A 46160-nucleotide genomic window follows, 5' to 3' on the forward strand; every position below is an offset into this window, starting at 1 on the left:
ATTCACTTGCAGATTCTCATCAGCGAATTTGTAGATGTTCGGCACGATCCCGCTCGTCGATACCGTGATATGACGTTGTCCAATGTTTAGCCCCTTCGGATGAATCATAACACGCAGGAAATTCATCGTCGCTTCATAATTCTCAAACGGCTCGCCGATTCCCATGATCACGATAGAGGAAATACGTTCCTCGGTTTCATCCAGCAGCTTCTGCGCTTTGACAACTTGAGCGACAATCTCCCCAGGTCTAAGATCCCTTTTGAGACCGCCCAGCGTAGAGGCGCAGAACGTACAGCCTACTCGGCAGCCTACCTGCGTAGTAACACAAATGCTGTTGCCGTAGTTATGCTTCATGACAACCGTTTCAATCGCATTCTTATCTTCCAGCTCAAATAGAAACTTGACCGTACCATCTTGCGATTGATACTTGGCGATCTCGGTCAATGTTACAAATTCAAACTGATCCTTCAGTTTGTCACGCAGCGTCTTCGGCAAATTCGACATCTCGTCAAAGCTGAATACGCGCTTTATATACAACCAGTCAAAAATTTGTCCGGCACGAAACGAGGATTCGCCGTTCTCTTTCACCCAGCTCTGCCACTCATCCCAATTCAAATCATACACAAACGGTTTCACATTCTCACTTACTTTGCTAATCATATTTATCACAACCTGTTATTATTTGGTCTATTTTTTTGCTAATCTCATGTATTTTATCACAAAGCGGGCACGAACACACATCCTCATCTACGGCAGCTGCCAGTAAACGCGGAAAATACTTTCGTTCCCATGTGGAATCGCGCCAAAATTCGCGAATGACCTGCGCAGTGGGCAGGTCATTCTTCATGTGCGAGAGCAGCTTATGCGTTCATGTCCCCATGCTAAGCACGCTTGCGCAGCCGAGCGATAAAGAAGCCATCCGAGTGGAACTGCTGCGGAAGGATTTGCACCATCCCAGCTGCAGCCGCTGCTGGATCAATACTTGCAAAGCGATCCGCTGGCAGCGGATCGAGTTCGAATTCACTGTGGTCAGCGAGGAATCGCTCAACCATGCCGGCGTTCTCAGCGTGTTCAATCGTGCACGTGCTGTAGACCAGCACGCCGCCTGGCTTCAGCAGCCGATGCACGCGACTCAAGATACCGTACTGAAGCTCGCTGATTGCGTCGATTTCCGCTTCTTGCTTCGCCCACTTAAGATCCGGCTTGCGGCGAATGACCCCGAGGCCCGAGCAGGGCGCATCCAGCAGGATGCGGTCGAACGACTCCGCCGCAAAGTGCTCGTCCAGCTTCGCAGCATCCATCACCAGCGTCTGAATGGACGACAGTCCCAGACGCTCTGCTTGATCGGCGATCAGCTTCTGCTTGTGCTCATGCAGATCACAAGCCCAAATCTTGCCCGCATCGTCCATCTTCTCGGCGATGTGCGCGGTCTTGCCGCCAGGGGCGGCGCAGCAGTCCAGCACCGTCATCCCTGGACGCGGATCCAGAGCTTCAGCGACGAGCATCGAGCTCTCGTCTTGAATCGAGTAGTCCCCATGCTGGAAGCCGGGGGTCAAAGCCATGTTCCCGGCCCCCTGCACAAGGATGCCGGCCGGGGCCAGCTCTGACGCTTCCGCGCTGAGACCGCTGCCCTGGAGCTGCTCCAGCAGCTCGGGGCGGCTGCGCCGTCTCGCGTTCGCGCGAATGCTCACGTGCGGCGGCTCGTTGTTCGCCGCACAGATCTGTTCCGTCAGCTCGGCGCCCAGCTGACGGATCCATCGGCGCACGAGCCACTCCGGGTGGGAGTGGCCCAGCGCAATGCGCTTCACATCGCCGAGCGCAGCCGGCAATGTAAGCTCGGCTTTGCTGCGAATGATCGCGCGCAGCACGCCGTTGACCATGCCCGAGATGCCTTGATGGCCTCGGCGCTTCGCGATATTGACCGCTTCGCTCACGACCGCATGGTCGGGGATGCGGTCCAAATAATGCAGCTGATAGAAACTCAGCCGCAGCAAGCAGCGAACCCAGGGCTCCAGCTTGGCAAGCCCCTTGCTCACAAACCGTTCCAAGAAGAAATCAATCGTATTTCTCCGTCCAATGGTACCGTACACAAGCTCTGTCGCCAGTCCCGCATCCGATCGTTCCAATGCATGCTTTTGCAGGATCTGGTTCAGCAGCAAATTGCTGTACGCTTGATTCTCTTCCACCCGAATCAAGACATCCAGCGCCGCATCTCGGGCAGAATGCTTAACAGCGCTGCTCTTCGCAGCGCCTGAGGAAGATTTTGGCGCCGAGGGCTTGCCAGCTCTGGGCGATTTCTGAAGTCCATGTTGCGGACGAGTTGGTTTTTCCGTTGACAAATCAACTACCTCATTTTTTGTTAAGTAATAATGAATTTAAGTCTAAGCCGCTATTCGTTCCCGCCGCCCAATACCGTTCCCGCTGCGATTTGCACGCCTCGAATAAATTCAGCAACAGGCATCGCCTTTTTGCCGGAAGGTTGAATGTGCGTCAGCCATAGTGTGCCTTCGCCAGTCATGACTTCAATGCCTAGCTCACTGCTGCCAAGGACAGTCCCCGGGGCAGGGGCGTCGGCACCTAGCGCCAAACTTCTGCTTCTAGGCTCCGAAGCACTCTTCGGATTCGCGCTAGCCCATACCTTCATGACCTCGCCATTCCATAACGTATAAGCGCCTGGGAAAGGATTTAAGCCACGCACTTGATTCCACAGCTCCACAGCAGAACGCGACCAGTCGATCAGCTCGTCCTCTCTGCGAATATTCGGCGAATAAACGGCATCAGCCTCATTTTGCACAACAGCCTGAATACGGCCAGCCAGTAAATCCGGCAATGTGCGCTTCAAGAGATCAGCCCCGGCAAGGCTTAGCTTCTCGAACAAAGAGCCCGTCGTATCCGTATCTTCAATCGGAAGCTCCACTTTGGATATCATATCGCCGGTATCCAGACCAACAGCCATATACATAATCGTAACGCCAGTCACCGCTTCACCCTGCATCACGGCATGATGAATCGGCGCTCCGCCACGATATTTGGGCAGCAGCGACGCATGAATATTAATGCAGCCGTATTGCGGCAAATCCAGCACCGCTTTGGGCAAAATTTGCCCATACGCAGCAGTTACAATTAAATCTGGCTTTAATTGACGCAAGACCTCAACAGAATCCGCTTCACGCAGCTTCACCGGCTGAAGCACAGGAATGCCATGCTTCTCCGCTTCCACCTTCACCGGCGTCGGCGTCAGGACGCGTTTGCGTCCCTTCGGCCGATCCGGTTGCGTAACAACCGTTGTGACGTTGTAGCCTTGCTCCAGCAGCGCTTGCAGGGATGGGACGGCAAAGTCCGGAGTGCCCATGAAAATAATATTCACTCGGCATCTTCCTCTTCATCGCTCGTATATGTTTTTGTTGCCAGATCGGTGAACAGAATACCATTCAGATGGTCGATTTCGTGGAAAATACAACGAGCCAGCAATTCTGTCCCCGTTACTTCAATCGGATTTCCGTTGCGATCTTGACCTTTCGCGGTCACATTCAACGGCCGAGTTACATCCCCGCGCAGACCAGGAATACTCAAGCAGCCTTCTGCCCCAATTTGTTCACCGTCGGAAGTGACCACTTCTGGATTGACCATTTCAATCAGTCCACCGTGCTCTTCGCCGCAATCCATCACGATGACACGTTTGAGAATACCGATTTGGGGAGCGGCAAGACCTACACCCTCTGCCTCATACATCGTATCAGCCATGTCGTTAAGCAACTTGTGCAGATTGGAGTTAAATTTGGTTACTGTGATCGCTTTTTCACGCAGCACAGGATCTGGATCTTTGACAATAATGCGAATAGCCATAATGTGCACCTACCTTTGAAAGTCTTCTCTATTTGGGGTTCCTTACATCAAATATTGCGGGTCAACATCCACGCTAATCTGCAGTTTCTCCTTCGCCGAGCGCTCCTCAAACCACGCTACGGTGCGGCCTACAATGTCTGCAGCCTGATCTTCCCCTCGATATTTTACCACGCATTGGAACCGATATCTATCTTTGATTCGGGAAATAGGCGATGCAACAGGCCCTAACACATCCATATGAAAGGAGGAATCCATTGATACCACATTCGCAAATAGATCCATCTGCTTGGTTGAATACTCCAAAGCAATCTCTTTCAGCCGCGTTACGAAAGCTTCCGCAGACCGCACCAAGAGGGGAACGGACTCATGCGAAAAGGTGACCAAAATCAGCCGCTGATACGGTGGATACCCTAAATTCGCCCTGATATCCAGCTCATGATTGGCAAAAGCAATATAATCATGCTGACTGGCATATTGCACGCTGTAATGCTCAGGGGTGTAGGTCTGGACGAATACTTCGCCCTGCTTTTCATGACGGCCTGCTCGTCCTGCCACCTGTGTCAACAGCTGAAAAGTGCGCTCTGCTGACCGAAAGTCGGGGATATTCAGCACGGTATCTGCCGCAATAACACCCACTAAGGTCACATCTGGGAAATCCAGCCCTTTGGCCACCATCTGTGTGCCTAAGAGGACATCGGCCTGCTTCTCCCGAAACATGGTCAGCCACTTTTCATGCGACCCTTTCTCCGTCGTCGTATCGACGTCCATCCGGATGACGCGAATGCCAGGGAAAATTTTACTGAGTTCCTCTTCCACACGCTGCGTTCCCGTCCCAAAATGACGAATATGCTCGGACTGGCAGCTCGGGCACTGCGTCACTTCACGTTCCGCGTAGCCGCAGTAGTGACAGCGCAGCATCCGCGAGCTTTGATGATACGTCAGCGAAATGTCGCAATGCGGACATGTGGACACGAAGCCGCATGTGCGGCACATCACGAATGTCGCATAGCCGCGTCGATTCAAGAGCAAAACAATCTGTTCCTTCTTTTGTAACCGATCTTCGATCGCTTTATACAAGGACCTGCTGAACATGGAGCGATTGCCGTTCTTGAGCTCCTCGCGCATATCGACAATAGCGACCGGCGGCATCGGCCTGCTGGCCACGCGTTCGCGCATCGTGAGCAGCCGGAATGGAGGCTTTTCTCGATCCCGGCGGCGCCTTGTCAGCTCGATGCTTTCCAGCGAAGGTGTCGCTGAACCGAGTACCACCACCGCGTTCTGCTGCTTCGCCCTTTGCACCGCAACATCCCGGGTATGGTATTTAGGGCTTTCCTCCTGCTTATAGGAAGACTCGTGTTCTTCATCAATAATAATAAGTCCAATTTGGGTAAAAGGAGCAAATATCGCGGAACGAGCGCCGATCACAACTTTCACTTGCTTCCGCGTTATTTTGCGCCATTCATCATAACGTTCGCCATTTGACAGACGACTGTGCAGGACAGCGACCAGATCGCCGAATCGTCCTTTAAAACGCTCTACCATTTGTGGTGTCAACGAAATTTCCGGAACAAGCACAATCGCTTCTTTGCCCATATCCAGACATTGCTGAATCGATTGCAGATAGACCTCGGTTTTACCGCTTCCCGTAACCCCGTGCAGCAGGAACACTTCATTCCTCTGATCCGCTACGGCATCGCGGATTTCCGTGAAGACACCAGTCTGCTCTTCTGTTAACGGAAGCGGCTTGGTCCGAGCAAAAGCACGACCCGCATAAGGGTCGCGCATCACCTCGACTTCGCGCAGCTCGATCCAGCCGCGATCCGCCAAGCTTTTGACCGTACTCGCCCCGACCTCAATCGTTTCCATCAAGGCGGTCAGCCGAATCGCATGCGGATGCTCCATCAGATAGCGCAGCACATCCTTTTGCTTGTTCGCTCTGGCAGGAAGCTCGAGCAGAGCCTCCTCCAAGCCCAATCCGCCGGCCGGAGGAAACACCGTCAGCGCCTTCTTCGTGTTCATGCGGTCTTTGACCTTCTGTTCCTCCGTAAGGATGCCGGTGCTGAGCAATTGTTTGATTAAGGCGCCTTCACTCGCGAAACGCTCCATCAAGGCGTCCATCGAAACCGATCCTTTGGACTTGACAAAGCGAACAATTTCTTGGAGATCTGACATCTCCAGCAGCGCTTGCTCACCAGACTCCTCGCCAACCCCAATCATGCGCTCATATTTCGCTTTGAGCGCAGCAGGCAGCATCGCTTGCAGCGCCGTAACTTCATGACACAAGTACATGCGGCTGACCCATCTGCCAAGCATGACGAGTTCTTCTGTGAGCGGAGGCACCAAATCCAGGACGTTCATAATTGGTTTAATCCGCTTGACATCCACCTGCGTGTCCGCATGCAGCTCAACGACGAAGCCCTGCAGCACCCTCGGGCCAAAAGGCACGCCTACCCGACTGCCAACTTCCACCCATTTGGTTAACGAGGCCGGAACTTCATAGTCGAAGGCACGGTTCGTTTGCTTCGCAGGGACATCGACAATCACTTTAGCGTACATCTGCGTTCCTCGCTGCGGTCGGCATACGATCGGCTGCCAGCTCAAGCAGTCTGCGTGCCACATCTTTTTTGCTTTGAATAGGCAGAGCTTCTACAAGCCCATTACGATCATAAATACGCACCACATTCGTATCTCCGCTAAAGCCCGCACCTTCTTGAGAGACATCGTTGCCGACGATGAGATCACAATTTTTACGGCTCAGCTTGTCCATGGCATGCTCATCCAACGCTTCTGTTTCCGCCGCAAAACCGACGACAAACTGATGCTTTTTCAACGTGCCGATTTCCTGGAGAATATCGGGATTTTTAATCAGATCGAGCGTGAGCGAGTCCGATTTCTTTTTTATTTTTTGTTCGGCAACGACCGCAGGACGATAATCCGCTACGGCAGCCGCCTTAACGATAAGATGACTGGCCTCCAAACGGGACAAAACGGCTTCCCGCATGTCCAGTGCGGATTGAATGCGCACAATCTCCACGCCGCAAGGCACAGGCAGAGCCGAAGGCCCGGAAACCAACGTCACCTTAGCCCCCATGCGTACCGCTTCTTCTGCGATGGCGTAGCCCATTTTGCCTGAAGAATCATTCGTAATGTAACGAACCGGATCAATGCGTTCCACAGTGCCTCCGGCGGTCACAAGGACACGCTGGCCCTCTAAGCGCCCAGGCTCACCCTGAAAATGGCGCTCTACCGCAGCAAATATTTCCTCTGGCTCTGCGAGCCGTCCTTTGCCGACATAACCGCAAGCAAGCTGCCCTTCTCCCGGTTCAATAAAACGCACACCGCGACTTAACAGCGTCTGCATATTCGTCTGTACAGCCGGATTCGCATACATATGCACGTTCATGGCAGGTGCGATCCATATCGGAGCCATCGTTGCAAGCAGCGTGGTGCTCAGCATATCGTCGCCAAGACCAAGTGCGAGCTTGCCGATTGTGTTCGCTGTTGCGGGAGCTATGAGCACCAGATCTGCACTGTCCGCCAAGTTGATATGTGAAACTACGGAAGGGTCCTTCTCATCAAAGGTATCCACGAAAACATGATGACGGGACAGCGTTTGAAACGTTAACGGCGCCACGAATTGAACAGCAGATTTGGTCATAATGACACGAACCGTCGCGCCTGCTTGCGTCAACTTGCTTGTCAGCGCAGCGGCTTTATAAGCGGCGATGCCTCCGCATACGCCAAGTACAATCGTTTTACCCTGCAATACACTCATCGAATTCCCCTTTCTTAGCACCATTTGAGAAAAAAATAACAACCACTAGGGTTGTTGGGTAAAGCAATTATTTCTGATATTTCTCTGTTTCTGTCGTCTCGATTTTCTCGTAGCCGATGTAATGTCCGTAAAGTTCTTCTAACGCAACACCCACGTGCTTGTGAGCCTTTTGGTTTTTCAAATCTGATTTCGCGCCGTCGCGTAGGGATCTTGCTCTCTTGGAAGCCGCAACCACTAACGAATACTTGCTGTCCACGATATCAAGCAGTTTATCAATTGAAGGATATAACATTCAATTCACCTCATCCATCCATTGTACGATTTTTGGATACATTCGCTCTTTTTTGCAATGCTCAGCTGCCAGAATCGCCTGTATTTTGGCGCATGCCGTTTCTACATGATCATTCACAATCGCATAATCATAGTGTTCCATTAAACGGATCTCGTCAATCGCGACCGACATGCGGCTGCGAATCACTTCGTCCGTTTCTGTCCCACGGGTAACAATGCGGTTCTCAAGCTCATCTAGGGAAGGCGGCAATAAGAAGATGAAAACACCTTCGGAGAACTTTTGTTTGACTTGCAAAGCACCCTGGACTTCAATCTCCAAGATCACATCTTTGCCGGAGCGCAGCGTTTCTTCTACAAAACGTCTCGGAGTACCGTAGAAATTATCTACGTATTCCGCCCATTCGAGCACTTCATCCGTGTCGATCAACTGCTGGAATTGTTCCCGCGTTTTGAAGAAATAGTTGACGCCATCCACTTCACCCTGTCTAGGGGATCGGGTTGTTGCTGATACCGAATAAACAATATCCGGAGAAATCTTACGCAGTGCCGCGCAAACTGTGCCTTTGCCGACACCGGAAGGACCGGAAAGTACAATCAGAATACCTCTCTCACGCTCAAGAGTGTTCGTATTACTCGTCATGATCATCGTCCTTGTTGGAAAGTCTATGTGCTACCGTCTCTGGTTGTACTGCCGACAAAATTACATGATCGCTGTCCGTAATAATGACGGCACGGGTTCTTCTACCATACGTAGCGTCAATCAGCATGTGACGATCACGTGCTTCTTGAATGATCCTCTTAATCGGAGCCGATTCCGGACTCACGATTGAGATAATGCGGTTCGCTGATACGATGTTGCCGAACCCGATGTTAATTAATTTGATAGCCATTAGGGCTTCCTCCTCGCGAAGCTCCATGCCGCTTCACTCGATATTCTGTATTTGTTCCCGCATTTTCTCAAGCTCTGCTTTCATCGTAATGACCCTAGCCGTAGGCTCCGAGTGATTCGACTTAGACCCAATTGTATTCACTTCCCGATTCATTTCTTGAATCAAGAAGTCCAATTTGCGTCCAACAGGCTCCTGGTCTGTGAGCAATTGATCACATTGCCCAAAATGACTTTTCAATCGAGTCAATTCCTCATCTACATTCGAACGATCTGCGAATATCGCAATTTCTGTCGCTAGACGCTGCTCATCCACAGGCGTCTGATCCTGCAGCAGAGACTGAATTCTACTCGTCATCTTAGCCGCGTATTCTTGAACCACCTGCGGTGCCAAAGCTTCCAACTCCACATGAATCCGCTTCAGTTCCACTAGGCGTTCACGAATATCTTGCTCCAGAAACGCGCCTTCGCGAAGCCGCATGTCAGATAACCTAGAAACGGCTTCCTGCAAGCAGGCGCACAATTCCTCTTCAATCTCTTTGTCAGGTTCCTTACGCGACTCTTTCATTTGAACGAGATCAGGAAGTCTTAATAATTCTTTGAGCCCGACCTGCTCGGCATATCCATAGCGCTCCTTCAACTGCTCAGCAGCCTGCAAATAGGCATCTGCCAGCGCAAAGTCAACCGTCACGCTCTTCATGGAAGCCGCCTCACGTTCCGCCGTGATGAAGACGTCTACACGTCCTCGCTTTACGGCTTGCAGCACCGTTTTCTTCAAAGCGTCTTCAAAGACCGCCCATTCCTTAGGCAAGCGAATCGACACTTCACTATACCTATGATTGACCGATTTCACATCGATAAACACATTGTATCCGGCAAAAGAACGATTCGCTTGTCCGAATCCGGTCATACTGCAAATCATCCTAATCACATCCATTACCCTATTTTAATTCATTTTGAAAGTGGGTACAAGTGGAAATCATGACGATTCGACTTTTCCCATACGTATTTCGTCAAATCTACGCACATCTCATAGGCCAGAAACGGGGTCATCAGATAGATGCCGTTAAAGTATGGCATGGCTGCATCGAGCAGCTCTTTGGCAATCTCCACACCCATTGCGCGCCCTTCAGGACCCTTGAGTCCATCCATGCGTGCCCTGACTTCATCGGATAACCGAATACCCGGAACCTCGTTATGCAAATACTCCGCGTTCCCTCCGCTCGCAAGCGGGGCAATCCCGATGAAAACCGGAATATCCAAATGTTTGGTCGCTTCATAAATCTGCTCAATCAGCTTCGCATCATAAACCGGCTGCGTCATAATGTAATCGGCGCCTGCCTCGATTTTGCGTTCCAAGCGCTGAACCGCTTTATCCAAATGTTTCACATTCGGATTAAAGGCAGCACCAACAACGAAGTTGGCCTTCTGCTTCAAGGGCTTGCCGGAGAAGGCAATGCCTTCGTTCAGCTGTTTAATCATCCGAATAATCTCGAATGAGGTCAGATCGTACACCGAGCTGGACCCGGGGAGATCGCCGAATTTGGCGGGATCGCCGGTCACGGCCAGCACGTGGTCAATACCCAGCGCGTGAAGACCCATCAGATGGGACTGTGTCCCAATCATGTTGCGGTCGCGGCACGCGATGTGAATCAGCGGACGCGCACCCAGTTTATCCTGCACGAGGTAGCCGAGGGCCAGGTTGCTCATGCGCGTCACCGCCAGGGAATTGTCGGCCATCGTGATGGCGTCGACATGGGCATCCTGCAGGGCTTTCGAGCCCTGCATAAATTTCTCGATGTCGAGATCCCGCGGGGGATCCAGCTCGACGATGACGGTTTTGCGCTGCTTGACGATTTCCAGCAGCGAGGGTTTGCTGGCCGGCGGCGCGGGCTTCGCCGGCGCAGGCTCGATCACGCGCACGCCCCGCGCGGGGACGGCCGTGCCGGGCGCTGCCGGCACATAGCCCTGCAGCGCCTTGGCAACGGCGGCGATGTGCTCCGGCGTGGTGCCGCAGCAGCCGCCGATGATGCGCGCGCCAAGGTCGGCGAAGCGCAGTGCGCTTTCGGCGAAGTACTGCGGCGTCGCCGCATACGTGTACTGCCCGTCGACATAGTCGGGCAGCCCCGCGTTCGGGAACGCGGAGAACGGCACGCCCGCGAGCGGAGCCAGCTTCTCGAGTGAGCGGAGAATCCCGTTAGGGCCGACACGGCAGTTAAAGCCGATGACGTCTGCCCCTTCGTCGCGCAGCCGCAGGAAAGCTTCCTGCAGCGGCACGCCGTCCTGCGTGCTTCCTGTGCCTTCATTCGCAAACTGACAAATAACAGGCAAACTGCTCATGCTCCGAATGATCCGCAGCGCGAGTTGCAGCTCCTCCAGATCATAGAACGTTTCCAGCAAGAGTCCATCCACAGGCGAGTCCAGAAGAACACCAATCTGCTCGCGCAGTGAATCCTCAACATCAGCGGTACGAACATTCTTACGTTTGCCTGCGCGAATGGAACCAATCGCCCCTACGACATAAGCATCGTCACCGACAGCTTTCCTAGCAAGCTCAACCCCAGCACGGTTGATGGCTTCTACATCGCCTTCAAGTCCATATTTCGATAATTTCTCGCGGTTCGCCGAGAAGGTATTCGTTTCAATAAGACGAGCACCTGCCTCGAAATAGCGGCGGTGCACGTCAGCAACCGTTTCCGGTCTGAGCAAATTCAATTCTTCATACGAAATGCCCACTGGAAATCCCATCTGATATAAATAAGTCCCCATTGCGCCGTCACCGGTTATAATTTCCTGCTGCAGCGCCGTGCGAAGATCCAATTTCATGATAAACTCCCCATTTACTAAAAAATGTAGTTATACTGTATCATAAAATAAGGGAGATATTAAGGAAAACGTTTATCAATAATTTTGATACATAAGAGCCCTTAGGATACTCGCCCGCTTATTTCACAATCGTTCCCGTATATACTTCTTCAGCCGGTCCTGTCATATAGACGTGATTATCCGCTTCATTCCATTCAATAAACAAGTCCCCGCCCTTCAAAGAAACGGTTGCTTCACGGTCTGTCAAGCCATTCAACACAGAAGAAACAAGCGTTGCGCAAGCCCCTGTTCCACAAGCAAGCGTCGGACCCGCTCCTCTTTCCCAAACACGCATATCCGTATAGCTGCGATTTCTTACCGTAACAAATTCGACATTCATTTTGCGCGGGAACATCGGATGCACTTCAAGCTTCGGCCCCCATGCCGCGAGGTCAAAATTCACCGCATCGTCGACATAGATGACACAGTGCGGATTGCCCATCGAAACGGCCGTAAAATGAAACTCTCTGCCGTCTACTTCAATCGGATGATGAATCACTTGGTCTTCATCTACCGTAGTCGGAACCTGGAGACCGTTCAGAATAGGCTGACCCATATCCACGCGAACCGTTGACACCTTGCCATCCTTCAAGTTGAGCTGCACCTTTTGCACACCGGCACCCAGCGTTTCAACCGTAATTTCTGTTTTATCAATCAACCCATGGTCAAAGACATATTTGGACACACATCGGATCGCGTTGCCGCATTGCTCGGCTTCAGAACCGTCAGAGTTAATAATTCGCATTTTGAAATCGGCATTCTCCGAAGGGAGTATATAAACTAAGCCGTCGGCGCCAATACCGAAGAAACGATTGCAGTGTCGAATAGCCAGCTGATCAACATCTGCCGGTAATTCTTGTTCGCCCGCTATAACGATAAAATCGTTGCCTAGACCATGCAATTTTGAGAAATTCATTGTTTTCAGCACTCCAAGCATGTGTTTTAGCCATTATCATAGCGTAAAAACGCGCAAATGCATAGCCCTTCCCCCTGTATTCGGCGATTATCTCCTCTTCTCGCGATCACATGAGCCAGAGGGATAGTGCCCATAGCCGGCACATCATCCAGCCTTAAGCCACCTTTCCCACGCCCCCTGTCAGCCTATTTTCCAATGCTTGTCTGATCCAAATGCCGTACGCAAAAAAGCCGCCATAGGCAGCTTTTCCGCATTTCGCTGTTTATCTAAAACTAGGCTTGGATGATTTATACCCTGTAGAGCGCGAGCTTTTGCTGCGCTTAGGTGATAAGACACTGCCCAGACCCATCAAGAATGTAGGGATGCCGGCGGCGATAAGCACCAGAATCCAATCCTTCCAGCCAAGCGGTACCGTTTTGAAAATCGGTTGCAGCGCTTCTACGTACATGACAGCAAGCATCAGAACAAGTGAAGATAACACCGCAAAAACCAAATACCGATTTTGCAGCGGATTGCGATGAAAAATCGAGCGAGAACTGCGGCAGTCGAACACATGGATAAGCTGCGCCATAACGAGCGTGGCAAAAGCAACGCTTTGCGCCTTCAACAACGTTTCCGCATCTGTCGGATTGACTCGCAGGACGAGCCAGAAAGCCCCTAATGTACAGACACCGATGAGAAGGCCCCTAGAAATAATTTTCCATCCCAAGCGTCTTGCGAAAATATTTTCCTTCGCGGAACGCGGTTTATGCTGCATCAAATCTTTCTCCGCCTGATCCACGCCAAGCGCCATGGCCGGAAGGCCGTCGGTTACCAGATTCACCCACAAAATTTGAATAGGCACAAGCGGCAGCGGCAGTCCCGCCATCATGGCGATAAACATCGTCATAATTTCTCCAACATTGGAAGCCAGCAGGTAACGAATGAATTTGCGGATATTTTCATAAATGCCTCGTCCCTCTTCAATCGCTGCCACGATGGTGGAGAAATTGTCATCGCTAAGAATAAGCGAGGATGCTTCCTTGGATACATCTGTTCCCGTGATCCCCATCGCGATGCCGATATCTGCTGCTTTAATCGCCGGCGCATCGTTCACGCCATCCCCTGTCATGGCGACGACATGTCCATTGCGCTGCAAAGCTTTGACGATCCGCAGCTTATGTTCCGGAGAAACCCTTGCGTAAACGTACGTATCGTTGACTTTGGCATCAAGCTCATCGTCCGACAGCTGCGCGATCTGCTGCCCGCTCATGCTGACCCCATTGGCCGGGATCATGCCCAGCTGTTTGGCAATCGCCTCTGCGGTTGTTTGATGGTCGCCTGTGATCATCACCGTCTTGATGCCTGCCTTGCGGCATTTGGAAATGGCATCACGCACTTCTTTGCGCGGAGGATCAATCATGCCCGTCAGTCCGACAAAAATCAAACTATGTTCTACATCCTCATGATCTTCATAGCGGTCGCTGCTCTTAATCTCCTTGTAAGCAATCCCCAGCACCCGCAGGGCTGATTTGGCCATCCCTTCATTGGCAGCAATGACCTTCTGCTTGAGCGTCGGGGTGAAAGGAATCACCTTGCCCTCCCACAGAATGTAACTGCAATGCTGGAGCAGAACATCAGGCGCTCCTTTGGTGCAAGCCATGCGGCCATTCTCCGAGCTTACGAGAACAGACATGCGTTTGCGGTCCGAGTCGAAAGGAAATTCGGCAATCCGCTTGTAGGTCTCGCTGAGCGACTGCTGGGTAATGCCGCTTTTGGCACTGAGGACGACCAAAGCCCCTTCGGTCGGGTCCCCTTTGATACCCCAAACAGAAACCGCATTGTCCTCCTTGCCTTTCTTCCGTTTGGACTCCTGCTTCTCTTCATAAAGGGTCGCATTATTACAAAGCACGGACACCTGCAGCAATTTGTTCAGGGACACGTGTTTAGCGACGTCCGCATTTTGACCGCCTAATTGAATGCTCCCAACCGGCGTATAGCCGTCTCCAGTTACTTCCATTACATCGCCGCCTACCCATAGGTGGGTAACGGTCATTTTGTTCTGCGTCAGCGTGCCTGTCTTATCGGAGCATATAACCGACGCACATCCCAGCGTCTCCACGGAAGGCAGCTTTCTGACAATCGCTTTGCGCTTGATCATCCGCTGTACGCCAAGTGCGAGCGCTATCGTTACAATCGCCGGAAGTCCTTCCGGAATCGCCGCAACCGCTAAGCTGACTCCTGCCAAGAACATCGCATAAGGCGGTTGTCCATGCATAATACCTGCTACGACAACTAATATCGTTAAAGCGATCGCGACAATAATTAAAATTTTGCCAAGCTGTTCCAGTCGGTGCTGCAGCGGCGTTTCCATCGACTCTGTATTCTGGATCAAATCGGCGATTTTCCCCATCTCCGTGTTCATCCCGATGCGGACAACAACCGCTTTGGCCGTTCCACGCGAAACCATAGTGCCCATGAAGCCCAAGTTTCGCTGATCTCCCAGCGGAACCTCGTCAAGAGGAATGGCCGAAGTTACTTTACCGACAGCAACCGATTCCCCTGTAAGCGCCGACTCTTCAATATAGACGCCATTCGTCTCCAAGAAGCGTACATCTGCCGGAACACGGTCACCGCTTTCCAGTAGAATGATGTCTCCGGGAACCAAATCACGAGCGGGTATTTGATGAACTGCCCCTTCCCTCCACACATTGGCATTCGGGGCTGACAGTTCTTTGAGTGCACGCAAGGAGCGTTCCGCACGAAATTCTTGGGTAAAACCTAATACGGCATTCATCACAATAATGACAACAATCGTAATCGCATCCAAATATTCGCCTAACAAACCTGAAATCAGGGTCGCCCCCAATAGGACCAGCACCATGAAATCTTTAAATTGATTTAAAAGCAGCGTAATCGGAGACACACGATGCCCTTCTGACAGCTCATTACGACCTATCTCCGCCTGCCGCTTCCAAGCTTCTTCCCAGGGTAATCCTTGCTGCGCATTCACCTGCTGCGACTGCAGGACTTCCTCCGACGTCAACTGGTACCACTTATTCTGACTCATCCGCCCTTCTCCCTCCCACTTCCCACTTGTTCAAACCAATCACTCATACGTAAATGTATTCAGACAAGCCGGAAAATATCCCTGAAATCATCTTTCCCAGTGGCGGGCACTTAAGTTTTTGTGTAAAGTATGGCATCATAGAGGTTGGCACAAGTTTTTAACCACGAAGCTAATGGGGATGTCATCGTATATCGCCGCCATTAGCTCCCCTAGAATGGAGTTGTAAGTAACATGGCTTTAGACGGACTAGTCCTTCATGCAATCGTTCACGAACTGCAGACGTGCGTAGGAGGCCGCATTAATAAAATTCATCAGCCCAGCGAAAATGACATCATCATGCACATTCGAGCACAAGGGCAGAACCTGAAGCTGCTGCTTTCCGCCAATCCCACCTATCCACGGGTTCAGCTTACCGAACAATCACAGCTTAACCCCATGGATGCTCCCATGTTCTGCATGCTGCTGCGCAAGCACTGTGAGAACGGCGTTATTGAAGCTGTGGAACAAATCGGCATGGAGCGGGTTATCCGCATGCAAATACGTCATCGTGATGAATTAGGCGATATGAGCCTCAAACATATCCTTGTGGAAATTATGGGACGGCACAGCAATATGATTCTGCTGGACCCAGCGACCGAAACGATTCTGGACGGCATTCATCATGTCACGCCAGCCATCAGCTCCTATCGCGTTGTCATGCCCGGAAGCAAATATGTCACACCGCCCGCGCAAGATAAGCAAAACCCGCTCGAGACGGACAGCTCCGCTTTCCATCGCACCATGGAGCCGGAGGCCGCCGAGGATTCACAAGAGGAGCCTGAAAAGCCTGAGCACCGGCTGGTTGCCGCCTTCAGTGGATTAAGTCCATTGATTGCCAAAGAGATCGTCTTCCGCAGCAAACAAGCCGGGAACCACACGGAACAGGGGGAAACCGCCTCGTTGTGGAAAGCTTTCGATGGCATTATGACGGCTGTGCGCGAACACCGGTATGAGCCTGTCATCACCGAGCAAGAAGGCACAGGCAAATTGTTTTTTGCCGTGACGCCTTTGACTCATATTGCCGGAGTCTCAACACCGTACCCAACACCAAGCGTCTGTTTGGAGCATTTTTATGGGGATAAAGCGGAGAGAGATACCGTCAAACAACGGGTCGCAGATTTGCTGCGTTTTTTAAATAATGAATCCAATAAGAATGTGAAAAAACTGGAAAAATTACAGGAAACCGTAGATGATTCCAAGGATGCCGACAAATACCGAATTCTCGGCGAGTTGTTGACTGCCTCCCTCCATCTGATCAAAAAAGGAGATAAAGAGGTAGAAACCGTTAACTATTACGATGAGAACCAGGCTATGATCACAATCGCGCTTGATCCGCTCCTCCAGCCATCTGAAAATGCGCAGCGCTATTTTAAAAAGTATACCAAAATGAAAAATAGTACAGCGGTCGTCGAAGAGCAAATCGAACAAACGCATCAAGAAATTACTTATTTAGGCTCCCTGCTCCAGCAGCTGAGTGTAGCTTCGCTAAGCGATATTGAAGAAATTCGCGACGAGCTCATGGAGCAAGGCTACATCCGGGATCGCAACAAAAAGCAGCGCAAAAAGAAGAAAAAAGACAAGCCTGCGCTGGCTAGCTATCTGTCTAGTGAGGGTATTCCGATATATGTAGGGAAAAATAATACGCAAAACGAATACTTAACGAATCGGCTTGCCTCGTCGATGGATACCTGGCTGCATACCAAGGATATTCCCGGCTCTCACGTTGTCATTAGGGGCGGCAGCTTCTCCGAAGCCACTCTAACCGAAGCAGCGCAATTAGCCGCTTACTTCAGTCAAGCCAAGCATTCCAGCCAGGTCCCTGTGGATTATACGGCCATCAAGCATGTCCACAAACCAAATGGCTCCAAACCTGGCTTCGTCATTTATGTCAATCAAAAAACAATGTACGTTACCCCAGACGAAAATAAGATCAAGCAGATGAAGGTAACAATCAAATAACGAGGGCAAAGGGGCTTGTTTGAAAGCCCTGTTAGTCTGTGACAACGTAATTGGTCATGGATGAGGATTATCATTCGCTGACTCAGAGAACCTGCCAAAGTGCAGGTTTTTTTCTATGAAGTCGTATAATCAGGCTCAGCGGCTAGACTTCCAAAAAGGCAGGCTCGGCGGCTAGAAAGCTACAACTTGCTCCGAGACGGTCGAAATGGCAGGCTCAGCTAGGGAAACAGCATTTTCTCAGCAAAAGCACGCTGAGACTTCCAAAAAGGCAGGCTCGGCGGCTAGAAGGCATACAACCTGCTCCGAGACGGTCGAAATGGCAGGCTCAGCTGGGGAAAACTGCATTTTCTCAGCAAAAGCACGCTGAGACTTCCAAAAAGGCAGGCTCGGCGGCTAGAAGGCATACAACCTGCTCCGAGACGGTCGAAATGGCAGGCTCAGCTAGGGAAAACAGCATTTTCTCCGCAAAAGCATGCTGAGACTTGCAAAAATGCAGGCTCGGCGGCTAGAAAGCTTACAACCTGCTCCGAGACGGTCGAAATGGCAGGCTCAGCTAGGGAAACAGCATTTTCTCAGCAAAAGCACGCTGAGACTTCCAAAAAGGCAGGCTCGGCGGCTAGAAAGCTTACAAGCTGCTCCGAGACGGTCAAAATGGCAGGCTCAGCTGGGCAGGTTTACAAAGTACAGTGGCGCATTCCGCTGATGTCCCCCTTTTGCCAGGGATATCGTGGACTTGGTTAGTCGTGGGGTCTGGCGGTCTGGCGGTCTGGCGGTCTGGCGGTCTGGCGGTCTGGCGGTCTGGCGGTCTGGCGGTCTGGCGGTCTGGCGGTCTGGCGGTCTGGCGGTCTGGGGTCTGGGGTCTGGGGTCTGGGGTCTGGGGTCTGGGGTCTGGGGTCTGGGCTTCTAGGGTCCTCGGGGCCTGAGGTTCCAGACTTCGGGCTCCGAGGCTCTGGGCTTCTGGGCTTCCGTGTTCCCAGCTTCTGAGTTGGCACGATCGAAGTGTACTTGTGTGCTGCTAGCCGCAGATCAGCAAGCACAATTAGTGCATAAAAATAAAACAAGAACTGCCCTCAAGTAGTTTTTCTACTTGTAGGCAGCCCTTGCTAGGCCTCACACTTAAACGACCATTTCCGCTTGCACAGCTGTTTTTCTGCCAATGGAAACATACGTAAAGCCGAGTTCACGCATGTCATCCGGTTCAAACATATTGCGTCCATCGACAATGAGCGGTTCCTTCACTAGGCTGCGAATTAACCGCCAATTCAAGCAGCGAATAGCCTCCCATTCGGTCGTGATCACCACAGCATCCGCCTCATCAAGCGCAGCATAGGGATCCGTGAATAATTGCAGATCCGGAAGAAGGCTGGAAGCATGTTCAACTGCCGCAGGGTCGTACGCGTGGACGACAGCGCCTAATTGCTGCAGACCAGCGATAATATCGAGTGCAGGAGCATCCCGTAGATCATCGGTATTCGGCTTAAAAGCGAGACCCAGCACAGCGATTTTTTTTCCGCTTACACGACCGACTTCTTGCTCAATTTTGGTTACGAAGCGTTCTCGCTGCAAGTGATTCACTTCAATGACAGAACGCAATATTTTGAAGTCATAATCGATATTCTGCGCCAGCTTCAGCTGCGCTTTCGTATCCTTAGGGAAGCATGAGCCTCCATAACCAATACCCGCATTCAGGAAATGCGGGCCAATGCGCCGGTCCAATCCCATTCCCTTGGCCACGAGGCTAACATTGGCGTCTACTTTCTCACACACATTGGCCATTTCATTAATAAATGAAATCTTCGTCGCCAGGAAAGCATTCGAGGCGTATTTAATAAGCTCAGCGCTTTCGCGGTCCGTCATAAGCACTTCAGCACGCAAGGATGCATGCAGGGCTGCAATACGTGCTCCCGCATCAGGATGTTTGGCGCCAATCACAATGCGATCCGGATGAAACGTATCCCAGATCGCCGAGCCTTCTCTCAGAAATTCAGGGTTGGAAACAACCTGTATCTCGATGTGAGAGGCGGCCAGCAGGCGAAGATATTGCTCAGCCAAGCTGCCGCTTCCGACGGGCACAGTACTCTTCATGACGACGATTTTAGAGGTAATGGCATTGGCCGCAATACTGGCAAGGACACTGTTCACTTGGGACATATCCACATCGCCGTTGTCCAGTGTAGGCGTACCCACGGCAATGATGATAATATCCGAACCGCGAACAGCCTCCCCGATTTGCGAGGTAAACGATAGTCGATTGGCCAAAACATTAGAAGTAACCAGCTCTTGCAAATCAGGCTCGTAGATGGGCATTTCACCTTGCTGCAAACGAGCAATTTTCTCCTCTGCTTGATCCACGCAGATCACACGATGCCCCATTTCAGCGAAACAGGCACCTGATACCAAGCCTACATAACCCGCACCGATAACCGCAATCCGTTCTGCCTCTCTCATCCATTCAACCTCCCAAGTTTAGCGCATGCCTATTTGGAATCCCATTGCTTGATCAGAGATAATAAATATGATTTCACTTGCTCCTGTAAATCCGGACGCTGCAGAGCGAGCTCAATCGTTGCTTCGATATACCCCATCTTGTCGCCAACATCGTAGCGCTTAGCCTGCATCTGATAAGCTGCCATTTGCTGCTGTCTGTTAAGCACACGCAAAGCGTCGGTCAATTGAATTTCGCCGCCGCGGCCTGCCTCCTGACGTTCCAAAATGCTGAAAATTTCCGGCATGATAATGTACCGGCCGATAACGGCTAAATTAGAAGGCGCTTGGTCACGATCAGGCTTCTCCACCAGATCCTCGATCAGCTGATACTGCTCACGCGCGGCAGCCGGGGATATGATGCCATATTTACTTACATCCGCCCAAGGAACTTCTTGTACGGCGATGACGGACGTTTCGGTTTGCTCGTAAATATTCATCATTTGCTTAAGTCCAGGCGGCGAGGATTGAAGGATATCGTCCCCGAGCAATACCGCGAAAGGCTCATCTCCGATAAACTTACGTGCGCACAAGATGGCATGACCGAGTCCGAGCGGCTGCTTTTGGCGAATATAATGCACATCGGCCAAATTGGACACCGACTGTACAATTTCCAGCAGCTTCGTGCTGCCTTTTTCCTCCAGCATCATCTCAAGCTCAACGGATTTGTCAAAATGATCCTCAATGGCACGCTTATTGCGCCCAGTTACAATAATGATATCTTCAATGCCGGATTCAATCGCTTCCTCGACGATATATTGAATAGCCGGCTTATCAACGATGGGCAGCATTTCTTTGGGCTGCGCCTTGGTCGCTGGCAGGAAACGAGTACCTAAACCAGCCGCGGGAATAATGGCTTTGCGAATCTTCTTCATGGACGCTGCTCCTTCTCCGGTTGTAGATGCTGCAGGATATCGATGCCTATGCGCTTCGAGCCAATCGGTGCATGAAAGACAACACCGCCTCGTTCGCCGTGAAAATCGGAACCTGCTGTAATGAGAAGTCCGGAGCGCTGTGCAAGAAGAAGGTACTTCGCCTCATCTTCCGGTGTATGGTCGGAGTGGTAAACTTCAATCCCATCTAACCCTTGCTGGGCGATGGCCTCTACAAGAGCATCATTATGATAAATGCCCGGATGCGCAAGAACAGCCTTCCCTCCTGCGTCATGAATCCAGGCTATAGCCGTCGCAGGCTCAATCCTTGGCGGATTCGCATACGCAGCAGCCCCGGTGCCTAAGTACTTGTCAAAAGCCTCGCTGATGGATGCCACATAGCCTTTACCCAATAAAACAGCCGCGATATGCGGTCTCCCTACGGTGTCGCCTTGGCGCTTGATGTTCTCTACCTCTTTGAGCACTTCGGCCATCGTAATGTCAAGACCTAACTGCTGCAGGCGGTCAATGATCATTTGATTCCGGGTATCCCGCGTGTCCCGCAAAGACGATAATCTTGCCAGAAATTGCGGGTCCTCCGTTTGAACGTAGTAACCCAGTACATGAATATCCTGTCCGCCCGCTACTGTCGAAATCTCCACGCCAGGCACAACCTCAATACCGAGCTTAAGGCCCTCTGCAAGCGCCTCAGCCACGCCTGAAACCGTGTCATGATCTGTGATGGCGATCGCTCCCAAACCGGCGTCAAAAGCCATTTGAACGTTAGCTGCGGGACGCTGAGTCCCATCGGAAGCGGTTGTATGCGTATGTAGATCTGCTTCTATTCTTACTGGCATTTTTCTTTACACTTCCTTTATCGTAAATGACGTCTATAAACAGAACATTAAGGGACCTGCAGATTTATGTAAAATGTTAAAGGAAACGGCTCAAATCTTCCTGCCGCAAAAAAGTCATGAAACTGACAGCTGAGATGGGAAGCAGCGTAGAGTTCAAATAGATCGCATAGAAGCTGCGCTCAAAGGTGATATTCTCAATCGTTTTCACTTTAAAAAGCCCCAGTGTCACTTCATGCTTCACAGAAGATTGCGACAGGATCGAAATCCCTAGCCCCGCTTCAACGGCTGACTTGATCGCACCCGTGCTGCCCAGCTCCATCACAATTTTCATCGGAGAGCAGTCCATCTGACAGCGTGCGAACTCCTCTTCCATGACTCTTCTCGTCCCCGAGCCTTGTTCGCGCAGAACGAACGGATATTTCAGGAGCTCCTCGAACGAAACGACGTCCATATCCGCCAGAGGATGATCGGCAGGCACGATCAGTTTCAACTCGTCGCTCAGAATCGCTTCTGTATGTACGTCAGGATGATCAATGGGCGCTTCCACGAGTCCGAAATTGAGTTGATGCCCCAGCACTTCATCCAGGATTTGCGTCGTATTCATCACTTTCATTGAAACCGAAATATTCGGATAATCTTTGCTGAAAGGGCCAAGCAGCCTCGGCAGGATGTACTCTCCCATCGTTAAGCTGGCACCCAATTGCAGCCGCCCTTCAATCATCTTCGTAAATTTGGACATCGCGACATCCGTTTCCCGAATCAGCTCAATGCTGTTTTTGGCGAACGGCATAAGGGCTCGTCCCGCTTCAGACAGCTCAATCTTCTTGGTGCTCCGATGAAACAGCTTCACGCCGAAATAATCTTCCAGCGATTGCACCTGCATGGTGACTGCAGGCTGAGTCATATGTAAAGCTCCAGCCGCATGAGAGAAGCTTCCTTTCTCCGCAACGGTATAGAAGATATGCAATTGATGAAAATTAAGTGCCATGAAAACCCGCCTCTCTTTGTTTACATTATATGAAATAGAACGCTTACCGTCCATTAAGACAAAAAAAGAGCATGTCGGAATCGACACCCTCTTCGCCATCCCCATATCTGATTATCGACGTTTGCGGCTGTTCTTGATCAAGGTCATTCGGCGAGAATGCCGCAGCCAGGAATAATAGGATTTCAAGTCACGAAGCTCCATCGTTTCGGACATTCTTCCGAGGAATGTCACAATAATCATCTTGTGCAGCGGATTTCCGACCAGATCCGTCTCATGTTCCAAGTGGGAAAACTCAGCGACAACAACAAGATCGTCGTCAATGAGATAGACATCCTCTTCATTCCGGTAATAAGGGACAATGCTATCGTTTTTCAGCTTTTCCCAAAGAAAAGCACAAATTTCCTCGAGTGAATTGTTTTCACTAGAAACACGATCTGTCCATCTTAGCTTGGCATGATTCGTGATCACGACATCCGCCACTTTCTTATCCCCCAGTTGTACGAAAAATGGTTCGTAAGTACTCCATCTCCCCATCACCTTGTCTTTCATGATCACAACCCCTTTCCTACTAAAATGAGACCGTGTACCTATTCCATAAATGTATGTAAGTTATACTTTACTTGATTATAACTAAATTTTCCATGGAAGAATATATAAAATTATTAATAAATATTTGTGAACTCGTGAAAAAATGCTTATTTTCTAAAAATTCAAAAAATAAAAAAAGCTTCGTGAGAAGCTTTCGTTTTGCACTGCAGCCTCAAAGGGTGTAAAATCTAGTTTTGTCTGGCACATCACTACTGTATTCAGTTTTAATTTCATTGCGGTAAGACTTCTCTACCTTTTTGACGTATGGAAGCTTCAAAAGGTTCCGTGTTGTCTCATCTACTTTGCTGGCATGTATATAAAGTACGGCATAGTTCATTTTTTTCGAAATGTAGTGAAGCGAACCAAACCGTTCCAAGTTTCTCGCGGCTTTAATATCGTTCACCCAAATGATTAATCCGCTGCGCTCGATCATCATGATTGCTACCTCTTTTCAATAATCCTAGTATGGAGTGATTCTTTGGCATGAAGTCTTCTAACACCATTGTCCGCGTGTATCGCGGAAGCATAACAGAAAGTATTCACCGCGTCCACCTCGCGGTTGTGAACGCACAAGGGACGTTGCTGCACGAAGCAGGCGACCCGCAGCTCCTGACCTTCGCCCGTTCCACGGCGAAGCTGATTCAAACGCTGCCGGTGATTGAATCAGGCGCGGCCGATCATTACGGCCTGGATGAGGCCGAAATCGCCCTGTGCTGCGCTTCCCACAATGGGGAAGCCGAGCACGTGAGCACCGCCCGGGGAATACTGGGCAAGCTCGGTTTCTACCATACGCACCTGCAATGCGGTGCGCATGAGCCTTTCCACGCGCCTACCGCACAAGCGATGCGCGAGCGGGGCGAAGCCCCAACCACCTTGCACAACAATTGCTCGGGCAAACATTCGGGTATGCTGACACTCAGCGCGCATCTCGGAGCATCTCCGGACACCTACATGAGCTTGCAGCATCCGGTTCAACAGCTGATGCTGGATGCCGTATGCGCAATGTCGGATGTGCCTAAGTCACAGATGCAGCTTGGCATTGACGGCTGCGGAGTACCCGTGTTCGGTATGCCGATTCGCCATCTAGCTCTTGCTTTTGCCAGATTAGGCAGCCCCGAAGGGTTATCCGAAGTGCGTGCAAACGCTTGCCGAAGAATTGTCGCCGCGGTGCGAAAATATCCTCAATTCCTCGCGGGAAGCGACCGCTTCGATACGCGATTAATCGAGGTAACGGGTGGCCGAATCATCGGAAAAATGGGCGCCGAGGGCATTTTCGCCTTAACGATTCCAGAGCAGAGCCTAGGCTTCGTCCTGAAGATTGAGGACGGCAATCAACGCGCCATGTATCCGGCTGTCGTAGAAGCCTTGAAGCAGCTAAGCCTGCTCTCTGAATCAGAAGTACATGAGCTGGCATCTTTCCATAACCCCATTGTTCATAACTGGCAAGGAACCGAGGTCGGTATTATCCGCCCCGATTTCAAGCTATAATTCATTTATCCGCAATTCCCGCTGCAGCTTCCACCGGAACTGCAGCCTTTGCCAGTTGAAAGTGGATTGTTGCTTGGGACTTTAATGGAGTCTGAAACCGCGTGAGCGATCGTTGTGGATACCGTAAACAATAAATCATCCAGACGATCCTCCGCTTCTTTAAATTTGCGAACCGCTTCAACAGCTTGAAGCTTGTCCTGAATCACATTCACAGCAGCTAACGCTTCATGATAGCTTGGGTGGTAATGTCCGAAACGCTCACATTCCTCGAAAGCCTCTTTCTTTCTGTTGAATATAATTTGCAGGCTTTTCACTTCTTCACTATTCTCTACAGCGTTCTTCCAATATAAATAATCTGCTACTTCTGCAGAGGAATTAATCATATCACCCATGTCATAAGCCTGCATAAGAACAGCTGACATATCTATTGTATCTGCTTCCATTGTTTGTAACATACTTACAATCAAATCCTTCCTCTCGAAGAGTAACTAACCTCTCTACTATATCACAGTTCCCCAAGAGTTTCTTCCTTTTCTCGTTGCAACAAATTCCCTTGTCCATGAAACAACAGGATGCTTCGTCCTAACTGTATACGCCTTCATCGTTTATGCCAGGTAAAATTAATTTCATTTCTTCCCAATCATCGCTCGATAGGGCAATCTCGTGAGTTTCCTCAAGCCCCTCCAGCATCCAGCCGGAGCGTTCTTCCCGCAAAAAACGAGGAATAACGAAGCGGTTCTGACCTTCTTTGCGCAGCTGCAAAGCACTCTTCCATTCGATCGCTTTGCGGATCATTTCCTTCCGCGTAGAGCCGTGATAGGCACGAAATTCTTGCAGCCAGCTTAGCGGAATTTCCTGCATATCCGGATACACATCATTGCGTTCAGGTATTTGGGCATCCATGTCGTAGAGCAGAATCGTGTCTTTGGCATAACACAAGCCTTTGGACTGTGCAATAGAAGGATCGGCAGCTGGTGAAGTCGTAGTTATGGAATGGTCCTTCCTGTTGTATTTCGGAGAGTATCCCATCTGCTCTAAACATTTTGTCAGAGCAGCTAAATGCTCTTTCGCCACTATGAAATTCGCATCTCCTACCCGCTCACCCAGAAATGGCAGGCTTTTGGCGTTTCTGAGCAGCGCATCAGCAATCTCTTCGGAACGGCAGCGCAGCAGTGTGACTTCATCGAAATACAATTGTCCAGCCTGCTCACCCCATTGCAGCAAAGTAGCCTTCAGATGCGGCGGCACCTCATAATAAGCATGCTGTTCCAAAACCCGAATCATCTCTTCCAAGCTACTCCCCATCTCCAAAGCACGGTAAACACTTTCTTTGCTCAATTGATAAGAACGTACCAGATCGGTCGAGCGAAGATCCGCAAATGAGGCAACCGCCCATTCTGTTCGCAGATCTGCAGCCGGCGGCAGCAGCAGTTCAAAATCGGGCTGAACATACAGCGATGACAGGCTCTCAGAAGCCGAGTCGCCGCTCCCAGAGGCATGATGAGCGGAAACCATGCTGGTTTCACTTGAGATCGTTATCAGCCACCTGAACCATCTCACACCGTCTTGATCTTGACCAAGGTCAATGAAGCCGAAGGTATGCAGCGGAGCAAGCCACGCTGACAACACAGCCTCGTAGAGGGAATTGGTGTCATTCCCCTCACCGCCAAGGGTGCAGTACGCTGCGATGCATTGAACCAAGTCATCCACGGCACACCACTTGCCGGTATTCACTTTCTCCATCAGACCCATGCCATGCTGCAGCCATACGGGAGCCGGGATCAATAGCTGGCGCCAAATGCGATAAAGCAAGACCTGCTGCTGGTCATAGTCACCTTGGAGCCATGCTAGACATGCGTTCTGATTGAACGAATATGCACCGCTTTGCAGCACCAAACATTCCAGTTGTATCGCCAGTTCAAGCATTAGCGCGGTTTGTTCATCATAGCTGTCTCTAAATGCATACGCGATTCCAGCGGCACGCAGAATATCTTCCGGGAGAGACAGATGCTGCGTCAGCTTCTGCAGCTGTTTTTTATGCAAGGTTCCCTTGTTCGTTACAGGAAGCGCAGACTGCTTGGAACAAGCTGCCAGGAAGTGAAACAGCTGCTGGGCGAGGCCTCTTGGATGAGCCGGCGGGTCTTCCGCGATGATTGCACTTAGATCCTCTGCTGTTCGCAGCGTGACGACCGGAAATAACAGCTCCTGCCAGGCGGCAAACGTATCCTCCGGCAGAACGAAGAGCTGCTCTCCCCATGCTTTGCGGAAAGCCGCAATCACTCCTGATCTCCGCAGGCCAATCAGACCCACAGCTACTTGCGCGCCAGCCATACGAAGATGCGCTTGCTTCTCAAGCGCTTCTCGCGTAAACGGTTCGCAGCCAAATGCAGAGACGATAAGCCGCAGCGTTTGCTTCTCATCTCCAGTCAACTGAGAAACCAAGATACTCAGATACGTTGTATGCGTCATTATCTCAGATAATTCCAGACCTTGATCTAGGTAAACAGCGCACCAATTTTGCTTCGTAATCAGCTCTTTTAACGCTTGCGGCATTTTCTTTACAGCTTGGTCATACCTCATGATGCACCTCTTCTCGCTTCTTCCGTACCGGCTCCCAGCTGGAGATCCCATATTCATAGCCCTGTTCAACCAAAAATAGCTGGCGCTTCAGTGCAAAATCCTGCTCTTTGGTATCCTCACTGATCAAGGAGTAGAACACGGCTGTGTTGGCTGTGCCTATCCTTTTGGGACGAAGAATCCGCCCCAGTCTTTGCGCTTCTTCCTGCCGGGAGCCGTAGCTGCCGGATACTTGGATCGCGACCGCGGCATCAGGCAGATCAACGGCGAAATTAGCCACTTTGGACACAATGAGCAGCGGCAATTGACCTTTTTTGAACTGCTGATACAGCTCTTCCCGACGTTCATAGGGCATTCCGCCACTAATCATAGGTGCACCCGTATGGGCTGCAATCAATTCCAATTGATCGATATATTGACCAATAATGAGTGTTTGTTCATTCGCATGCTGAATCAACAAGTGATCAATGACGTCAAGTTTAGCCATATTTTCCCCGGCAATCCTGAACTGCTGTCTAGCTCCAGAAGCGCTATACCGATCGCGGTCCATGCCCGAAAGAGGAACACGCACCTCCTGACAGCTGACTTTGGCAATCCAGCCCATGGACTCAAGCTGTTTCCATGCCATGTCATATTTCTTCGGTCCTACAAGAGAGAAAACATCCTCTTCTCGTCCATCTTCCCGAATCAAGGTCGCTGTCAAGCCAAGTCTGCGCGTCGCCTGAATCTCGGCCGTAGCTCGGAACACCGGTGCTGGGAGCAGATGAACCTCATCATAAATAATCAGTCCCCAGTCTCTTTCGCTGAATAACCGCATATGTGAAAATTCGTCTTCCTTCTTGCCCCGATGCGTCAAAATTTGATAGGTGGCAATGGTAATCGGCTTCACTTCCTTGGACGTACCGGAATATTCCCCTACTTGATCTTCAGACAGCCCTGTTTTGCTCAAAATCTCGCGTTTCCATTGCTTCACAGAAGTCACATTGGATGTAAGGATCAAGGTAGCGCAGCCGCATCTCGCCATCGCGGCTATGCCAACAATCGTTTTTCCCGCTCCGCAGGGCAGCACGAGAACACCGCTGCCTTCTGCATCAATCCGATGAAAAGCATCGACGGCATGCTGTTGATAATCGCGGAGCTGGAATGGAGCTTGCCCCTCTCCTTCCTCTTCATCCAGCAGTTGAATCGGAAGCTGCTCCCCCTTGCGATACGCGGCCAAATCTTCCACCGGAAAGCCTAATTTGATAAGCTCCTGCTTCAAAACCCCTCTGGCAACGTGAGAAATAGCAATAGCCCGCTCGCCGCGGGTATCACTTACATATTTTTTTAACGAATCGTACGCACAAATTTCTTTGAGCACTACCGTATCGTCGCTGACCAAATAAAGCTCATTCCCGACATCTTCCATGCGCAGCATCCCATAGCGGTTCGCATATTTGCGGATGCTGCTCAGCACGGAGGACGGGACTCCAAATTTCGCATATTGCTGTAAGCAGGCTGTCATCTGATCGATCGGCATACCTGCGGCAGCTGCATTCCAGAGTGATAACGGAGTAATTCGGTACGTGTGGAGATGCTCCGGACTTTTGACCAAGTCGGCAAAGCGAGAAAGCTCACCTCTAACCGCTTCAAAATCCGGGTGATGCGTTTCTAACAAAACCGTCAAGTCACTCTGAACGATCAGCGGACGAATAGGATCCCAGGTCAAATCGCATGCCACCTCCTTTTTACCTTAGTATGAAAGGAAAAGGCTTGATTTAAACATGATCACCGTGCTAATGTCTAATATAAAAAATAACCGATCACAACCAAGGCAAGCAGAGAAAGCCCCCCAGCTATCGGAAGGAGCCTGAACCTCCTTTTCTCTGCTTTATCGTACCAATGTGCCTTTCGCGAGCGTCTCTCTATCTCTTTGACCTGCTCCTCGTATCTTTTCTCTATCTCATATAGATTCCACATGGCAACTCCCCCTATCCGTTGGTTGAAATGAATTTTACCATGGGAGGAACTACCAGAGTTATCTATAATAAATGATCGTATCCATCGAAAATAATGATAGTTGAGGGAGGGTGGACAGATTGGATCTGACCTTATACAAAACGGCATTGGAAGTTGCCAAATGGCAGCGAAATTCTCATGTCCAAGACAGGCAGCCGCTGCCGTAATCTATTTGAGAAATTTCTGCGCAACCATCACATTCAATATACCTTAAGTTATGAAATCAATAATTATGAAACAGTGAAAAAATGCGCGATGCATGGATTAGGCATTACTTTGCTGCCCAAAACAACCGTTGCCGCTGAAACGCAAAATGGGCAGCTAGCGATTTTACCGCTAGACTACCCGAATTTTAAACTGCAAGTGCAGCTGTGCTACCATACCAAAAGGCAATTATCTATGCCAATGAAGGCATTTATCCAATCTATGTGTTATCCTACTCCACACGAACGGCTTTCTCTTGAGCAAGCAAGCAGAGCTCTGCCGCTTTGAACGTATGAGCCTGAGTCATCGCGTGCTCGGTTCCATGAAGACAATCCAAGATCAATTGACCAAAGAATGGAAAGCCTACTTGCCCATGCAGGCTGTAGTGCTTTTCCCCTTGCTGGTTGACGAGGTATAACTGATCTCCCTGCGGATCGCGTGCAATGTCAATATACTTGCGAAGCTCAATGTATCCTTCGGTCCCAAGAATCAGTGTCCGTCCGTCTCCCCAAGTCCCTAGACCACTTGGTGTTAACCAGTCAACTCGGAAATAGTTGGTTGCCCCATTATCTCCAATGAGCGTTGCATCGCCGAAATCCTCAAGCTCCGGATAGTCCTTCGCATGATAGTTCGCTACTTTGCTGCTTGCAATCGTAGCATCCTTACAGCCGGCATAGAACAAGAACTGCTCGATTTGATGACTGCCGATATCACAGAGAATACCGCCGTATTTATCCTTCTTGAAGAACCAATCCGGACGACCTGCTGCTCCCAACCGATGTGGTCCAAGACCAATGACTTGAACGACACGGCCGATAGCGCCCTCTTCAATCAGCTGGCCTGCAAAAACGGCACTCTCCACATGAAGGCGCTCACTGAAGTAAACGGCATACTTGCGGCCCGTTTCTTCCACCTTAGCTTTAGCAGCAGCAAGCTGCTCCAGCGTAGTGAATGGCGTTTTATCCGTAAAGTAATCCTTGCCGTGCTCCATAGCTCTAATTCCCAAGGCTCCGCGTTCTGAAGGAACAGCAGCCGAAGCGATGAGCTTAACCTCTGCATCATCGAAAATTTCCTGCTCCGACGCCGCAGCTTTGACATGCGGATATCTCTCAATGAAAGCTTGTACTTTCGCAGGATCCTGATCATACACCCACTTCAGCTCAGCTCCCGCTTCCTGAAGCCCATTGCACATGCCATAGATATGACCATGGTCCAGAGCAATCGCCGCGAAGACGAATTCCCCTTTTTGAACGACAATGTTCGGTTTTCCTTTTGGCGCGTAATTCATGCCATCGTTTTTTTGCATATCCAATCATCCCTCCAACGGCTTAAATTAAACATCCAACGTTTTAAAGCCCGCTTCTTTGTTGACTTTGGAGGTTTTGATCTTGTCTTGCAAGTGCTGCTCGAAAAGCTCTTCATCAATCGGCAGATCAACCCAGTTGTCTGTCCATGTTGATAACAGCATCGCATTGGACAACATCAAGCCTTTGATTCCTTCTTCGCCTGGAGCAACAAGCGGAGTCCCATGAAGAATTGCATCAACAAAGTTTTGAGTGATGCCCTTGTGGCCGGTTTCTTGCCCTTCAATCGGAATCTCGCATTTCCAGCATTCTGGTTGTCCAAATCCACCTTTGAAGGTTTCATTGAATTCTCTTTCGGACACACGCAAGCGCCAGAAGGTCAATTTGCCATCTTCGATCACAATTTTCCCGCGATCGCCTGACAATTCGAATCGGTTCGTACCTGGAGCTTCACCGGTTGTCGTTACGAATAAGCCTGTTGCGCCATTCTCATACTCAACGAATGCGGTTACATCGTCCTCAACTTCGATGTTGCGGTGCTTGCCGAAGTAGCAGAATGCACGAACTCGTTTGGGCATCATATCAATCGTCCACTGCCACAAGTCCAGTTGGTGCGGATCCTGATTGATCAGAACGCCGCCGCCTTCACCAGCCCAAGTTGCACGCCAGCCGCCTGAATCGTAGTAGCTTTGGGATCTGTACCAGTTCGTAATAATCCAGTTCGTTCTGCGGATTTCACCAAGCTCGCCTGAAGAAACCAGGTCTTTCAACTTTTTATATAAAGGATTTGTACGTTGATTGTACATCATACTGAATACTTTACCGGATGCTTGCGCAGCCTCGTTCATTTGACGAACTTGTTTCGTGTAGACGCCCGCAGGCTTCTCACACAAGACGTGAAGTCCAGCTTTGAAGGCTTTAGCAGCTACTTCTGGGTGATCATAATGAGGCGTTGCAATCAAAACACCGTCAATGGTTCCCGAAGCAAGAAACGTATCGAGATTGTCAAATAATTGGACACCTTCGCCAAGGTTTTCTTTCGCCCATTCCAAACGGTCAGCTCTGAACTCGCAAATAGCCGTCAGCTCAGCGCCCTTCACTTCGTTGTTGATCAAATATTTGGCATGTCCGGTTCCCATGTTGCCAAGACCAATAATACCAATCCTTACTTTGTTCATCCTGTACGTCACCTTTTTCCTGTCAGATTCGGAATCATTGAACACGTTACCAATGTAGCATATTTATAAGCATGCATCTTGTCTCAGATTGACCACCTTATTGCGAACTTTGACAGTTGCAGAAGTCCTATGACTGAAATTGACAGTTATCGAAACAATTTGCCCTTACACAGATGCCGGCAGCTGAATAAGCACTGTTGTCCCCACGCCAAGCTTGCTTTGATACTCGATATGCCCCTGATGCTCGTCAATAATCGCAAAACTGACCATCATCCCCAGTCCCGTACCTTTCTCTTTGGTTGTATAAAAGGGTTCCCCTATGCGCGGCAGCCGTTCCTCAGAAATTCCCTGACCTTGATCTTCAAAAAAGAAGGCTACCTGGTTCGCCATTTTGCGAACGATAATGCGCAAATTCCCGCCAGTCGGCATTGCTTCTATCGCATTTTTGATGACATTGATAAACACTTGCTTCAACTGACTGCTCTCACTTCTAACCAATGGAAGATCGAGTTCAGAGGTCAGATCAATGATGACGTTACTAATAATAGCCTCGGTATTCAGCAGCTCAATCACTTCACGAAGAATTGCTATCACATCATGCAGTTGATAGGCTAGCACTTGTGGCTTGGCTAAGATGAGCAGCTCTCCCAGAATCAATTCGATACGATTAAATTCTTCCTGCATGATTTGAAAATAGCGCAGTCTACTATCTTCATTAGCATGACACATCAGTTTAGCAAAGCCTTTAAGCGCTGTAAGCGGATTCCTTATCTCATGCGCAATACCTGCCGCTAATTGACCGGCAACATTCAATTTCTCCGTCCTTCGAAGCAGTTCTTCCGTCTGTTTCTGAAGGGTAATGTCCTGGACAGTTCCGAATACACGCAGAGGCCTGCCCCATTCGTCATAGGATGTCTTGGCCATGGTATGAATCGTACGAACTTCCTCATCCACAATAATCCTGACTGTCATATCAAGCGAACCCATTTGCAGTGCTACTCGCAACGCTTCCTTCACCTTGAGCATATCGTCCGGATGAACAATATGAATGAAAAGATCCATTTGGCTTGTATAAGAATCACGCTGGATATGGAGCAAGGTAAACAATTCATCAGACCACTGCAGCTCATTGCGAATGACATCCCAGCTGTAATGTCCCAGACCCGCGATTTCTTGGGCGATTTGAAGGTTCGCTTTGCTTTTTTTGAGTTCCTCTTCAATGAGCTTATGCCCCGTAATATCGTGTATAAGTCCACGAACGATGAGTCGATTGCTATCACTTCTACAACGCTCAATCTGCGTCCTAATGTAACGCAGCTCGCCGTCAGCACGAGTAATTCGGTACTCAACCTCGACTCGTCCTTGGCGAACAGCCGTTTCAACCGCCAACCCGACTTTCTCTCGATCCTCAGGCAAAATCAATTGGATTGCATCTCTCAGATTCATCTGCTCTTGAGGCACAAGACCATGAATACGATAGATTTCATCCGACCATAGTATATAATTTTTCGTTATTTCCCGTTCGAAACTGCCGAATTGACCCAGTCGCTGAGCCTGCACGAATCGCTCCTCAACAACCTTGCGTTCCGTAATATCCCGCCAAATGCATAGCTTCTGACTTCGCTCGCCCTCTTCACCGAGCATCCACTTATAATTCATCTCAAACCAAACATACCAACCGTTCTTGTGAAGAAACCGGCAGGTTATGATGCCTTGATCGTTATTGAGAAATATCCCATCTTCTTCCGTAAAGCTTCCTCTAAGCGCTTCTATGTCTTCCGGGTGACAATAGGCGAAAATATGAATGCCTAGAATTTCATCAACCTCAAACCCAAGCAATCGCTGGATCGCAGGAGAGACATACCGAAATATACCGTCCCTCGTTGTCAACGTGATTAAATCCTGTGCGTGTTCGACATACATCTGAACCGTACGATCTTGTAGAAAACTCATTTCCATGGAGACTTGTTTGTGCAATCTAATATGCAAATGGCCTTCATATGGATATGCACTGACCTGAAACCACTGGTTGTTCGATTGTATGTATTCTTCGAAGTGAACTTCCCTGTTATGTTGAAAGGATTTATGGAACTGCTCGTAACAAGCATTGCGCATAGCTAGAGGAAATTCAGCCCAAATCACCTTACCTACTAAATCAGCGGGACGTCGCCCTACGATAGCTGCTGCATACTCATTTATATATGTATAATGCCAACGGTCGTCTAGGATAATTACACCTATCATCGTGCTTTCTTTCTCATTTGCCATTTTACGATGTAAGCCCCCTCTACAGTTATACGCTTTCATTATCTCCTAAAGGCTCATCTGGAGTAAAGATCGATTTCTGAATTCACCACAAAGAAAGCAGCCCCTTCCGCAATGGAAAAGAGCTGCTTTCTCATGAACCGATAAGGACGATTACTTGCTGCCAACGAATGTTTTGTCGGAAGAAATGCGACTAAGTGCTTCTCCTGCCTCATCCTCGAAACTTCCTCGCACAGCCAAATCTCCAATTGCAACTACGCCAACAAGCTCACCATTTTCTACGACCGGCAAGCGGCGAATTTGTTGCTTCGCCATTATTTTCGCGGCCTCTTCAATCGAAGTGCTTGGCGTGATGATCGCCATGTCTTTCGTAATCACTTCATCCACAGCGGTAGAACCTGACTTCTTCTCTGCGTAGCCGCGGACGACAAGATCACGGTCAGTCACAACACCAATTAGCTTTTTGCCATCAACAACGGCGACAAATCCAATATCATGCTGCTTCATTTTCACCGCAATCTCATAGACATTATCCTGCAGCGTAACCGTTACGCAATCTGTACTCATGATGTCTTTCACTGTTTTCCCTAGCATAGCCACAATCCCTCCTTGGAGTTAACGTACACCTCTTATCATTCTCCAAAGGGGAGGCGGCATTCATGCCATATAATCCAAAGCCATCCCAATCAGTAAATTGGCTGCATGCAGCATGGATTTCTCGTCAATATCAAATTTGGGGTGGTGATGCGGATGAATAATTCCTGCTTCCACATTACCGGCTCCCACAAACATATAACAGCCCGGTCGGTGGTGCAGATAATAGGAGAAGTCTTCACCGGCCATAATAAGGGGAGATTCATGCACCGCTTCTTCGCCGAACAAGGATTTACCGACGCTAAAGAACCGTTCTGCTTCCTTTTCGTCGTTCACAACAGTGGGATAACCTAGCTTATAGTCCAGCTGGTACGTAGCTTGATGCATATCGCAAGTAGACGCTACGATGCGTTCAAACCGCTGCTTCACATCCGCTCTGAGCTCCGCATTGAATGTTCGGACCGTGCCGCTGAGCACACTTGTTTCTGCAATGACATTAAAGCTTGTTCCCCCATGGAAAGAGCCTATACTGACCACACAAGGCTCTATGGGATCCACTTGTCGGCTGACAATGGATTGCAAATTAACGACCAATTGCGAAGCGACATAAATGCTGTCGATCGTTTGATGGGGCAAACCGCCATGTCCGCCTTTGCCTTGAATGTGGATGGTGAACTCATCCGGAGCTGCCATAAGAGGCCCGCCCTTGCTGTAAACATGACCTACGGGGAATGGCGTCCAGAGATGTACACCAAATACAGCGTCTACGCCTTCTAAGGCGCCATCCTTGATCATGGCATCCGCACCGCCGGGCGTAATTTCTTCGGCATGCTGGAACAGGAAAACCAAGTTCCCCTTGAGCTGATCGCGAAGCTGACTGGCCACTTTGGCAATGCCTAGCAGCGTAGATGTGTGCGCATCATGACCGCACGCGTGCATGATTCCGCTCTTAAGGGAAGAATACTCGCAGTTCTTCTCATCTTGAATAGGCAAGGCATCAATGTCTGCCCTCAGTGCTACCGTCGGTCCTCCCTTGCTTCCACGAAGCAAACCGACAACACCATTGCCGCCTACGCCTTGACGAACTTCTATATCCCAACTAAGCAGGTGATTCGCTATAAATTCAGCCGTCCGATATTCGTGGAACGAAAGCTCCGGGTTTTGATGTAAGTAGCGCCTCCAGGCAACCATTTCATCATAAATCGCTTGCAAGCCTGCTTGAAAATCGTTCATTAGGAAACTCCTCCGCCCATCCTTGTTTCTCATCTTTACACTTTTGCGGTGTCTTTGAACCTATTCTACCAAAATAAAGGCTTGGTTTCATCTCTAAAGTGCCATCAAATATTAGAAAATAGACGTGCTTATCGACTTGCAGAACCATGGGAAACATACTATCATGAATAAAGAATGCATACGTACAATATGGAGGCGTTAACGTGATTATTGAAGCAACTGGCTTAAAAGGCTTAAAAAGCGACTTGGCTCACCTGGATGAAGTAACAACCAAACTAGGATTTGTGCGTTGGCAGTGGGAATACACACGTGCTACTTATGACTTTAAGATGGAAGATAAAGCAACGAAATCCGTGTATTTCTTACGCGTAAACGCACGTGTAGAAAGCGGCAAGCTGGAATCTCCTTATGCCATCCTGTTCTTGGAAGAAGCTTACATAGGAAGAGAAACATTCCCGCATGGCTTGGACTACAATTCCCCAGTGCCGGATTCTGTTTTGAAAATTTCCAACCAAAAATTAGCGCAGCTGCAGCAATTACTGGCAGACTAGGCGAGGGTTCAGCATGAATCCCCCTCGAAGAGGAACGCCGGATTTTCTGCTGCTTTTTTTAACCTTTGTCCTCGTTTGTTTCGGACTCGCCATGGTATTCAGCGCAAGCTCGATGACAGATGCGTACTTTGGTGATACTTGGTATTTCACAAAGAAGCAGTTAATTGCAGTCGGCATGGGATCAATTGGAATGCTCATCTGCATGAATATCCATTACACCAAGTTTAAGAAATTGGTCATACCTGCCTTTTTCTTGGTTGTAGTAGCGCTGATCTTCGTTATTTTCACCAGCGCAACAAAAGGGGCCAGCAGTTGGTACACACTTGGTCGATTCGGGATCCAACCAACAGAGTTCGCCAAATTAATTGTTGTCATGTACTTGGCTTCGATGATCAGCAATAAAGACGAGAAGTTCCGTAACTTCAAGAAGGGGCTGCTCCCGGCATTGATTGTTGTGGGCTTTGTCTGTTTCCTGATTATGATGCAGCCGGATCTTGGCTCGTGCATGATACTCTTCGTTTGCTCAGCGATTGTTATTATGGTCGGGGGCTCTAATTTAAAGCACATCTTCCTGCTTGGAACAAGCTTCACGGCCATAGCTGCGATAGGTGTTTCACTTTTCTTGCTCGGCGGCGGAGGGGAATCCAAAAATTATCGGATAAGCCGTCTTACCTCGTTTATGGATCCCTTCGCCGATCCCCAAGGTGCCGGTCATCAAGTTGTGCAATCTTTATTTGCATTCGGGCACGGCGGTTTGACAGGCGCAGGATTCGGACAAGGCATTCAGAAGCTGCACTACTTGCCTGAAGCCCATAACGATTTTATTTTCGCCACCATCGGCGAGGAATTAGGTTTCATTGGAAGTACGCTATTCATTCTCGTATTCGTTATTTTCATTTGGCGAGGTATTCTCGTGGCGGTTCGCAGTCCCGATATGTTCGGTATGCTCACGGGGGTAGGCATTATGGTGATGTTCTCGTTTCAAGCCTTTATTAATATCGGCGGCGTAACAGGAACCATTCCGCTTACGGGTGTAACTTTGCCTTTCATATCGGCAGGGGGCTCGTCTATGATGGTCTCTCTCATAAGCATGGGAATTCTACTGAGCATCTCGCGTGAACATACGCACAAAGAAGCACCTTCTACCAAAAAAAGACCCTAATCGATGAGCAATCATTCGATCGGGTCTTTTTTCTATTTTACGCGATGTGGATCATCTATATTATCTTCCTCTTTGAACGCAACGCCTTCCACCTTCACGTTGACTTCAACTACCGTTAACCCCGTCATATTCTCAACAGCTTCTCGCACGTTCTCTTGGAGATCTCTGCATACATCCTGAATGCGGGAACCGTAATTGACGATAACGCGTAGATCGATAGCAGCCTCCACTTGTCCAACTTCCACTGAGACGCCTCGTTGCACATTCTTCCCACTCAGACGCTTGGCTAAGCCTTCCGAGATGCCTCCTGACATGCCTGCTATGCCTGCTGTCTCCAGAGCCGCAAGACCTGCGATAGTCGATACTACATCATCAGAAATACGAATTAAACCGGTTTGATTGTCTTCGGACATACGGATCACTCCCTAAACTTGGTATGAATCTATTGTAATAAGTTCAAAAGATGAAAGCAAGAAATGCTGTCGAACAAATCGAATTTACATTACTAGACAAAGTGGGTATATTATAAGAAGTCAAAAAGTACCAATAAATGAATAAGTCGGAGGGTTCGCATTGAAAGGAAAATTGTTCTATGTAGGTTTAATTCTCGCTTTCGGCCTGAGCGCAGTAGCCCATTACACGCATCTAAACGCAACCTTGCAGTTTGTCATCTCGGCTATCGCCGTTATTTTCGTAGCCGGGTTTCTTGGCAAAGCGACAGAGAGTGTCGCTCATTATGCTGGCGAACGCATGGGTGGATTCCTGAATGCGACTTTCGGCAACGCAGCCGAGCTCATCATTGCGATCTTCTTGGTCAAAGACGGCATGTTCGAGGTCGTCAAAGCCAGCTTAACCGGGTCCATCATCGGGAATCTGCTGCTCGTTCTGGGACTGAGCATTTTCGCCGGCGGATTAAAATTTAAAGAACAATCGTTTAACGTGAAACTGGCATCCCATAACTCTTCTTTAATGATTCTGGGTGTCATCGCCTTGTTCATTCCAGCGATATTCGCCGGTGGATTAACAACCAGGGAAACATCATCAATGAGCTTAATTGTTGCGATCTTGCTCATAGCTGCCTACCTGCTCTGGCTTCTGTTCTCCATGGTCACCCACAAGGATGTGCTCTCCGATGCAGCCGTCGAACACGGCGAGGCTCCATGGTCCAAATCAACCTCAATTCTTTTCCTCATCTTAGCCACAGTCATGGTTGCTTTCTCCAGTGAGTGGATGGTCGGTACGCTTGAAGAAGTAACGCACAAATTCGGTCTCTCTGAATTGTTCGTCGGCGCCTTCCTCATCGCAATTATCGGCAATGCTGCGGAACATAGTGCTGCGGTATTGATGGCGATGAAAAACAAAATGGGTGCAGCCGTCGAAATTGCCATCGGAAGCTCCCTGCAAATCGCCTTATTCGTTGCACCTGTCCTAGTCATCGCCAGCTTCTTCATGGGCGGGACACCGATGAATATCGTCTTCACAACCTATGAGCTGGCCGCTATAGGAGTCGCGGTCTTTATTACCAAGTCCATCACCCAGGACGGCTCAACGAACTGGTATGAGGGTCTCCTGCTTCTTGTCGTCTATATTATACTAGGCGTCGTATTCTTCCTCGTCTGACATCAGCAAGTCCACAAAAAAAGTAACCCCAGAGAGGGTTACTTTTTGTTATTTAGCGCTTCATATAGCTGGGCAAGGTTACGTTCTAGCTTGTTGAGAATTTGTTTGCCAGGCTGTTCGGCAATAAGTCCCGCTCGAATGGCAAAATCAATTTCTCTCGAAAGTCCGTACATTTGCGTATCTAGTACCTCTTCATACAGTGGGCATTGACGAGTCGTCAAATTCTCCATCTGCACTTCGATCAGCTTCTCGATTTTATCTGCATCTTCCTGAAGAAGATTAAGCGCCTTTTGATTCATGTCCAGCAATAGATCAGATGAAGACATTCCCACTTCCCCCTATACACATAGTCATCCGTCCTTATATGATCTATATTAAGCGAAATTGCTCCAATATACAAGAGAAGGTACCCTCAGAGATTCTGAGAGTACCTTCTTTGTTAATTAATTAGCCTTCTACAACGTTTACGCCCAGCTCATGCTTAGCAAATACTTCTGCCATCGCAATTTTCGCTTCTGCTTCGTCAGGACCATGAACATGCAAGTCGTACTTGCTTGAGCTAAGCAAAGTCGTGAACAATCCCAGAATACTTTTCACGTCGATATACTTATTATCGTATTGAAGAACAATTGAGGATCTGAATTTATTAGCGGTTTGTGAAATTTCAACAATTGCAGCGTTATTAGCACTTGGCATATTGCATTCCTCCATTTATTTGCGTATGAGTTGGTCGACTTGCTTTCTATATGATAACTTGGAAGGGTGACTAAGCGCAACTAGAAAATTTCCTGCAATCTCCAGAAAGAGCGTTTACTTCGTCTTCGCTGAAAGTGCTTTCTTCACAGCATTGCCGATAATAATCAAAGCGACGAAAATTCCAAGCAATAAAAGAAGTCTCCCTTTATACTTGTGGAAATGAAATAAATCATGCGCAATCATCGACTCCAAAAAAACGATTGGCAGTTTCCCAAGCAAGGTGCCTAATAGAAAATGTCTAAACTTCATTCTTGTCAGCCCAGCAGCAAAATTAATCGCCGAGGAAGGCAAGATCGGGATTAACCGGCCTAGAAACACAAAAAGAAAGCCTCTTCTTTCCATGCGCAAACTAAATTGCTGAACTAATGGGAACCGTTCCAACTTCTTCTCCACCCAAGCATGTCCATAATAACGGGCGAAGTAAAACGACGCGATTGCTCCAAGGCAGGACATCACGTAATTTACAAGGAATCCTACCTTGATTCCAAAAATAGCAACATTCGTCCCTGCAACCAGAACAAACGGAATGAACGGAAAAAACGTTTGAAAAAAGACCAAAGCCATTCCAATAATTTTACCAGGCATACCAAGATCTCTTAAATGATCAGATAACTGTCGCATATTACTGTGAGTAAGCTTGATGCCTATAGGGTTATAGAAGAAAAAATAAATCAAGCCACTAAGCAAAATCAAAAGAACTAAAATAGGCAGTATGCGCTTTCTATTTCTATTTAACACCGACAAAATTCGACCATCCTCCCTTAGACCAAACCATTGTAACATGTTACCGGTGGTTCAGGAAGAGAAAAATAGGGATATTATTTCCTTTCCCTTGACAGTTTCTCCATTCTGACATTTTTTTATGACATAAATAAAAGCACCTGTCCGAGGAAAGTTGTTTCCAACTCCATGAGACAAATGCTTGTGATCAGGCTATCCGATTTGAATTTGGTTACGTCCATTATTTTTGGCTTGATAGAGCGCCATATCCGCGCGGTAGAACAATGATTCGACGCTGATCTTATCTTCTTCCCAGTTCCAATCGGAAACGCCGCAGGAAACGGTTACTTGCGGATTCGTTTCTTCCATAACGCGAGCACGGATACGCTCTGCGATTCGAATGGTTTGGTCTTTGGCCACTTGCGGAAGATAAACAGCCAGCTCCTCACCGCCCCAACGTGCAGCGATATCGCTGTCTCTGATACTCGTTTTGATAATCTGGCTAACTTGAATCAATATTTTGTCGCCTACCTGATGACCATGCGTATCGTTTATTCGCTTGAAATTGTCAATGTCCACTACAATAAGGGAGCCGCAGAAATCTTTCTTCTGCAATAAGTTAGCCTGTTCGTCCAAATAGTGCCGTACATAGAGACCGGTCAAATTGTCCGTGATGACCATACGTCTCACCTCAGCATGCAGCGAAGCATTCGTCATGGCAAGACCAATATGTCCGCAGAGAACCTGCAGCAACTTGTAATTATCATAGGAGAAGAAGTTAGGCTGACTGTGCACGACTAGTATAACGCCCTCTACTTGTCCGTTCACAAGAATCGGCGAACCGATAAGTGAGCGGGAATTCGTCAACTGCATCAATTTGGAATTCATTTTGGTATTCAGCATGTAATCAGAAATAATAACCGGCTCTTTGGTGTTGTAAATAAGGCCCGAGAAGCCTTGATTCAAACTGATCGCCTCATGGAACATCGACGGCAAATTGGTCGCTTGCACAATCAACCTTTCGCTGTCCTTATCCGTTTGCAAAATGCAGCTGTAATCCGCGCCGAAAATACTCAAAATCTCGCTCGAAGCCGAATTGAAGATCTCATTAAGCCGCAGGCTTTGATTCAACTGCTTAGTAATTTCATTAATCAGCCGAAGCTCATTAATCATCAAATTCGATTGCTCGTACAACTTGGCATTCTCGAACGCCGAACCCGCTGTATCCGCTAGCAGCGAAATGAATTGCAAGTCCGAGGCATGAATCAATTCATGCTCAGACTTCATGTAAAGCACACCGTAGACGCCCTGCTTGCCCGATAGCGGAGCCGCGACATTGCCTGTGCTTGCGCCCTGGGCATCGGAAGTCGGCTCAAAAATGACTTGGCCTTCCATAAAAGCACGCGTACGAATGTCGTCATCGGCATTTTGAAAATTTAATGGCTTCACGTATAAATTATTGGAATCATTATCTTGTGATAGCAAAAGATCCACTTGAATATTAGGGTAAAACCGATATATGCATTCAATCACTTCTGTCAAAACAGAATCGACGTCAATTTTGGCGTGCAGCTTCTTGGAAGCTTCGAATAAGATGTCATGCTTTTTAAATTCAAGCTCTCTTTGCTGGTGCTGCATAAATAAATGATCATATTTCCGGCGGTCTTCCACACTTTGGACACAGCTTTGGAAAGAAATCGCAAGCGTATACAATAGCTCGACAATTTCGTCAGATTGTATACCCGACTGGGAAAATAGTCCTAGATAGCCGATAAGCTTGCCTTCCGCAGCCAACACTGGAACCGCAGCCGAAAGAACGCTTTTGAAGCTTGCCATGTTCACATCATTGCTTGTCATTATCTGTAAAGTAGGATATTCCGCACAACGCGACAGTGAATTATCGCCCCGCTCTGCGCTGCTCCAGGAAACACCGGCCGCCAAAACATGATCCATAAAAGAGACGTTCTGCGAGCAGGCATTGATCACGCACAAGTCTGTATGAACCCACAGCAGTGCGGTTTGTTGCGGCAGCATCGCTTGTCCAAACTGAGTAATCCAATACGCCGAAGCATCATAGATTACTTGGTGGGAATTGACTTCCCCATAGGAAAAGTTGCTAGAAAGAACAAGTCCTTGCCGAAGAAACTCTTCGAAGTGCTCTGCGCGACTATGTTGTTTCATACTACGAAGTGATTCACTCATAGGCTCTCCTTCACTAACAAACTGTAGTCCTATTGACTCAGGCTAAATGTTACCTCATATATCATACTATTTTTCTTTCCTGATTGCACGATTTTTTCAAAGACCCGCTAAGGATTGAGACTTGACACATGCTCTTGTTTTTAATAAAATTAGAAGTCGAGTAACAATATGATTTCGGTGAATGCCATTTGTGATCACCCTCACTGCTTTTGCTCCTGCCAAGACAGCGGCTGAACTACTCTTGTCAGGGAATCACATTATGATTCGTAAGCAAAACCAGGCACTTGTCTTCACCCTAACATTTAGCTGCTATCTACTAAACTATTTGTTAAAAAGAAGGAGTTTTTCCTAAATGTCACGTTATACAGGACCTAAATTCAAACTAAGCCGCCGCGTTGGTATTTCCTTAAGCGGTAACGGAAAAGACATGAAACGCCCATTCCCTCCAGGTCAACACGGCCCAGGACAACGTAAAAAAATGAGCGGTTACGGCGTTCAATTAAATGAAAAACAAAAACTTCGTCACATGTACGGCTTGAACGAGAAGCAATTCCGCAACTTGTTCGACAAAGCTTCCAAACTTAAAGGTATTTCCGGTGAGAACTTCATGATCTTGCTTGAAAGCCGTTTGGACAACTTGGTTTACCGTCTTGGTCTTTCCAACTCCCGTGCAGGCGCACGTCAATTAGTTGCTCACGGTCACGTAACTGTGAACGGCAAAAAAGTAGACATCGCTTCTTACATCGTATCTACTGGTGACGTAATCGCTCTTCGCGAAAGAAGCAAAGGTCTTTCCGCAGTGAAAGAAGCTCTTGCTAACCGTAACTACCTGCCAACTTACCTTGAGTTCAACGACGCAAGCGTAGAAGGCAAGTACATCCGTTTGCCAGAACGTTCCGAGCTTCCACAAGAAATTGACGAGAAACAAATCGTCGAGTTCTACAGCCGTTAATAGAGCTGAGACGCAAGTTGCTACGACAAAAAGCCCCAAACCCCTTGTATATAGGCGGTTTCGGGCTTTTTCTTATTAAATCAACAATGCAAGTTAATGCACAATGATGCGCCCATTTGGGGCTAATTGGGGCTTGGTTTGGGGCTTGGTTTGGGGCTTGGTTTGGGGCTAAAATAATACAGGTAGACGCTCTTATATTTCCAAGCGCTTGTGAAAATGAAACCGCCTGACGAGTCCGCCGCGTTGCGGACGAAACTCTCCTTTTTCAAGAAGGAGAGTCGCGAATCTCCGCTACGAGCCGGCCGTGCGTGGCTAGCCTTTACATACATTGTTTGCTCTATGATAACTTAAAATTCCCAAACGTCTGTGAATTTGCTGAAAAATAAAAAAACACTCTATCCCAAAGGAGAGAGGGCTTTAACCATGATATTGTTATCAACGATTATAGTGTGGCTTTTCTTCATATTGACCAAATGCTTAACCGAGCGAGGTGAAACATTTTCGCTTGCTTTCCATTTTTCGAAACTTTCCGGTTTGATTCCCAATTGGGTAACAATCTCTTTTAAATCCAGACTTCTTCTAATATTCACAAAAACCACCCTTTCAATTAGGACGGCCGGTTGCACTACTAACTCAATTGAATCCAAGTGCCCAATTATAGATTCAATATCATCGCTTCCATACTTTAATATTTACATCTTAACGCGTTTATAGGAAATAAGTCTATATTTCATTTTGTCGAAATAGGTCGATAGTCCTAAAAATTATATAAATTTTCTGGTTTTTTTCAAGAAACACCTATCCTGCAGGATAAAGCATCTACCGAAATTTCGTTGATTACAATACCCAATATATTCCATGTGGTCCATAATTGATATAGGTGAGGGGTAAGGTCCCATTCGCTACAAGGAGAGTTATAACTTGAAGCTAAGTGACGATCGATTACTTTCATCCTATTTAGAAGCTCTTGAATACAAACTAGAAGAAGCATTTATAGAACTACTTGAAAAAGAGTTGATTAAGAGAGGCATTGTTTTTATGAGGCCTTCAAAAGAAGATAATGAAGAAAACTAATGCTTAATTAAAAATTGATAGGCGAATGGGATATAACCCTTCACCACGAAAAATCCCTGCTAGTTTTTGCTAGCAGGGCGTGGTTAATTATCCTAATCGAGATTTTGCTGATAACAAAAGTGGAATTTGTTACATCGGATTTTGAGGTTTCGTTTATATTGTACAACTCATTAAAGCGAACGCAGTCAAATCTATAAAAGAGCCATCAGTACAATGGAAACTTATTTGTTATTGCTCCCTGAACGAAATAAAGCCCAAGGGATGATTACACTGGTACCCATAGTCTGGACACTTTGAAAAAGTGTTCAGACTATGGGTATCTTTTTTGTATACTAGAGTAAGCACCGGAGGGGATTACAATATGTCTAAGAAAATGTTTAGTGAGAAAGAACAAAAGAATTTATCAACGAATAAATACGTCATCCATATAAGCGATAAAGCAATAACCTATGCTGATGAATTTAAGCAGTTGTTCATCGATCAATACATGGCAGGTAAAACACCCAGAGAAATCTTTGAAGCAAACGGGTTTGATGTAAACATAATTGGCGTAGAGCGTTTAAAAGCATGCGTTAAGCGTTGGAAGAAAGCATACGCTGAGGATGGAGTCATTGGACTAGCAGACTCCCGTAAGGGATCATCTGGACGTCCCCTCAAGCGAGAACTAACGCAGGATGAAGTTATTGCAAGACAGGAAGCAAGAATTAGACTTCTTGAGTCTCAGGTGGAATTGTTAAAAAAGCTAGACACGAAAGAAAGGTTGCTGGTACCAAAGGGAAAGAACCTAAGTAAGAGTAATTTATTTGAGCTAATTAAAGAGACTGTAGGGCAGGGTTTAGGACGCACAACTAGCTACCTTTGCGACTT

The 46160-nt window shown here is 48.6% G+C and carries 42 protein-coding genes and 1 riboswitch (1 of these 43 only partly in view); of the genes, 9 read left to right on the top strand and 33 right to left on the bottom strand.

Annotated features, from left to right (window positions below):
• The 13 genes from rlmN to BC351_RS25325 all read right to left on the bottom strand — a co-directional run.
• A protein-coding gene (gene rlmN / locus BC351_RS25265) for a dual-specificity RNA methyltransferase RlmN (RefSeq protein ID WP_079416227.1) crosses the window boundary here: on the bottom strand, nucleotides 1-660 show its 5' portion. It extends 408 nt beyond the left edge of the window; the window shows 660 of its 1068 coding nt (coding positions 1-660); its start codon is at nucleotides 658-660; the stop codon falls past the left edge of the window.
• 221 nt (nucleotides 661-881) lie between these two features.
• On the bottom strand, nucleotides 882-2339 hold the full coding sequence (rsmB, locus tag BC351_RS25270) for a 16S rRNA (cytosine(967)-C(5))-methyltransferase RsmB (RefSeq protein WP_079416229.1): 1458 nt from the start codon (nucleotides 2337-2339) through the stop codon (nucleotides 882-884).
• Between the two features lie 50 nt (nucleotides 2340-2389).
• Nucleotides 2390-3367: a methionyl-tRNA formyltransferase gene (gene fmt, locus BC351_RS25275; RefSeq protein WP_244209169.1), complete on the bottom strand. Its 978-nt coding sequence runs from the start codon at nucleotides 3365-3367 to the stop codon at nucleotides 2390-2392.
• Complete coding sequence (gene def, locus BC351_RS25280; RefSeq protein WP_079416231.1) at nucleotides 3364-3846, bottom strand: peptide deformylase; 483 nt, start codon at nucleotides 3844-3846, stop codon at nucleotides 3364-3366. Before def ends, fmt begins: the two co-directional genes overlap by 4 nt.
• 42 nt (nucleotides 3847-3888) lie before the next feature.
• Nucleotides 3889-6402, bottom strand: a complete 2514-nt coding sequence (gene priA / locus BC351_RS25285; RefSeq protein ID WP_079416233.1) for a primosomal protein N' — start codon at nucleotides 6400-6402, stop codon at nucleotides 3889-3891.
• A complete protein-coding gene (coaBC, locus tag BC351_RS25290; RefSeq protein WP_079416235.1) occupies nucleotides 6392-7621 on the bottom strand; it encodes a bifunctional phosphopantothenoylcysteine decarboxylase/phosphopantothenate--cysteine ligase CoaBC in 1230 nt (409 codons plus the stop codon). Before coaBC ends, priA begins: the two co-directional genes overlap by 11 nt.
• A 67-nt stretch (nucleotides 7622-7688) precedes the next feature.
• On the bottom strand, nucleotides 7689-7913 hold the full coding sequence (gene rpoZ / locus BC351_RS25295) for a DNA-directed RNA polymerase subunit omega (RefSeq protein ID WP_079416237.1): 225 nt from the start codon (nucleotides 7911-7913) through the stop codon (nucleotides 7689-7691).
• Nucleotides 7914-8552 carry a guanylate kinase gene (gmk, locus tag BC351_RS25300; RefSeq protein ID WP_079416239.1) on the bottom strand — a complete coding sequence of 213 codons (639 nt, stop codon included), beginning with the start codon at nucleotides 8550-8552 and terminating at the stop codon, nucleotides 7914-7916. It abuts the gene before it with no gap.
• Nucleotides 8542-8802, bottom strand: a complete 261-nt coding sequence (remA, locus tag BC351_RS25305) for an extracellular matrix/biofilm regulator RemA (RefSeq protein WP_009672664.1) — start codon at nucleotides 8800-8802, stop codon at nucleotides 8542-8544. Before remA ends, gmk begins: the two co-directional genes overlap by 11 nt.
• A gap of 33 nt (nucleotides 8803-8835) precedes the next feature.
• Nucleotides 8836-9720 (bottom strand): YicC/YloC family endoribonuclease, encoded by an 885-nt coding sequence (locus BC351_RS25310; protein WP_079416241.1) that lies wholly within the window; start codon nucleotides 9718-9720, stop codon nucleotides 8836-8838.
• A 29-nt stretch (nucleotides 9721-9749) separates the two neighbouring features.
• Nucleotides 9750-11624, bottom strand: coding sequence for a bifunctional homocysteine S-methyltransferase/methylenetetrahydrofolate reductase (locus BC351_RS25315; RefSeq protein WP_079416243.1), 1875 nt, complete (start codon nucleotides 11622-11624; stop codon nucleotides 9750-9752).
• Between the two features lie 118 nt (nucleotides 11625-11742).
• Nucleotides 11743-12579 (bottom strand): diaminopimelate epimerase, encoded by an 837-nt coding sequence (gene dapF, locus BC351_RS25320; RefSeq protein ID WP_079416245.1) that lies wholly within the window; start codon nucleotides 12577-12579, stop codon nucleotides 11743-11745.
• Nucleotides 12580-12841: 262 nt separating this feature from the next.
• A complete protein-coding gene (locus BC351_RS25325; RefSeq protein ID WP_079416247.1) occupies nucleotides 12842-15628 on the bottom strand; it encodes a calcium-translocating P-type ATPase, SERCA-type in 2787 nt (928 codons plus the stop codon).
• A 231-nt stretch (nucleotides 15629-15859) separates the two neighbouring features.
• On the opposite strand from BC351_RS25325, the gene BC351_RS25330 reads away from it, so the two are divergent.
• On the top strand, nucleotides 15860-17626 hold the full coding sequence (locus BC351_RS25330) for an Rqc2 family fibronectin-binding protein (RefSeq protein WP_079416249.1): 1767 nt from the start codon (nucleotides 15860-15862) through the stop codon (nucleotides 17624-17626).
• A gap of 1116 nt (nucleotides 17627-18742) precedes the next feature.
• On the opposite strand, the gene BC351_RS25335 is transcribed toward BC351_RS25330, so the two are convergent.
• The 6 genes from BC351_RS25335 to BC351_RS25360 all read right to left on the bottom strand — a co-directional run bounded on the left by BC351_RS25335 (nucleotide 18743) and on the right by BC351_RS25360 (nucleotide 23851).
• Entirely contained in the window at nucleotides 18743-20074 is a 1332-nt protein-coding gene (locus BC351_RS25335) for a UDP-glucose dehydrogenase family protein (RefSeq protein ID WP_079416251.1), read from the bottom strand.
• A 29-nt stretch (nucleotides 20075-20103) separates the two neighbouring features.
• Nucleotides 20104-20985, bottom strand: a complete 882-nt coding sequence (gene galU, locus BC351_RS25340; protein WP_079416253.1) for a UTP--glucose-1-phosphate uridylyltransferase GalU — start codon at nucleotides 20983-20985, stop codon at nucleotides 20104-20106.
• Nucleotides 20982-21839: a PHP domain-containing protein gene (locus BC351_RS25345; protein WP_079416255.1), complete on the bottom strand. Its 858-nt coding sequence runs from the start codon at nucleotides 21837-21839 to the stop codon at nucleotides 20982-20984. The genes galU and BC351_RS25345 overlap by 4 nt, the downstream gene beginning before the upstream one ends.
• Nucleotides 21840-21915: 76 nt before the next feature.
• On the bottom strand, nucleotides 21916-22827 hold the full coding sequence (locus tag BC351_RS25350; protein WP_079416257.1) for a selenium metabolism-associated LysR family transcriptional regulator: 912 nt from the start codon (nucleotides 22825-22827) through the stop codon (nucleotides 21916-21918).
• A gap of 111 nt (nucleotides 22828-22938) precedes the next feature.
• Entirely contained in the window at nucleotides 22939-23376 is a 438-nt protein-coding gene (locus BC351_RS25355) for a hypothetical protein (RefSeq protein WP_079416258.1), read from the bottom strand.
• Nucleotides 23377-23587: 211 nt separating this feature from the next.
• On the bottom strand, nucleotides 23588-23851 hold the full coding sequence (locus BC351_RS25360; protein ID WP_029195610.1) for a YlbG family protein: 264 nt from the start codon (nucleotides 23849-23851) through the stop codon (nucleotides 23588-23590).
• A gap of 47 nt (nucleotides 23852-23898) precedes the next feature.
• Here BC351_RS25360 and BC351_RS25365 point away from each other — a divergent pair, with 47 nt between their 5' ends.
• Nucleotides 23899-24903, top strand: coding sequence for an asparaginase (locus BC351_RS25365; protein WP_079416260.1), 1005 nt, complete (start codon nucleotides 23899-23901; stop codon nucleotides 24901-24903).
• A gap of 5 nt (nucleotides 24904-24908) precedes the next feature.
• Here BC351_RS25365 and BC351_RS25370 read toward each other — a convergent pair whose 3' ends face one another.
• The 3 genes from BC351_RS25370 to BC351_RS25380 all read right to left on the bottom strand — a co-directional run bounded on the left by BC351_RS25370 (nucleotide 24909) and on the right by BC351_RS25380 (nucleotide 29188).
• Entirely contained in the window at nucleotides 24909-25358 is a 450-nt protein-coding gene (locus tag BC351_RS25370) for a YlbF/YmcA family competence regulator (protein WP_144028524.1), read from the bottom strand.
• A 127-nt stretch (nucleotides 25359-25485) separates the two neighbouring features.
• Nucleotides 25486-27483 (bottom strand): helicase-associated domain-containing protein, encoded by a 1998-nt coding sequence (locus tag BC351_RS25375; RefSeq protein ID WP_158082223.1) that lies wholly within the window; start codon nucleotides 27481-27483, stop codon nucleotides 25486-25488.
• On the bottom strand, nucleotides 27473-29188 hold the full coding sequence (locus BC351_RS25380; RefSeq protein WP_079416264.1) for a DNA repair helicase XPB: 1716 nt from the start codon (nucleotides 29186-29188) through the stop codon (nucleotides 27473-27475). The genes BC351_RS25375 and BC351_RS25380 overlap by 11 nt, the downstream gene beginning before the upstream one ends.
• Nucleotides 29189-29616: 428 nt before the next feature.
• On the opposite strand from BC351_RS25380, the gene BC351_RS25385 reads away from it, so the two are divergent.
• Nucleotides 29617-29970, top strand: coding sequence for a LysR family transcriptional regulator substrate-binding protein (locus tag BC351_RS25385; protein ID WP_079416266.1), 354 nt, complete (start codon nucleotides 29617-29619; stop codon nucleotides 29968-29970).
• Here BC351_RS25385 and BC351_RS25390 read toward each other — a convergent pair.
• The 5 genes from BC351_RS25390 to BC351_RS25410 all read right to left on the bottom strand — a co-directional run bounded on the left by BC351_RS25390 (nucleotide 29915) and on the right by BC351_RS25410 (nucleotide 36256).
• On the bottom strand, nucleotides 29915-30988 hold the full coding sequence (locus BC351_RS25390; RefSeq protein WP_079416268.1) for a Gfo/Idh/MocA family protein: 1074 nt from the start codon (nucleotides 30986-30988) through the stop codon (nucleotides 29915-29917). The two genes, BC351_RS25385 and BC351_RS25390, sit on opposite strands and share 56 nt — an antisense overlap.
• 27 nt (nucleotides 30989-31015) lie before the next feature.
• Nucleotides 31016-32164, bottom strand: coding sequence for a Gfo/Idh/MocA family protein (locus BC351_RS25395; protein WP_079416270.1), 1149 nt, complete (start codon nucleotides 32162-32164; stop codon nucleotides 31016-31018).
• Between the two features lie 165 nt (nucleotides 32165-32329).
• On the bottom strand, nucleotides 32330-34432 hold the full coding sequence (locus BC351_RS25400; protein ID WP_158082224.1) for a PAS domain-containing sensor histidine kinase: 2103 nt from the start codon (nucleotides 34430-34432) through the stop codon (nucleotides 32330-32332).
• A gap of 150 nt (nucleotides 34433-34582) precedes the next feature.
• The gene (locus tag BC351_RS25405) at nucleotides 34583-35023 is read right to left on the bottom strand and encodes a CBS domain-containing protein (protein ID WP_079416274.1); all 441 of its coding nucleotides are present in this window, start codon (nucleotides 35021-35023) and stop codon (nucleotides 34583-34585) included.
• Between the two features lie 63 nt (nucleotides 35024-35086).
• Nucleotides 35087-36256 carry a M20 family metallopeptidase gene (locus BC351_RS25410; protein WP_079416276.1) on the bottom strand — a complete coding sequence of 390 codons (1170 nt, stop codon included), beginning with the start codon at nucleotides 36254-36256 and terminating at the stop codon, nucleotides 35087-35089.
• A 203-nt stretch (nucleotides 36257-36459) separates the two neighbouring features.
• On the opposite strand from BC351_RS25410, the gene BC351_RS25415 reads away from it, so the two are divergent.
• Together BC351_RS25415 and ftsW are read left to right on the top strand one after the other, a co-directional pair.
• Nucleotides 36460-36807, top strand: a complete 348-nt coding sequence (locus BC351_RS25415) for a YugN family protein (RefSeq protein ID WP_079416278.1) — start codon at nucleotides 36460-36462, stop codon at nucleotides 36805-36807.
• A gap of 13 nt (nucleotides 36808-36820) precedes the next feature.
• Nucleotides 36821-37969: a putative lipid II flippase FtsW gene (gene ftsW / locus BC351_RS25420; protein WP_079416280.1), complete on the top strand. Its 1149-nt coding sequence runs from the start codon at nucleotides 36821-36823 to the stop codon at nucleotides 37967-37969.
• Between the two features lie 32 nt (nucleotides 37970-38001).
• Here ftsW and BC351_RS25425 read toward each other — a convergent pair whose 3' ends face one another.
• Nucleotides 38002-38382, bottom strand: coding sequence for an Asp23/Gls24 family envelope stress response protein (locus tag BC351_RS25425; RefSeq protein WP_079416282.1), 381 nt, complete (start codon nucleotides 38380-38382; stop codon nucleotides 38002-38004).
• 160 nt (nucleotides 38383-38542) lie between these two features.
• On the opposite strand from BC351_RS25425, the gene cax reads away from it, so the two are divergent.
• Nucleotides 38543-39589: a calcium/proton exchanger gene (gene cax / locus BC351_RS25430; protein WP_079416284.1), complete on the top strand. Its 1047-nt coding sequence runs from the start codon at nucleotides 38543-38545 to the stop codon at nucleotides 39587-39589.
• A gap of 38 nt (nucleotides 39590-39627) precedes the next feature.
• On the opposite strand, the gene BC351_RS25435 is transcribed toward cax, so the two are convergent.
• The 4 genes from BC351_RS25435 to BC351_RS25450 all read right to left on the bottom strand — a co-directional run bounded on the left by BC351_RS25435 (nucleotide 39628) and on the right by BC351_RS25450 (nucleotide 43267).
• Nucleotides 39628-39915 carry an Fpa/YlaN family protein gene (locus tag BC351_RS25435; RefSeq protein ID WP_079416286.1) on the bottom strand — a complete coding sequence of 96 codons (288 nt, stop codon included), beginning with the start codon at nucleotides 39913-39915 and terminating at the stop codon, nucleotides 39628-39630.
• A gap of 121 nt (nucleotides 39916-40036) precedes the next feature.
• On the bottom strand, nucleotides 40037-40285 hold the full coding sequence (locus BC351_RS25440; RefSeq protein ID WP_079416288.1) for an HPr family phosphocarrier protein: 249 nt from the start codon (nucleotides 40283-40285) through the stop codon (nucleotides 40037-40039).
• A gap of 114 nt (nucleotides 40286-40399) precedes the next feature.
• A complete protein-coding gene (locus BC351_RS25445; RefSeq protein ID WP_244209170.1) occupies nucleotides 40400-40930 on the bottom strand; it encodes a TVP38/TMEM64 family protein in 531 nt (176 codons plus the stop codon).
• Between the two features lie 348 nt (nucleotides 40931-41278).
• A complete protein-coding gene (locus BC351_RS25450) occupies nucleotides 41279-43267 on the bottom strand; it encodes a sensor domain-containing diguanylate cyclase (RefSeq protein ID WP_079416292.1) in 1989 nt (662 codons plus the stop codon).
• Between the two features lie 352 nt (nucleotides 43268-43619).
• On the opposite strand from BC351_RS25450, the gene rpsD reads away from it, so the two are divergent.
• Entirely contained in the window at nucleotides 43620-44219 is a 600-nt protein-coding gene (rpsD, locus tag BC351_RS25455) for a 30S ribosomal protein S4 (protein WP_079416295.1), read from the top strand.
• 395 nt (nucleotides 44220-44614) lie between these two features.
• On the opposite strand, the gene BC351_RS41750 is transcribed toward rpsD, so the two are convergent.
• Nucleotides 44615-44809: a hypothetical protein gene (locus BC351_RS41750; RefSeq protein WP_144028525.1), complete on the bottom strand. Its 195-nt coding sequence runs from the start codon at nucleotides 44807-44809 to the stop codon at nucleotides 44615-44617.
• 15 nt (nucleotides 44810-44824) lie between these two features.
• A riboswitch (cyclic di-GMP riboswitch) is annotated at nucleotides 44825-44908 on the bottom strand.
• A 232-nt stretch (nucleotides 44909-45140) separates the two neighbouring features.
• On the opposite strand from BC351_RS41750, the gene sda reads away from it, so the two are divergent.
• Nucleotides 45141-45293 (top strand): sporulation histidine kinase inhibitor Sda, encoded by a 153-nt coding sequence (gene sda, locus BC351_RS25460; RefSeq protein ID WP_144028526.1) that lies wholly within the window; start codon nucleotides 45141-45143, stop codon nucleotides 45291-45293.
• Nucleotides 45294-45654: 361 nt separating this feature from the next.
• A partial coding sequence (locus tag BC351_RS25465) for an HTH domain-containing protein (RefSeq protein ID WP_341865965.1) occupies nucleotides 45655-46160 on the top strand: 506 nt, incomplete at its 3' end.

Source organism: Paenibacillus ferrarius (assembly GCF_002027705.1).
Classification (GTDB): Bacteria; Bacillota; Bacilli; order Paenibacillales; family NBRC-103111; genus Paenibacillus_E; species Paenibacillus_E ferrarius.

Excerpts from the sequence above, each read along its gene's own strand:
- rpsD (WP_079416295.1), top strand. The coding sequence starts at position 43,620 with ATGTCACGTTATACAGGACCTAAATTCAAACTAAGCCGCCGCGTTGGT.
- BC351_RS25335 (WP_079416251.1), bottom strand. The coding sequence starts at position 20,074 with ATGAGAGAGGCAGAACGGATTGCGGTTATCGGTGCGGGTTATGTAGGC.
- BC351_RS25365 (WP_079416260.1), top strand. The coding sequence starts at position 23,899 with ATGAAGTCTTCTAACACCATTGTCCGCGTGTATCGCGGAAGCATAACA.
- BC351_RS25405 (WP_079416274.1), bottom strand. The coding sequence starts at position 35,023 with ATGCTAGGGAAAACAGTGAAAGACATCATGAGTACAGATTGCGTAACG.
- def (WP_079416231.1), bottom strand. The coding sequence starts at position 3,846 with ATGGCTATTCGCATTATTGTCAAAGATCCAGATCCTGTGCTGCGTGAA.
- BC351_RS25315 (WP_079416243.1), bottom strand. The coding sequence starts at position 11,624 with ATGAAATTGGATCTTCGCACGGCGCTGCAGCAGGAAATTATAACCGGT.
- BC351_RS25345 (WP_079416255.1), bottom strand. The coding sequence starts at position 21,839 with ATGCCAGTAAGAATAGAAGCAGATCTACATACGCATACAACCGCTTCC.
- BC351_RS25325 (WP_079416247.1), bottom strand. The coding sequence starts at position 15,628 with ATGAGTCAGAATAAGTGGTACCAGTTGACGTCGGAGGAAGTCCTGCAG.
- BC351_RS25425 (WP_079416282.1), bottom strand. The coding sequence starts at position 38,382 with ATGTCCGAAGACAATCAAACCGGTTTAATTCGTATTTCTGATGATGTA.
- BC351_RS25400 (WP_158082224.1), bottom strand. The coding sequence starts at position 34,432 with ATGGCAAATGAGAAAGAAAGCACGATGATAGGTGTAATTATCCTAGAC.
- BC351_RS25440 (WP_079416288.1), bottom strand. The coding sequence starts at position 40,285 with ATGCCAAGTGCTAATAACGCTGCAATTGTTGAAATTTCACAAACCGCT.
- BC351_RS25360 (WP_029195610.1), bottom strand. The coding sequence starts at position 23,851 with ATGATGATCGAGCGCAGCGGATTAATCATTTGGGTGAACGATATTAAA.
- dapF (WP_079416245.1), bottom strand. The coding sequence starts at position 12,579 with ATGAATTTCTCAAAATTGCATGGTCTAGGCAACGATTTTATCGTTATA.
- gmk (WP_079416239.1), bottom strand. The coding sequence starts at position 8,552 with ATGACGAGTAATACGAACACTCTTGAGCGTGAGAGAGGTATTCTGATT.
- BC351_RS25390 (WP_079416268.1), bottom strand. The coding sequence starts at position 30,988 with ATGCAAAAAAACGATGGCATGAATTACGCGCCAAAAGGAAAACCGAAC.
- BC351_RS25445 (WP_244209170.1), bottom strand. The coding sequence starts at position 40,930 with ATGCCTGGTAAAATTATTGGAATGGCTTTGGTCTTTTTTCAAACGTTT.
- ftsW (WP_079416280.1), top strand. The coding sequence starts at position 36,821 with ATGAATCCCCCTCGAAGAGGAACGCCGGATTTTCTGCTGCTTTTTTTA.
- priA (WP_079416233.1), bottom strand. The coding sequence starts at position 6,402 with ATGTACGCTAAAGTGATTGTCGATGTCCCTGCGAAGCAAACGAACCGT.
- BC351_RS25435 (WP_079416286.1), bottom strand. The coding sequence starts at position 39,915 with ATGTCTTCATCTGATCTATTGCTGGACATGAATCAAAAGGCGCTTAAT.
- BC351_RS25310 (WP_079416241.1), bottom strand. The coding sequence starts at position 9,720 with ATGATTTGCAGTATGACCGGATTCGGACAAGCGAATCGTTCTTTTGCC.
- BC351_RS25370 (WP_144028524.1), bottom strand. The coding sequence starts at position 25,358 with ATGTTACAAACAATGGAAGCAGATACAATAGATATGTCAGCTGTTCTT.
- remA (WP_009672664.1), bottom strand. The coding sequence starts at position 8,802 with ATGGCTATCAAATTAATTAACATCGGGTTCGGCAACATCGTATCAGCG.
- BC351_RS25450 (WP_079416292.1), bottom strand. The coding sequence starts at position 43,267 with ATGAGTGAATCACTTCGTAGTATGAAACAACATAGTCGCGCAGAGCAC.
- BC351_RS25330 (WP_079416249.1), top strand. The coding sequence starts at position 15,860 with ATGGCTTTAGACGGACTAGTCCTTCATGCAATCGTTCACGAACTGCAG.
- BC351_RS25395 (WP_079416270.1), bottom strand. The coding sequence starts at position 32,164 with ATGAACAAAGTAAGGATTGGTATTATTGGTCTTGGCAACATGGGAACC.
- BC351_RS25375 (WP_158082223.1), bottom strand. The coding sequence starts at position 27,483 with ATGAGGTATGACCAAGCTGTAAAGAAAATGCCGCAAGCGTTAAAAGAG.
- galU (WP_079416253.1), bottom strand. The coding sequence starts at position 20,985 with ATGAAGAAGATTCGCAAAGCCATTATTCCCGCGGCTGGTTTAGGTACT.
- coaBC (WP_079416235.1), bottom strand. The coding sequence starts at position 7,621 with ATGAGTGTATTGCAGGGTAAAACGATTGTACTTGGCGTATGCGGAGGC.
- BC351_RS25385 (WP_079416266.1), top strand. The coding sequence starts at position 29,617 with ATGTCCAAGACAGGCAGCCGCTGCCGTAATCTATTTGAGAAATTTCTG.
- BC351_RS25410 (WP_079416276.1), bottom strand. The coding sequence starts at position 36,256 with ATGAACGATTTTCAAGCAGGCTTGCAAGCGATTTATGATGAAATGGTT.
- BC351_RS25350 (WP_079416257.1), bottom strand. The coding sequence starts at position 22,827 with ATGGCACTTAATTTTCATCAATTGCATATCTTCTATACCGTTGCGGAG.
- BC351_RS25355 (WP_079416258.1), bottom strand. The coding sequence starts at position 23,376 with ATGAAAGACAAGGTGATGGGGAGATGGAGTACTTACGAACCATTTTTC.
- rpoZ (WP_079416237.1), bottom strand. The coding sequence starts at position 7,913 with ATGTTATATCCTTCAATTGATAAACTGCTTGATATCGTGGACAGCAAG.